Source organism: Streptomyces sp. NPDC006332, assembly GCF_040612855.1.
GTDB lineage: Bacteria > Actinomycetota > Actinomycetes > Streptomycetales > Streptomycetaceae > Streptomyces.
In genome coordinates this window covers 98,174-155,844 of record NZ_JBEXRA010000007.1, presented here as the reverse complement: position 1 = coordinate 155,844, position 57,671 = coordinate 98,174, and the positions used below count along the sequence as shown (strand labels likewise).

Here is a 57,671-nt window from a genome sequence, read left to right as displayed (position 1 = left end):
CCCGGTACTTCACCAAAGGCATCATGATCGGCGCGATCAAGGGCTGAGCGGTCCGAGCCTCCCCCGCGCTCGCCTCACACCTCCCCGCAATCCCTCCTTCCCCGCACTCGCCTCACACCTCGAGGCCTGCCCCGCCCTCCCCCGCTCGCCTCACCCCCCCGCTTGTCATCCGCTCGTGACCAGAAGGGTTCCTCCCCCATGCCTCGTTCACCTCTCCTCACCAGAGCGGCGGTCGCCGGGACGCTGCTCGGCACCCTGTCGGCCTGCACCGGTGGTTCGTCCGGTAACACCGACCCTTCCGAGCCGCTCCCCACGATCACCGGGAACCCGCCGGTCACCCTCAGCGTCTTCGCGCCCCAGGCCGCGGACCAGAACCTCAAGACCAACCAGTTCACCCAGCTGATCAAGCGGAAGTTCAACATCACCATCAACTGGCAGACGACCACCCAGGACGGCGGCGCGGCCAAGGAGAAGCGCCAGATCTCGCTGGCCAGCGGTGACCTGCCCGACGTGTACCTGCTGATCCCCTGGGTGGACCAGTTCAGCCAGACGGAGCTCCTCAAGCTCTCCGGCCAGGGTGTCATCCAGCCGCTGAACCAGCTGATCGACCAGTACGGCCCCGACATCAAGAAGGCGTTCGCCCAAGTCCCCGCGTACAAGCGGATGGCCACCGCACCCGACGGCAAGGTCTACGGAATGCCTCAGTGGGTGGACTGCTACCACTGCTCGTATCCGTCCAAGCTGTGGACGAACAGCGCGTGGCTGAAGAAGCTGGGGCTGAAGCCGCCGACCACCACGGACGAGTTTCGCGACGTACTGAAAGCCTTCAAGACGAAGGACCCCAACGGCAACGGCAAGGCCGACGAGGTCCCGCTGAGCGGGGACACCGGCGACACGATCATCCCGTACCTGATGAACGCGTTCATCGACACGCCGAACGGCAACTTCACCCCCGCCACTAACCCCACCCTGGCGCTGAACCACGGCAAGGCCGACATCCAGGCGGACAAGCCCGGCTGGCGCGAGGGCCTGCGGTACATCAAGTCGCTCTACGACGAGGGTCTGATCGACAGCAGTGTCTTCACCCAGAACGCGGACGCCCTGCTGAAGCTGGGCGACCACGCGGGCGGGGTGGTTCTGGGCTCGGCCACGGTGATGCACCCCAACATCTTCGTCACCCAGGGACAGAAGGACGGCCGCGACCGGCAGTACGACGCGCTGCCTCCGCTGACCGGCCCGCAGGGCAAGAGCTACGCGACGTACGCCTCGTCGTCGGTGCCCGGAGCGACCTTCGTCGTCACCACCAAGGCCTCACCGAACCAGCAGATCGCGGCGATCAAGATGCTGAACTACATGTTCAGCCAGGAGGGCGAGCTCAACGGCATGTTCGGCCCGAAGGGCTGGGTCAAGCCGGGCCCCGGCGACGTCGCACTCGACGAGAGCCTGAAGACGCAGTACAAGCGGGTCGACTCTCCGCCTCCCAACGGCAACTGGAACGCGCTGGCGCAGTACAACAACACCGCGCAGTTCCGCAACACGCAGGCGGTGGCCAAGGACACCAAGTCGCCCGACGGATACGAGCGGCGGCTCTTCGAAGCCACCAAGCTTTACGAGACCCACGCGGACAAGGCCGAGACGTTCCCCTACGGGGAGGCCTGGATTGATCCGACGCAGGCGAGTGAACTCGCCACCCTCCAGACGAACATCGGCACCTTCGTACAGCAGAGTGCCGTGCAGTTCATCACCGGGAAGAAGTCCCTCGACTCGGACTGGGACTCGTACCTCAAGAACCTCGACCAGCTCGGGCTGAAGCGCTTCCTGCAGATCTACCAGCAGGCATACGACAAGACGCACTGATCTCACCAAGGACAGGAAAGCGATGCACTCCCCACACCCCCCGGCGGGCGACCCGACCTCCCCCACGACGGCCCTGGTCGCGCCGCCCGACCGCGGGATCCATGACACTGCTCCCGCCGATGCGTGGACCGACGGCTTTCTCACCGGCAACGGCGAGTACGGGGCGGTGGTGTACGGGGACCCGGCGCTGGAGAAGATCGTCCTCGACCACCACCGCCTCGTCCTGCCGAACGGCACCCGCGACCTCACCCCTCCGGTGCTCGCCGACCGGCTGGAAGCGGTGCGGGACAAGGCGCTGGCCGGTGACCACGCCGGAGCGAGCCGGGACTTCGCCGCCGGGTGGGAGCTGCGCTGGACCCAGACGTACCACCCCGCCTACGAGCTGCGGATCGCCACCACGCAGGACCCCGCCGCCGACCGGAACGACCGCAACGACCGGTACCAGGGGTACGACCGGTACACACGGGTCACCGACTTCCGCACGGGTGAGGTCACCTCCGCCTGGACGGACGGGCACGGCGCCTGGTCCCGGCGGGTCTTCGTCTCGCGCGCCGACCGGGTCGTCGTCCACGAACTGCTGCCGGCCCCGGGCCGTACCGTCGACGTCACCCTGGGCGTGCACACCGCGCTCGACGACACCGCGACCGACCACGGCGAGGGCGACAGCCTGCACACCCGCATGACGTTCACCACCCTGGCCGACGCCGGTGAGGGCTCCGGGTGGCTGAACCTGCGCGGCACCTACCCCGAGGGACTGGGCGCCCACGGCTACGAGGGCGTCACCCGCGTCGTGCCGACCGGCGGCACCCTCGCCGTCCACGGCTCGACCCTCGTCGTCCAAGGGGCGGCCAGGCTCACCCTCCTGACCCGACTGGACAGGTACGAGACGCCGACCGCCTGGGACGCCAGGCCCCTGCACGTGGGCCTGGCCACCCTGGAAGCCGACTACGGGGTCCTGCTCGCCCGGCACACGAAGATCCACTCGGAGCTGTACGACCGCTCCCGCCTCGACCTGCACGTCCCCGAGGCCGACCGCCGACTGTCCACCACCGAGCTGATCGCCCGTCAGAACGCCGACCGCGGCGTCATCGACCCCGCGCTCCTGGAGCGGCTCTACGACTGCGGCCGTTACCTCTTCCTCAGTTCCAGCGGCATCCTGCCGCCCCGCCTGACCGGTATCTGGACGGGCGCGTGGACCGCCGCCTGGGCCGGTGACTTCACCACCGACGCCAACGTCAACCTCCAGGTCGCCGGCGGCAACATCCTCGACCTCACCGAGGCCATGGAGGGCTACTTCGACCTGATCCTCGGTCAACTGGACCACTGGCGCACCAACGCCAGGAACCTCTACGGCGCCCGCGGCTTCCTCGCTCCCTCCCGTACCGACGGCGAGTACGGCCACATGCTGCACTTCAACGGCGGCGACTTCCCCGGCCACTGCTGGACCGGGGGCGCCGACTGGCTGCTCCTCCCGCTCCTGGAGTACTACGAGGTCACCGGCGACCAGGTGTTCCTGCGGGACAGGCTCGGCCCCGCGTTGATGGAACTGGCCCTGTTCTACGAGGACTTCCTCACCCGCAGGGACACCCACGGCAAGGCGGTCTTCGTGCCGTCCTTCTCCATGGAGAACGCCCCGGGCAGCACGGGCGAGCCCCTGTCCGTCAACGCCACCGGCGACATCGCGGCCGGCCGGCACGCCCTCCGGGCCGCCGTCGACGCCGCGGGCGTCCTCGGCGTCGAACAGGGCAGCGGTGAGGGCGTCGAACGCTGGACGGCACTGCTCGACAGGATCCCCGACTACCGGATCAACGAGGACGGCGCGCTCGCCGAATGGTCCTGGCCCGGCCTGAGCGACCACTACGACCACCGTCACATCCAGCACCTGTACGCGGTCTGGCCCCTGCACGAGGTCACCCCGGAGGACCGTCCCGACCTCGTGCCACCGGCACTCAAGGCGCTCGAACTGCGCGGCGACCAGAACCTCTCCGCACACGGCAGCCTCCATCGCGCCCTGGCCGCCGCCCGCCTCAAGAGCGGCGCCGGGGTGTACGACAACCTCCGGAAGATCATCGGCAGTGACATGCTCTTCCGGTCGCTGATGACCTCCCACAATCCCGGACGGCACATCTACAACGCGGACGCGGCGAACGCCCTGCCCGCCGTCCTGGCCGAGGCTCTGCTGCACACCAGGCCGGGCGTGGTGGAACTCCTTCCCGCACTGCCCGAGCAGTGGGACAAGGGCACGATCACCGGCCTGCGGGGCCGGGGCGGAATCCGCGTGCACAGCCTGGACTGGGACCTGTCGGACGGCCTCACGACGGTGACCGTCACCTCGGACCGGACCCAGGACATCACGCTGATCAGCCGCCGCGGCATCACGGCCGTCACCACCACCGCACAGGTCCGCCCCTCCACACTGGGCCCGCACGCCCGGAACGTCTCGTTCCCCGCCGGGGAACCCACCCGGATCGCGCTCTCCTTGCCGGCGGTCTGACGCACCCCGGACGTACCCGCGCCGGTGGCCTGTGCGGGCCGCGCCGGGGCGCCGAGGGGCGCATCCTCTCGAACCTGACCGGCCGGTCCTGAGTACGTCAGCGCACGCCGGTACGCTCGGGGTGTGAACGCAGGAGAAACGCAGCGCGTGCCTTGGATCGTGGGGGTCTCCGGGGCGTCCGGTACGCCGTATGCCGCCGCGGTCCTGCGCGCGTTGCTGGACGCGGGGGAGTGCGTCGACCTGGTCGTCAGCCGGGCCTCGCGGCTCACCCTGCTCGACGAGACCGGTATCGCCTTCCGGGACGCGCACTGGCAGGACGACCTGCGGGAATGGCTGGCCCGGGGGGCCGACGGCAAGCCCGACAGCTTCCGGGCGGACATCGACGGGGTGCGGTACTGGAGTGCCGGGGACCTGGCGGCCGGGCCGTCCTCGGGGTCGTACCCCTCGAAGGGGATGCTGATCGTGCCCGCGTCGACGGCGTGTGTCGCGGGTGTCGCGCTGGGGTTGTCCAAGGACCTGCTCCAGCGGGCCGCGAGCGTGACCCTGAAGGAGCGCCGCCCACTGGTCGTGGCCGTACGGGAGGCTCCCCTGGGTGGGCAGACACTGCGGCACCTGGTCGCCCTGGACGACGCCGGCGCGAGCGTGGTGCCCGCCTCGCCGGGCTTCTACGCGGGCGCCACCCACATCCAGGACCTGGTGGACTTCGTCGCCGGGCGGGTCCTCGACGCGGCGGGCGTCAAGCACCGCCTCTACCGCCGCTGGAAGGGCGAACTCGGCGGGGGTGGCGCAACCCGTGCGACCTGAGCGCCGTCTGAGCAAGTCGCAGTACCTGACATCACCCAAGAACTTTCAGCGGAAGGCTTCGATCGCATGGACGCCGTGGACAGGCAGCTCATCCAGGCCCTGAGAGAGAACGGCCGGGCCTCCTACGCGGAGCTGGGGCGCCTCGTCGGCCTGTCGGGACCCAGCGTCACCGACCGCATCAACCGGCTGGAGGCGGCCGGTGTCATCACCGGTTACCGCGCCACCGTCGACTCCGCCTCGCTCGGGCTGGGCGTCATCGCGCTGATCGGCATCTCGCTCTCCGACGCCGCCGACCACGAGGACGTGGCCGCCCGGCTGAAGGACCTCGGCGAGATCGAGGACTGCTGGTTCATCGCGGGCGACGACTCGTTCATGCTCAAGGTGCGGGCGACGGACGTGGACGGACTGGAGAAGATCATCCGCCGGCTGTCGGGGACCAAGGGCGTGTCCCGGACCCGCACCACGGTCGTGCTCTCCACGAAGTGGGAGAACAGGGTCGGGGAGCTGCCCGAGGAGGAGTAGGCAGCGTTCGGTGTCGTCCGGGGCCGGATCCCGCCCGAGGGGCGGGGGCGTACGGTTGTCGGATTCGTCTTGGAAAGGTTGTGGGCATGGATCTCGGGCTCAAGCGCGAGCTGGAGGAGAAGGTAAGGGCCGGTGAGCGGCTGACCCGTGAGGACGGCATCGCGCTGTACGAGTCGGACGACCTGGCCTGGCTCGGGGGACTCGCGCACGAGGTGCGGACGCGTAAGAACGGTGACGTCGTCCACTTCAACGTCAACCGTCACCTCAACATGACCAACGTGTGCACCGCGTCCTGTGCCTACTGCTCCTTCCAGCGCAAGCCGGGCGAGAAGGACGCGTACACGATGCGCATCGAGGAGGCGGTGAAGCTCGCGCAGGCGATGGAGGGCGAGAACCTCACCGAGCTGCACATCGTCAACGGGCTGCACCCGAGCCTGCCGTGGCGCTACTACCCGCGGTCGCTGAGCGAGCTGAAGAAGGCGCTGCCGAACGTCTCCCTCAAGGCCTTCACGGCCACCGAGATCCACCACTTCGAGACCATCTCCGGGCTCGGCGCGAGTGAGATCCTCGACGAGCTCATCGACGCCGGTCTGGAGTCGTTGACCGGCGGCGGCGCCGAGATCTTCGACTGGGAGGTCCGCCAGCACATCGTCGACCACGACACCCACTGGGAGGACTGGTCGCGCATCCACCGGCTGGCGCACGAGAAGGGGCTGAAGACCCCGTGCACCATGCTCTACGGCCACATCGAGGAGCCCCGCCACCGGGTGGACCACGTGCTGCGGCTGCGTGAACTCCAGGACGAGACGAACGGTTTCCAGGTCTTCATCCCCCTCCGCTACCAGCACGACTTCGTGGACATGAAGGACGGCAAGGTCCGCAACCGGCTCCAGGCGCGGACCCAGATGGCGACCGGCGCGGAGGCCCTCAAGACCTTCGCCGTGTCCCGGCTGTTGTTCGACAACATCCCGCACGTCAAGGTCTTCTGGGTGATGCACGGCGTCCAGACGGCCCAGCTGGCCCTCCAGCACGGCGCCGACGACATGGACGGCTCGGTCGTCGAGTACAAGATCACCCACGACGCCGACAACTACGGCACCCCGAACAAGCTCACCCGCGAGGACCTCCTCGACCTCATCCGCGACGCGGGCTTCCGCCCCGTCGAGCGGAACACGCGATACGAGATCCTCCGCGAGTACGAGGGCCCCGACCCGGCCCGTCGGGAGGCACCGCAGCCGATGCGAGTCTGAGCCCGTTCCCGCCCGCGGGCGCGTGGGTGGCTGTTCGCGCAGTTCCCCGCGCCCCTGGGACGGACGTCTGAGGTCCCCTGCAAGCTGAGCCGAGCATGCCCACCTAGGGGCGCGGGGAACTGCGCGGCCGGCCCCCACTCACCCGCACCCGGCATGGGCCCCACGGGTCTGAGTCCGGTCTCGTCCGCGGGCGCGTGGGTGGCTGTTCGCGCAGTTCCCCGCGCCCCTGGGACGGGCATCTGAGGTCCCCTGCAAGCTGAGCCGAGTATGCCCACCTAGGGGCGCGGGGAACTGCGCGACCGGCCCCCACTCACCCGCACCCGGCATGGGCCCCACGGGTCTGAGGCCGTTTCTGAGGTCCCCTGCAAACTGAGCCGTGTATGCCCACCTAGGGGCGCGGGGAACTGCGCGGCCGGCCCCCACTCACCCGCACCCGGCATGGGCCCCACGGGTCTGAGGCCGTTTCTGAGGTCCCCTGCAAGCTGAGCCGTGTATGCCCACCTAGGGGCGCGGGGATCTGCGCGACCGGCCCCCACACACCCGCACCCGGCATGGGTCCGAACCCACCCGGCGGGTACTCGGCCCGCATGCCTCCCGAGGACGCATACACGGCGGAGCCCTTCGTGCCGGACCGCGGCGGTCTCACGGCCCTGCGCCGCGCCGCCGCGGACTGCCGGGGCTGCCCTCTGCACCGGGACGCCACCCAGACCGTGTTCGGTGCCGGAAAGGCGGACGCCCGCGTCATGCTCGTGGGCGAGCAGCCCGGTGACCAGGAGGACCGCCAGGGCAAACCCTTCGTCGGCCCCGCCGGCAAGCTCCTGGACCGCGCCCTGGAAGAGGCGGGCATCGAGCCCGCGGACACCTACGTCACCAACGCCGTCAAGCACTTCAAGTTCACCCAGGCGGAGCCGCGCAAGCGCCGGATACACCGCGCGCCGACGCTGCGGGAGATGACGGCGTGCGCCCCGTGGCTAGCCGCCGAGCTGGCTCTCGTCGAACCGGAGCTGATCGTGGTGCTGGGAGCCACCGCAGGCAAGGCCCTGTTGGGGTCGTCGTTCCGGGTCACACAGGTGCGCGGGACCGTTCTGGAGGAGGAGCTCCACGGTCGCCCGGAGCGGCTGGTGCCGACCGTGCACCCGTCGTCGGTGCTGCGGTCGGACGACCGGGAGGCCGCGTACCGGGGACTGGTCGCCGACCTGACGGTGGCGGCGCAGGCGCTGGGGTGACGTACGCGACGTCGATACGCCCTTGAGGAGACCCTCGCGTAATAACTACTCTCCCCTCATGCCCCTTACCTTCACCCTCGACCCGGCCGTCACCCCCGCCCTGCGCGACGGCCTCCTCGACCTGTGGACGGACGTCACCAACGCGGGCGGTGCCGTCGGTTTCGTGGCACCGGTGAGCCGGGAGACGATCAGGCCCGAACTGGTGAAGCACTTCGTCGGGATGGCCGAGGGATGCACCCGGCTGCTCGTCGGGTACGACGAGGAGGGGCAGGTCGCCGCGGCCTCCTTCCTCACCTTCAACACGCACCGGCTGATGACGCACTGGCTGTGGCTCTACACGGTCATGGTCCACCCCCGGCACCAGGGCAAGGGGTACGGCCGGGACCTGCTGGCCGCCGCCGCGGACGCGGCCCGCACCCTCGACGGCATCGAGGCGATCCGGCTCACCTGCCGCGGCGGTCTCGGCCTTGAGCGGTTCTACGAGTCCTGCGGCTACAAGGAGGTCGGCCGGATCCCCGACGCGATTCGCGTCGCCCCCGGCGACGACCGCGACGACGTGATCATGCTGCTTCCGCTGCACTGACCGGCCTGACCTGACCCGACCGGACCCGGTCCACCCCCCTCGTAGATCCGAACGTGGGCGTGCTTCACTGGGCAGTGCCCCTTTTTGGAATCGGAAGAGTGGATTGAGATGCTCCGCTACACGCTGATGCGCCTCGGGATCTTCGTGGGCTGCCTCGTGGTCGTCTGGGGCCTCGTCTACTCCGGTGCCGCCCCGCGTGGCCTCGGCGCCTCCAACGGCATGTGGGTCATCCTGTTGGCCCTGGTGATCTCCGCCCCGATCAGCTTCGTGGTGCTCCGCAAGGAACGCGACCGCGCCTCGATCCAGGTCGTGCGGAAGGTGGACCGTGTGAAGGCCAACCTGGAGGCGAACCGCAGCCAGGAGGACACCGTCGACGACACGGCGCGGGCCCAGAGCCAGACTTCCTGACCTGACTGCGAGTGGTCGGCACCCAACTACTCTGTGCGCATGGGTGCCGTGAAGAGCAAGCGGATGCCGCGGGCGGTCCGTGAGCAGCAGATGCTGGACGCCGCCGTACGGACCTTCGGGCAGCGCGGGTACATGGCCGCCTCGATGGACGAGATCGCCGAACTGGCGGGCGTGTCCAAGCCGTTGGTGTACCTGTACCTGAACTCGAAGGAAGACCTCTTCACCGCCTGCATCCGGCGTGAGGCGCGGGCGCTCACCGAGGCGGTGCGGGCCGCGGTCGGGCCCGGTCTGCCGGCCGACCGTCAACTCTGGGACGGGCTGCGGGCGTTCTTCGGGCACACCGCGCAGAACCCGGACGGCTGGTCGGTCCTGCACCTCCAGGCCCGCACCCACGGCGAGCCGTTCGCCGCCGAGGTCACCGCGATGCGGGCGGAACTGGTCGCGTTCGTGACCCAGTTGATCGTCGTCGCGGCCCGGTCCGCCCACCGCGACCCCGATCTGCCGGAGCGGGAGGTCGCCGGTCTGGCCGAGTCCCTGGTCGGAGCCGCCGAGTCGCTGGCCGACTGGGCCAACGCGACGGACGGTGTCACCGCCCGGCAGGCCGCGGCGACCCTGATGAACTTCGCGTGGGCCGGCCTGGGCGACCTGATGGAAGGGCGCCCCTGGTCACCGCCCGACTCCGCTCACGAGACCAGCGGGTAGACGCCACCGGTCACATGGGTACGGCCGTCCGCGCCGCGCAGTTCGAAGAGCCCGTCCCCGGCCGCGTACGTGACCGTCCCCGGCAGTGGCACCGGCGCCCGGAAGTCGGCCCGCATCACGGCTGCGGCCGGGGTGCCGTGCGCGGCCAGACAGCGGGCCACCGTCCACATGCCGTGCGCGATGGCCCCGCGGAAGCCGAACAGCCGGGCGGTGAGCGGGTACAGGTGGATCGGGTTGCGGTCCCCGGAGACCGCGCCGTACCGCCGCCCCACGTCCCCGGCGAGCTGCCACTCGGCGATGGTGGGCAGGGGGGCCCGCTGTTCGGCTATGGAGGTCACAGCGGCCACGGATGCCGTGGATTCCGGCAGGACGTCCGTGCGGTGCCGGGCCAGATACGTACTCCGCGACTCCCACACCACCTCGTCTCCCGCCGCTCCGACGCCCCCCGTCCGCCCCACGTCCGCCACCCGTACCTCGGTCACCACCGCGGCCTCGGTGCCCCGCCGGTGCGGGACCACCTCGTCGACGTACACCGTGATCCGGTACTCCCCGGTCGCGGTCATCGCCCGCCGCTGGGTGATCTCGACGGACGTGTGGACGAGCCCGAGCAGCGGCAGCGGGAAGTCCCGGCCGCTCATCAACCGCATGGCCAGCGGGAAGCCCAGGACGTGCGGATACGTCGGCGGCAGCGCGTCGTCCCCGGTCGGGAACCCGCACACCCGCTCGTAGGCGGCCAGCCGCGCCAGGTCCACGCGCAGACCGGGCAGCGCCAGCCGGGTGCGGGGGAAGCCCGCGTCCGGGCGGGGCCGTTTGAACGGGGACAGCAGGGCGCCACGGGCGAGCAGGGGCGCCAGGGAGGGGGAGCCGGTCAGGACGGTCAGGTGGCGGTCGACCATGTCATCTCCCAGCTGCGGTCACTGCCCTTACCCGCCTTCTTACTCCGGAGTAAGGTTACTTCCGGTAAGCCTAAGTCAAAGGTGCGGAACGGGTCGATATGAGCCCGTCGGGGCAGCCGGCGTCACGGTGATCCAGGTGCGCGCCCGGCGACCGTCCTGACCAGGGCGGACGCGAATCTTCCGCACGTAACCTCCGAGGTTGCACATGCCCGGCTCTGAAACACCCCCGAACCCGCACCAACCTTCCACGAGAGCCCCGTACGATCACCGCCTAACCCCCGGTAACCCGGCACTGCCACCAAGGGGTCGCTGCGTGATGACCTCATCGGGTGCGCACCGTATACAAGGACCACTAAGTCGCAACAGCCGGTGAACGTCCCGGTACGTACCGCACGTACCACTTGCAGCAGAGTGGAACCGAGCTGCACGCCTCAGGAGCTGCCCCATGTCCCTCTCCTACCTGTCCGGCCACGACTACGACGGCGCGCCCGTTCTGGTCGCACCGGAGATCCGGCGACTGGACGGTGAGGTCCGGGAGGTGTCCGTGCCGGCGATCGCCCCGCCGGTCACCCACGGCTCCCTGGCGGACCTGCCCTTCGACAACGCCGACGCGGCTCCCGAGCACCGGGTGCTCAGCCGCCGCACGGGGGACGGGAGCTGGGAGCATGTGACGGCCGCCCAGTTCGCCGAGCAGGTACTGGCGTTGGCGAAGGGCATGATCGCGGAGGGGCTGATGCCCGGCGACCGGATCGCCGTCATGGCCCGGACGATCTACGAGTGGACGCTCCTCGACTTCGCCGCGTGGGCCGCCGGTCTGGTCACCGTGCCGATCTACCCCACCTCCTCCGTCTTCCAGACCCGCTGGATCCTCCAGGACTCCGGTGCGGTGGCCCTGGTGACGGAGCACGCGTCCCAGGCGGCGGCGCTGGGCCCGGAGCTCAACCGGCTGCCCGACCTGAGTCACATGTGGGTCATCGAGAAGGGGCACCTGGAGCGGGTGGCGGAGCTCGGCGGGCCGGTCCCCGACCAGGAAGTCACCGTACGGCGGGGGATGCTGGGCCCGGGCACCCTCGCCACCGTCGTCTACACCTCCGGCACGACCGGCCGCCCCAAGGGCTGTGTGCTGACGCACGGCAACTTCCTCGCCGAGGTCGACAACGCGATCGAACTGCTCCACCCCGTCTTCCGGTCGACGTCCTCCGAGGAACTGGCCACCCTCCTCTTCCTCCCCATGTCCCACGTCTTCGGCCGCATGGTGGCGATCGCGTGCGTCCGGGCCCGGGTACGGCTGGGGCACGCGCCGAGCCTGAACGCGGAGGACCTGGTGGCCGAGCTCGGCGCCTTCAGACCGACGTTCCTGCTGTGTATCCCGTACATGCTGGAGAAGGTCTTCAACAGCGCCCGGGCCAAGGCGGAGACCGGCGGCAAGGCGACCGCCTTCGACCGCGCGGTGAACGTCGCCGTCCGCTACGGCGAGGCGATGGAGGCCCGCCTGGCCGGCACCGGCTCCGGGCCGAGCACCGCCCTGAAGGCCTCCCGCACCTTCTACGACTCGCTCATCTACCGCCGGATCCGCAACGCCATGGGCGGCAGGGTCCGCCACATCATCAGCGGCGGCTCACCACTCGGCCGCCGGCTCGCCGCGTTCTACGCGGGCGCGGGCATGGAGATCATCGAGGGCTACGGCCTGACCGAGTCGACCGGCGCGGCCACGGTCACCCCGCCGCTCAAGCCCCGCCTGGACACGGTCGGCTGGCCGCTGCCCGGCACCAAAGTCCGGATCGCGGCGGACGGCGAGATCCTGCTCAGCGGGGAGCACGTGTTCCGCGGCTACTGGGACCCGCACGGCGGCGGAGTGATCCCCGCGTCCACCGACGGCTGGTTCCCCACCGGCGACATCGGCCGTCTCGACGACGAGGGGTACCTCACGATCACCGGCCGCAAGAAGGAGATCCTGATCACCGCGGGCGGCAAGAACGTGGCCCCCGCCCCGCTGGAGAACTGGCTGCGCTCCCACCCCCTGATCTCCCAGTGCATCGTCCTGGGCGACCGCCGCCCCTACATCTCCGCGCTGATCACCCTGGACATGGCCGGTGTCTCCCACTGGCGCCGGATGAACGGCAAGCACCCGGTCCCGGCGCAGCTCCTGGTCACCGACGACGAACTGCGCCAGATCCTCCAGCGGGCGGTCGACGAGGCCAACAAGCTCGTCTCCCGCCCGGAGTCCATCCGCCGGTTCACGATCCTGCCCACCGACTTCTCCGAGGAGTCCGGCCATCTGACGCCGTCGATGAAACTGCGGCGGGAGACGGTGCTGAAGGATTTCGCGCAGGAGGTGGAGGGGCTCTACGAGCGGTGAGCCGGGGCGCGCTCCCGGCACCCGCCGGGGGCCGGTTGGTCCACCAAAGGGCAGGAGCCCCGTCGCCTTGCGGCGCGGGGCTCCTTGGGTACTGCTGTCGGTTCCGGATCAGAGCTTTGGGCTCATGAACTCAGACAGGGGTGACGTTCTCCGCCTGCGGGCCCTTCGGGCCCTGCGTGACGTCGAAGGAAACCTGCTGGTTCTCCTCCAGCGAACGGAAACCGCTCGCGTTGATCGCGGAGTAGTGGACGAAGACGTCGGGGCCGCCGCCTTCCTGGGCGATGAATCCAAAGCCCTTTTCGGCGTTGAACCACTTCACGGTTCCGGTAGCCATAAGCCCTCCTTGGGCCCAAAGGGTTGCCCTGCTCCAGAACCCTGCAAGTGTGAAAACAAAAATGCCGCACAACTGCATACGTCTGAAAACGACTGGAGCCCGCGGTCACATGCTCCGCAGGCTCTGTACTGCAAGGGAAACCAAACTGCAACTTGCGGCGAGCCTAGCACGCGGGCAGCCGAAAGCAATAGAGGCCAAGATCACGTCACCCGGATGTTTGAAGATCGTTTGGAGGTTGACCCCGGGGGTGGAGTCCGGAGCCTACTCCTGTGGGTCTAGTCTCGCGATGTGGACATTGCTCGCAACCGGCCGCGCGTCGGCCACATCCAGTTCCTCAACTGCCTTCCCCTCTACTGGGGCCTCGCGAGAACCGGCACGCTGCTCGACTTCGAGCTGACCAAGGACACCCCGGAGAAGCTCAGCGAGCAGTTGGTGCGGGGGGACCTCGACATCGGTCCCATCACCCTCGTCGAGTTCCTCAGGAACGCGGACGACCTGGTCGCCTTCCCGGACATCGCCGTGGGGTGCGACGGCCCGGTGATGTCCTGCGTGATCGTCTCGAAGGTTCCGCTGGACGAGCTGGACGGCGCCCGGGTCGCCCTCGGCTCCACCTCGCGCACCTCCGTCCGGCTCGCCCAGCTGCTGCTGGCCGACCGGTTCGGCGTAGAGCCCGAGTACTACACGTGCCCGCCCGACCTCAGCCTGATGATGCAGGAGGCCGAGGCCGCCGTGCTCATCGGAGACGCGGCGCTGCGGGCCCTCCTGCTCGACGGGCCGAAGTTCGGGCTGGAGGTGCACGACCTGGGCGCGCTGTGGAAGGAGTGGACCGGGCTGCCGTTCGTCTTCGCCGTGTGGGCGGCCCGCCGCGACTACCTGGAGCGCGAGCCCGTCATCACCCGCAAGGTCCACGAGGCCTTCCTCGACTCCCGCAACCTCTCCCTTGAGGAGGTCGGCAAGGTCGCCGAACAGGCGGCCCGCTGGGAGGCCTTCGACGAGCAGGTCCTGGAGCGGTACTTCACCACCCTCGACTTCCGCTTCGGCGGCCCCCAGCTGGAGGCGGTCGCGGAGTTCGCCCGCCGAGTCGGCCCCACCACCGGCTTCCCGGCGGACGTGAAGGTCGATCTGCTGGAGCACTGATCCCGGGTGGTGGCCGTGGCGGTGGGATGATCGGCCGATGACCGGCTTGCTGATCGCCGTCGCGGCGCTGTGGGGTGCGGCCGCCGGAGCGCTGGTGCCGCGCGCCGCGTACCGCTTCTCCGTTCCGGAGGAGGAGGACTGGCGGGAGCGGTGCCCCGGCGGGCATCCGTTCGGCGGGCCGGCCGGCGGGTGGCTCGGCCGGGCGCGGTGCGGGCGGTGCACCCCGCCAGGCCCGTACGGCCCCAGCACCCCTGTCGTCTGTCTCGTCACCGCCCTCCTGTGCGCGGGTCTCGCCGCCGCCACCGACACCCGGCCCGACCTCGTCGTCTGGCTGCTGTCGGTGCCCGTGTGGGTCCTGCTGGCCCTCGTCGACCTGCGGGTGCGGCGGCTGCCCGACGTGCTGACCCTGCCGCTCGCCGCCGCGACCCTCGCCCTCCTCGGGGTGGTCACCGCGGTGCCCGAGCACGCCGGGCACTGGCCGACCGCCGCGCTGGGCGCCCTCGCGCTCGGCGCCGGATACCTCGTGCTGTGGCTCGTCAACCCCGGCGGCATGGGCTTCGGCGATGTGAAGCTGGCGCTCGGGGCGGGCGCCGCGCTGGGCTGGTACGGCTGGGGGACCGTGCTGCTCGGCACGTTCGCCGGGTTCCTGCTCGGGGCGCTGTACGGCGGTGCCATCGTCGTCGCGAGGCGCGCGGGGCGCAAGACGGCGATCCCGTTCGGGCCGTTCCTGATCGCGGGGGCCTACCTCGGGCTGCTGATCGGCGCGTACGCGGCCTGAGGTCGGCCCCGCGAAGGGCCTGACGTAGGCTGGTTCGGTCCGTCCACCCGCCTCCTGCTGCTTTCCGACGCGCGCTTCGCGCGCACCCCTCAATCCTTGACGAAAGGGACGCCCGGTGACCGAGAAGGCCGACCTCCAGTCCGTCCTCGACCGTGCCGCCGAGGGTGGGCGGATCACCCCGGAGGAGGCGCTCGACCTCTACCGCGACGCCCCGCTGCACGCGCTCGGCGCCGCCGCCGACGCCGTACGCCGCCGCAGGTACGCGGGCACCGAGCACATCGCCACGTACATCATCGAACGCAACATCAACTACACCAACGTGTGCGTCACGGCGTGCAAGTTCTGCGCCTTCTACGCGGCCCCGAAGGACACCGCCAAGGGCTGGACCCGCGACCTGGACGACATCCTGCGCCGGTGCCAGGAGACCGTCGAACTCGGCGGGACGCAGATCATGTTCCAGGGCGGCCACCACCCGGACTACGGCGTCGAGTACTACGAGAAGCACTTCTCCGCCATCAAGCAGGCCTTCCCGCAGCTGGTCATCCACAGCCTGGGGGCCAGCGAGGTCGAGCACATGGCCCGGATCTCCGCGGTGTCGGTCGAGGAGGCCATCACCCGGATCCACGAGGCCGGTCTCGACTCCTTCGCCGGTGCCGGCGCGGAACTCCTCCCGGAGCGGCCCCGCAAGGCCATCGCCCCGCTCAAGGAGTCCGGCGAGCGCTGGCTGGAGATCATGGAGACCGCGCACCGGCTGGGTGTGGAGTCCACCTCCACCATGCTCATGGGCACGGGTGAGACCAACGCGGAGCGCATCGAGCACCTGCGGATGATCCGGGACGTGCAGGACCGCACCGGCGGCTTCCGCGCCTTCATCCCGTACACCTACCAGCCCGAGAACAACCACCTGAAGGGCCGCACCCAGGCCACGCTCTTCGAGTACCTGCGGATGATCGCCATCGCGCGGCTGTTCATGGACAACATCGCCCACATCCAGGGCTCGTGGCTGACCACCGGCAAGGAGGTCGGCCAGCTGTCGCTGCACTACGGCGCGGACGACCTCGGTTCGATCATGCTGGAGGAGAACGTCGTCTCCTCCGCCGGCGCCAAGCACCGCTCCAACCGGATGGAGATCATCGACCTCATCCGCAAGGCGGGACGCGTCCCGGCCCAGCGGGCGACGACGTACGAGCACCTCGTCGTCCACGACGACCCGGCGAACGACCCGGTCGACGAGCGGGTGATGTCGCACATCTCGTCCACGGCGATCGAGGGCGGCACGGCTCACCCCGAGCTGAAGCTGCTCTCCTCCAACTGAGCTGATCCGAGCACGGGGTGGAGACCATTCACGCGGCGGACGAGGTCCGGTGGACCTGGGACGGCACGGAGCCGGTCAAGGACGGTGCCGTGGCGGTCGAGGGCTCCCGGGTCGCCGCCGTGGGGACGCTCGCGGAGGTGCGGGAGCGGTTTCCGGGCGCTCGGGTGCGGCGCTGGCCCGGGGTGCTCGGACCGGCGCGCGTTCATGAGGGCCCGCTCCCCGATGCCCCGTCGCCACGCGAACGCGTCCACGCCGTGCTGAAAGCCGGTGCGGTGACGGTCCTGGAGGAGTACGTCGACTCGCCGGAACTCCGCGCCGCGGCCGACCGGAACGACCTCGTCGTACTCCCGCGCACCCGCCCGGCGGCGATCAGGAAGGCCGACCGCGCCGACCTGGCGGTCTTCGACGAGACCGGCGCGTGCGTCGCGACGGTGTGCGCGGGACGGCTGGTGCACAGGCGTCGGTGACGTACCGACGGTGGCGCAACCGGCCCTAGCCCGCGAACGCCTTCGCGAACGCGCCCGAACCCTGTTCCACCCCGCTGCAGTTGGTCCTGGCGTCGTCGTCCCCGGTCTTTCCCTCCGCGCACTGCTGGTCGCGGAAGGTCGACCACATGGACACCCACGCGATCTCGTTCTCGGCGGCGAACGTCCGCACCTGGGCCGCGTCGGCCAGGGTGAAGGTCTCACCGTCGACATCGTTGACGCCGATCATCGACGTGAGCGCCATGCCCCGCCAGGCGGCCGCGGACGCCAGCCCGAACACCTTCATCAGCTGGGTGTGGGAGGCCTTGGCGGAGGTGAGCGCGTAGTCGCCCATGTCGCCGTCGTACGACTCGCCGTAGTTCATCGTCATGAGGTTGACGGTGGAGACCTGCACGTCTTGCTCGTTGGCCGACTCCAGCAGCGCCAGGCTGTCCGCGTCGAGACCGGACGGCATCACCGGCAGCGTGAAGGAGACGTCGAGGTCGGCGCGGTCCCGTTGCAGGAGGGCGATCGCCTCCGAGCGACGGTCCACCGAGTCGGCGTCGGCCAGTTCGTCGCCCTCGATGTCGAAGTCGGCCCGGGTGGAGCCGGCCGCGTCCAGCGCCTCGCCGTACGCCTCGGCCAGCTTCGCCGCGCTGTCGCAGGTCGCCGCGAGTTCGTCGCCGGAGGCCCCGCCGAAGGAGACCCGCACGGTGGCACCGTCCTCCTTCAGGCGCGCGATCCGGGACTTCACCGCGGAGGAGCCGACGGCGTCGTCGTCGTTCCACTTCGGCGTGCAGCCACTGCCGTCGGAGATCACGAAGGCCAGGTTGTACGTCTCGGGGGAGCCCGTGGAGTCGAGGTCGGAGGCGTCCGTCGCGCTGACGTAGGGGGCGTAGGCGGTGGCCGTCGACGCCTCCTCGCTCGGCGGAGCGCTCGCGGTCGGGGCCGTGCTCGTCTGTGATGGGGCGTCGGGTGCCGCGTCCGAGGTGCCGTCGGACTCCGCGGAGCATCCCGCGGTGGTCAGCGCGAACAGGCAGGTGAGCCCGGCCGCCGGCTTCAGGAGACTCCGCATTGCGTATCCACCCGCTCTCGTTGCTTCTGTCTCAGGACGGAAACGAAGAGCGCTTCCGAAGTGGAAATGTCTCACACCCGACCGGGCTCCGCGGGAACAGCAAACACACGGGCACTTCATGGGCAGACATGGTCAAAAGGTGCGCCTCGGGCGTGCGATCCGGGCATTCAACTCCTTTCTCTCCGTGCGGAGTTGCGCAGGCTTTCTGGGAAACTCTCAGGAAAGGAACAGGTTGGCGACTTTCTCACGGGCGGCTCACAAGAAATGCCCAGTCAAGACCGAATAAAGGGTCCCTAACATCCGGGGAATGCATTCTGAGCCTGCCATCGAAAACCGCGCCGCCACCGGGCGCGGACGCCGCCGCAAACGCGGCACCGAGTCCGCCGAGGGGCCCGTGTTCGTCGACAACTCCGGGCGCCGCTCCAAGCTGCTGCGCCGGGTCGGTCTTCTGGTCGGTGTCGTCTGCCTCGGGTACGCGGTCGTGCTCAGCATGGCGTTCATGGGCATCGGTACCTCGATCAACCCGTCCTCGCTGGTGCCGTTCGGCGGTGGCCGCGCCGGGTTCCAGAACTCCGGCCCCCGTGGCGCCGAGCCGCAGGGCGGTATCGGCACCCCGCCCGCGAGGCCCGCCGGCACCCCGCCCACGGGCATCGCCACCGGCGCCCCGCCCAGCTCCGCCCCGACCGTGTCGGCGTCCGCCGCCGCGGCCGACGACTGACGGGACGCAGGCACCCCATGACGACGACACCCTCACGCGGCCGCCGGCGCGCCCCCACCCGGATGGAACGGGCGGCAGGCAAAGCTGCGGCACTGCAGAGACCACGGATCATCCTCGCGCTGCTGCTCCTGCTCGCCCTGACCAGCGTCATGCTGCTCGACGGCTATCTGCGCGCCGAGGTCGGCGGCGACCAGCGGGTGCGCGACGGAGCCGACTCCGACGAGGTCCCCGACACGATCCTCGACGGCGGGCCGATCCTCTCCTTCCGGGGCGGCCAGGCCGCCACCGTCTCCGTCCCGAAGAAGACGATCGCGCTCACCTTCGACGACGGCCCGAACCCGACGTACACTCCCGAGGTCCTGAAGGTCCTGGAGAAATACGACGTCCCCGCCACGTTCTTCCTGGTCGGCTCGATGGTCTCGCGCTACCCGGACATCGTGGACGACATGGTCGAGCAGGGCAACGAGGTGGGCATCCACACCTTCACCCACGTCGACCTCTCCTACCAGAGCGATGCCCGGGTCCGGCGCGAGATGCAGCAGACGCAGCTGGCGCTGGCGGGCGCGGCCGGCATCACGACCACGTTGTTCCGGGCGCCGTACTCCTCCAAGACAGACGCCATCGACAACTACAGCTGGCCCGTCTACAAGGAACTCGGCGCCGACGGCTACACCAGCGTCTTCATCGACACCGACAGCGACGACTGGAAGAAGCCGGGCGTCTCGAAGATCGTCCAGTGGGCCACGCCGAAGGGGACCACGGGCGCGTCGGTCCTGATGCACGACGCGGGCGGCGACCGCGCGCAGACGATCCAGGCGCTGCCGACGTACATCGAGAAGATGAAGGCGAAGGGGTACACCTTCACCACCATCAGCGGCGTCATCGAGGAGCAGCGGCAGCAGCAGCGCGCGAGCGCGCGGGAGGGGGCTGGGGCCGGGGCGGGGGTCGGAGCTCCCGGGGCGCCGGGTGCGCAGACCGGGCCGAACGGTCCGACGGGGGGCCGGAGTTCGACCGCGTCCTCCCCGCTCCAGGCCGCACACCGTGAGGCCACCGGAGCGACCCTCTACGAGGGCAAGGCCCTCGTCATGGCCGTCGCCGTCGCCGAGCTGGCTGTCCCGGCGCTCTCGGTCGGACTGATCGTCGTGGGTGTGGCCGTCATGGGCCGGTTCGGCATGATGCTGATCCTCGCCCGCCGGCACTACGGACAGCGCAACAAACGCCGGTTCAGCTGGGGCCCGACGGTCACCCGGCCGGTGAGCGTGATCGTCCCGGCGTACAACGAGAAGGAGTGCATCGCCAACACCCTCGAGTCGCTGGCGCGGAGCACCCATCCGATCGAGGTCATCGTCGTGGACGACGGTTCGACCGACGGCACCTCCGAGATCGCGCGCGACGCGGCCGCGTCCCTCGGCATGACGAACGTCCGGGTCATCCGCCAGGAGAACGCGGGCAAGCCGGCCGCCCTCAACAACGGGGTACGCAGCGCCCGTTACGACATCGTCGTGATGATGGACGGCGACACGGTCTTCGAGCCGGACACCGTGCGGCACCTCGTGCAGCCGTTCGCCGATCCGGAGGTCGGCGCGGTCGCCGGAAACGCCAAGGTCGGCAACCGCGACACCGTCATCGGCGCCTGGCAGCACATCGAGTACGTGATGGGCTTCAACCTCGACCGCCGTATGTACGACCTGCTGCGCTGCATGCCGACCATCCCCGGTGCGATCGGTGCGTTCCGCCGCGACGCGGTGCTCCAGGTCGGCGGGATGAGCGAGGACACCCTCGCCGAGGACACCGACATCACCATCGCCATGCACCGCGAGGGCTGGCGGGTCGTCTACGAGGAGCACGCCCGCGCCTGGACCGAGGCCCCGGGCTCCCTGAAGCAGCTGTGGTCGCAGCGCTACCGCTGGTCCTACGGCACCATGCAGGCGCTCTGGAAGCACCGCAAGTCCCTCACGGACAAGGGTCCTTCGGGACGCTTCGGCCGGGTGGGCATGCCGCTGGTGGTGGTCTTCCAGATCGTCACGCCGGTCTTCGCCCCGCTCATCGACGTGTTCACCGTCTACTCGATGATCTTCGTCGACTTCCAGGCGGCGCTGCTGGCGTGGTTCGCGGTGCTGGCCGTCCAGCTGGTGTGCGCGGCGTACGCCTTCCGCCTCGACCGCGAGAAGTACCGCTACCTGCTGATGATGCCGCTGCAACAACTGGCCTACCGCCAGATGATGTACCTCGTCCTCATCCACTCCAGCATCACCGCCCTCACCGGCGGCCGCCTGCGCTGGCAGAAACTGAAGCGGACCGGCGAGGTCGGCACTCCGGCGGGGGCGAGCTGATGAGCTGGGGACAGGAGCAGCCGCAGGGGTACGGCCAGCAGTCGTATCCGCACCAGCCGTATCCGCACCAGCCGTATCCGCCGGCGGGGGCGACGGAGGCCGAGGCTGCTGTCGGGGTGGCGGAGGAGAAGCCTCCGCCGCCGGCGAAGCCCGCCGGCCGCGACCGCTACTTCGACACCCTCAGAGCCGCCGCCCTGATCCGTGTCGTCACGTATCACACCTTCGGCTGGGCCTGGGCCGGACTGGTCTTCCCGTCGATGGGGATCATGTTCGGCCTGGCCGGCACCCTGATGGCGAAGTCCCTGGAGCGGCCCGCGCTCCAAGTGGTGAGGAGCCGGCTGCGCCGTCTCCTGCCCCCGTTCTGGTTCTGGGGCGTCTTCGTGGTCGTGGCGATGCTGGTCCACGACTGGATGCCGGGCTGGCAGATCGTCTACTGGGTCGTCCCGCTAGGCGACCCCCCGGGCAACGCGTGGGGCGAGCAGGCCTGGGAGATCCTCTGGTACCTGCGGGCGTACCTCTGGTTCGTGCTCCTGTCCCCGCTCCTGCTGAAGGTGTTCCGACTCGCGCCCGTCCCCGTGCTGTTCCTGTCCCTCGCCCCGGTCCTGGTCCTGAACTTCGTCTGGTCCGGCCCGGACAACCGGGTCGGCAGCGCGCTGTGGGACCTGTCGACGTACCTGTTCTGCTGGATCCTCGGCTTCGCCCACCGTGACGGCGTGCTGCGGCGGACGAAGCCGGCCGCGGTGGTCCCGCTGTCCCTCGCCGCGCTCGGCTACGGCGGCTGGTACGCGTTCTCCCACCAGGCCGAGTTCGGGACCTACGACCTGGACGAGATCCCGCTCGCGCAGGCCTTCTGGTCGGCCGGTTTCGTCATGCTCCTGATGTGGGCGAAGTCCCGGTTCCGGATCGACTTCGCCGGACTGACGGCCATGCCCCGCCTGGACCGGATCGTGACGGTCTTCAACGCCCGGGCCGTGACGATCTACCTCTGGCACCAGATCGCGCTGATCCTCGCGGTCCCGCTGATCGACCAGTTCTGGGAGGTGCCCGCGTTCGAGAGGTATCTGCCGCTTGACAGCCAGTGGTTCATGTTCGGCGTGGCCTGGGTCCTGATCGCGGGGTTCGTCCTGCTGTGCGGGTGGGTGGAGGACGTGGCCGCGAAGAAGAAACCACGGCTCCTCCCCTGAGCGGGCGCGAGGTGACGTACTGCAACAATGGCCACGTGACCCGCGCCTCTCTGAACAAGCAGCCGCACGAAGTCGCCTCGATGTTCGACGACGTGGCGGAACGGTACGACCTGACCAACGACGTGCTGTCGCTCGGCCAGGACCGGGTGTGGCGCAAGGAGGTGGCCAGGGCCGTCGACGCCCGTCCCGCGCAGAAGGTCCTGGACCTGGCCGCCGGTACGGCCACGTCCTCCCTGCCCTTCGCCCGCACCGGCGCCTACGTCGTCCCCTGCGACTTCTCCCTCGGCATGCTCCAGGTCGGCAAGCGCAAGCACACCTGGATGCCGTTCACCGCGGGGGACGCGACGAAGCTGCCCTTCAAGGACGACACCTTCGACGCCGTCACCATCTCCTTCGGGCTGCGCAACGTGCAGGACACGGACGCCGCGCTGCGCGAGATGTACCGGGTGACCAGGCCCGGCGGCCGGGTCGTGATCTGCGAGTTCTCCCATCCGACCTGGGCGCCGTTCCGCACCGTGTACACCGAGTACCTGATGCGTGCCCTGCCCCCGGTCGCCCGTGCCGTCTCCTCGAACCCCGATGCGTACGTCTACCTCGCCGAGTCCATCCGCGCCTGGCCCGACCAGCCCGCACTGGCCGAGCGGCTGCGCAAGGCGGGCTGGTCCAGGGTGGCCTGGCGCAACCTGACCGGCGGGATCGTGGCCCTGCACCGGGGGTTCAAGACCGACGGCCAGTAGGCCGACGGGGCTGGGCCGCCAGGGCCGGCGCGGTGGTCAGTACGGCGAGCCGAATCCGGCCGCGGTGGCGAAGGGGCCGCCCGGTTCATCGAGTTCGCGCTGCAACCCGCCTCCACCCGGCCGCGGCAGGCGCGGCTCGTGGACACCCGCGCCTCCGCCGCCCTCGCCCTCGCCGAACTCGAACCAGACCGTGACCACGGCCCAGCGCGGCACTTCGACACCCGGTGGCGGATATTGCCGTACGACGTAGTCGACGAGGGTGCGGGAGAAGTCGGGGCGGTCGGGCGCGGCGAGCAGTACGCCGCCCGTCGCGGCTGCCTCACGCGCGTCCACGGCCATCAGGCCGACCAGCCTCGGCACGCGCACTTCCAGCGGTTTGGGTGTTATTCGCACGGATGTCACCCCCAGCGGTACTGGCAGAGTAACCCCGGCCCGGTACCGCCCGGAAGCGCCAAGTGTCGTTCTGTAGCAGTCGATTACTCTCGGTGACACGTCGTGCTGGATGCACCCATCACGAGGGCTGGAGAATCAGCCGGTAGCAGTGACCCTCCTGGCGGGTGGTCGGCGTCACGAAGACCTCGGCGAGGCTCATCCCCAGGCGCCGGGTCACCGCGATGGAGCGCGCGTTGCTCGCGTTCACCATCGCCACCACGCTCGGCACGCCGGCCGCACGCACCCGTTCCACCGTCATCCGCGCCGCGGCGGTGGCGTACCCCTGGCCCCAGTGCTCCCGTCCGAGCCGCCAGCCGATCTCGATCTCGCCCCTGGGGCCCCACTCCCGCTCCCACGGCTGGGCCCCGGTGAAACCGATGACCTGCCCGGACTCGTCGAGCATGGTCCACAGGCAGTAGCCCCGCTCGGCGTCGTGCCGACGCTGGCGCGCGGTGAGCTCCTCGTAGACCGACAGCTCCGCGATCCGGCCGCCGTGGAACTCCATGACGTCCGGGTGGGCGAAGGCCCGGTGCCAGGCAACCGCGTCCTCGTCGGTGGGGACGCGCAGCCGTACTACGGGGAGAGCTCGGTTCACTGGGCAGCCCTTCAGCCGGGTGATCAATTCTGCTGAATAGACTGCCCATGTCCAGTGCCCATCGGCACGCACATTCCGAACTTGGGGAGAACCCGCCGTGACCGAGCCCCTCTCCGAAAGCACCGCCGATGTGATCGTCGTCGGCGCGGGGCCAGCCGGCTCCACCACCGCGTACCACCTCGCCAAGGCCGGACTCGACGTGCTCCTGCTGGAGAAGACCGAGTTCCCGCGCGAGAAGGTCTGCGGCGACGGCCTCACCCCGCGTGCCACCAAGCAGCTCGTCGCCATGGGCATCGACATCTCCGAGGAGGCCGGCTGGCTGCGCAACAAGGGCCTCAGGATCATCGGCGGGGGTGTGCGGCTGCAGCTCGACTGGCCGGAACTCGCCTCCTTCCCGGACTACGGCCTCGTCCGCAAGCGCGACGACTTCGACGAGCAACTGGCGCGCCAGGCACAGAAGGCGGGCGCGCGGCTCTACGAGCGCTGCAACGTGGGTGCGCCGATCCTCGACGACCGCACCGGCCGTATCACCGGCGTGCACGCCAAGCTCGGCGACGAGAAGCGCCAGGTCACCTTCCGCGCCCCGGTGGTCGTCGCCGCGGACGGCAACTCCACCCGGCTGTCCCTCGCGATGGGCCTGCACCGGCGCGAGGACCGTCCGATGGGCGTCGCGGTCCGTACGTACTTCACGTCACCCCGCCACGAGGACGACTACTTGGAGTCCTGGCTGGAACTGTGGGACCGCCGGGGCGCCGAGGACCGCCTCCTGCCCGGCTACGGCTGGATCTTCGGCATGGGTGACGGCACGTCGAACGTCGGCCTGGGCGTCCTGAACACCTCCGAGTCCTTCAAGGAGCTGGACTGGCGCGAGGTCCTGAAGGCCTGGTGCGCGTCGATGCCGGAGGACTGGGGTTACACCCCGGACAACATGACCGGTCCCATTCGCGGGGCCGCGCTGCCCATGGCCTTCAACCGCCAGCCCCACTACACCAAGGGCCTGCTGCTGGTCGGCGACGCCGGCGGCCTCGTGAACCCCTTCAACGGCGAGGGCATCGCCTACGCCATGGAGTCCGGCCAGATCGCCGCCGAGGTCATCGCCCAGGCACACGCCCGCGCCACTCCCGCGGGGCGCGAACTGGCCCTCCAGCGCTACCCGCGCGTCCTCAAGGACACCTACGGCGGGTACTACACGCTCGGCCGCGCGTTCGTGAAGCTCATCGGCAACCCGAAGGTCATGAAGATCGCGGCGCAGCGCGGCCTGACCCACCCCTTGCTGATGAAGTTCACCCTCAAGATGCTCGCCAACCTCACCGACCCCACGGGCGGCGACGCGATGGACCGCATCATCAACGGACTGAGCAAGGTGGCGCCGAAGGCGTGATCGGCCGCTGAGAGCGGCTGACTTGGCGGCCCGGCAGGCGAGGACATCCGCCCGCCGGGCCGCCAAGCCATTCGGGCACCGTCGGGCTCGGCCCGGACCCCACCCCGGCCGCCCCTGGGCGGCCCTGCGGCGCCCGTTGGGCATGCCAGAGGGGGCCGTCGCCCGAGCGGCTGCGGCCCCCTCCGTATGTCTGTGTGTGCCCCTGTGTCAGAGCACCCGCACCGCGCCGGTCGGCGGGTCGTACGACAGCGGCTTCTCAGCGACGCCCGTCGACGGGTTCTGCGCACCGACGAACATGCCGTCGCCGACGTACACCGCCACGTGGTACGCGCTGCCCGCGCTGCCCCAGTAAAGGATGTCACCCGGCTGCAGGTTGCTCAGCGAGACCTGGGTGCCGGCGGTCGACTGGTCCTGCGAGACGCGCGGCAGGCTGATGCCGACCTGCTTGAAGGCGGCCTGGACCAGACCGGAGCAGTCGTAGGCGGACGAGCCGGTCCCGCCGGAGATGTACGCCTTGCCGACCTGAGCCTTCACGAAGGAGACGACCGCCGCGGCCGAACCGGTGGCCGTGGACGTGGATGTGGACGTGGACGTGCTCACGGACGCGTCAGCGCTCGTGTCGGCGGACAGGGTGGTCCGCTCGCTGCTGCGGGTCGCGCGCTCGGCAGCGGCCTTGCGAGCGGCCTCCTCGGCGGCCTTCTTCTTGGCCTCCGCCTTCTTCTTCGCCTCAGCGAGGTCCGCCTTGGCCTGCTTCGCCGCCTTTGTGGCGGCCGCGTCACGCTCGGCCTGCAACTGGTAGTTCGCCGCGGCCTGCTGTGTGGCGTCGGCGGACTGGGCGACCTGTGTGGCCATGTCGGCCGTCAGGGTGGGCAGTTCGAGCGTCTGCGTCACCGGTTCGGCGGCGCTGGCCGAACCGGCGGCCCCGGCGACAGCCAGGGTGCTGAGAACGCCACCGGCCACTCCGGCCCGCATCGCGATTTTCGACGCGCTGCGGCGGGGTTTCCGGTGGCTGCGTATGTGAGCGGTGTGGGACATGAGAACAACCGGTATCAGGGGCTCCTCCATACCTTCAAGAAACGTGTGCTGCGCCACAGTTGTTCAATCGGACCCCTGAACAACTAGTGTGTCGCTCTTTATTGACGCCGTAACGGACATTGCGGACGCAGGTGATCAAGCCTGTGATCATGGCCTTTCGTCGTTTCGTCCGGATTGCCCTCCGCCTACCATCTGTCGCGGTGAGTGGCCAAGCCTGCTTCTTGTGTGGCTCCTGTGGATGTGGCGGAGGTCACGCAACGATTGCGAGAACGGTCGCGTCTCGCGGGGGGATCACGGACCGGTTGCGAGCGGGTCACGACCGGACGCCCGCTCGTGAACGCGTGCACACATCCACACCCACGCGACCCCTCGCTCCGATGTGTGAACGCGGGTGAACGCAGCCCCCTATCAAGAGCTCCCGGCCAGTGTCAATTTGGATGCAGGGGAAGTCTCTTGATATAGAGACGCCCCGCTCATGCCGCATTGACAAGCGAAAATGTCACCTCTCGTGATCACTCGGACGCTTCGCGTACGAAGATCACCGCTCATCCGACTTCATGATCCTTCGTCAGGTGGTGGAGATCACAAAGCTTGTGCAATACCCCGTGTCGCAGATCACAGAGTCGCAGGCATAGGATGCGAGGCAGTTGGGCTTGTGACCTGCTTCACATGTTCTCGATCTTCGCCAGGACCAGCGGGGTTCGTGGGACAGGTGAGGCGGATGTGGGTCCGATGCCATCGCCAGCAGTCAGTGCCGACTGAGAGGAGCGAGGAGCGGTGAACGCGTATGCGCCCATCCTCGTACTGGGAGCCCTCGGGGCAGGCTTTGCGATCTTCTCCGTGGTCATGGCCACGCTGATCGGTCCGAAGCGGTACAACCGGGCCAAGCTCGAGGCCTACGAGTGCGGGATCGAGCCGACCCCCACGCCGGCCGGCGGCGGGCGCTTCCCCATCAAGTACTACCTGACGGCGATGCTCTTCATCGTCTTCGACATCGAGATCGTCTTCCTCTACCCCTGGGCCGTCACCTTCGACGCCCTGGGTGTTTTCGGGCTCGTGGAGATGCTGCTCTTCGTGCTCACCGTCTTCGTCGCGTACGCGTACGTATGGCGGCGCGGCGGCCTGGAATGGGACTGAGGGGCCTTTAGTCATGGGACTCGAAGAAAAGCTGCCGAGCGGCTTTCTGCTGACCACCGTCGAGCAGGCCGCGGGCTGGGTGCGCAAGTCGTCCGTCTTCCCGGCCACCTTCGGCCTCGCGTGCTGTGCCATCGAGATGATGACCACCGGCGCCGGCCGCTACGACCTGGCGCGCTTCGGCATGGAGGTCTTCCGCGGATCCCCGCGGCAGGCGGACCTGATGATCGTCGCCGGCCGGGTCAGCCAGAAGATGGCGCCGGTGCTCAGGCAGGTCTACGACCAGATGCCGAACCCGAAGTGGGTGATCTCCATGGGGGTCTGCGCCTCCTCGGGCGGCATGTTCAACAACTACGCCATCGTCCAGGGCGTCGACCACATCGTCCCGGTCGACATCTATCTCCCCGGCTGCCCGCCACGGCCGGAGATGCTGATGGACGCCATCCTCAAGCTCCACCAGAAGATCCAGACCTCCAAGCTCGGCGTGAACGCCGAGGAGGCGGCCCGGGAGGCCGAGGAAGCGGCGCTCAAGGCCCTGCCGACGATCGAGATGAAGGGGCTGCTGCGGTGAGCGACGCCAACGGCACCACGGGCGCGGGCGGGCCGAACGGGGTGAACCCCGAAAAGGACCTCGGCACCGACAACCTCCCCGGCCAGCGCGGCGAGGGTGGTGAGGAGATCCGCGTCCAGCGCGGCATGTTCGGCGCCAACAACGGCGGCGACACCTCCGGCTACGGCGGCCTGGTCCGTTCGGTCCGGCTTCCGGGAGCGGCGAGCCGTCCCTACGGCGGTTGGTTCGACGAGGTCGCCGACGAGCTGGAGGGCGCGCTGGAGGAACAGGGGCTCCTGCCCGACAACGCGATCGAGAAGACGGTCGTCGACCGCGGCGAGCTCACCCTCCACATCGAACGCGAGCACCTGCTCCGCGTCGCCCGCACCCTGCGCGACGACCCCGCCCTGCGCTTCGAGCTCTGCACCGGCGTGAGCGGCGTCCACTACCCGCACGACAAGGGCCGCGAGCTGCACGCCGTCTACCACCTGCGCTCGATCACCCACAACCGGATGATCCGCCTCGAAGTCAGCGCCCCGGACACCGACCGGCACATCCCGTCGCTGGTCTCCGTCTATCCCACCAACGACTGGCACGAGCGCGAGACCTACGACTTCTTCGGCATCGTCTTCGACGGTCACCCGGCCCTGACGCGGATCATGATGCCGGACGACTGGCAGGGCCACCCGCAGCGCAAGGACTACCCCCTCGGCGGCATCCCCGTCGAGTACAAGGGCGCCCAGATCCCGGCTCCGGACCAGCGGAGGTCGTACTCGTGAGCACTTCGCACGCCTCCCCTCGGGAGACCACAGAAGGCACCGTCTACACGGTCACCGGCGGCGACTGGGACGAGGTCGTCCAGTCCGCCGCCCGCGCCGACGACGAGCGCATCGTCGTCAACATGGGGCCGCAGCACCCGTCCACCCACGGAGTGCTCCGCCTGATCCTGGAGATCGACGGCGAGACGGTCACCGAGGCCCGCTGCGGAATCGGTTACCTGCACACCGGCATCGAGAAGAACACCGAGTTCCGCACGTGGACGCAGGGCACCACGTTCGTGACGCGCATGGACTACCTGACGTCCTTCTTCAACGAGACCGCTTACTGTCTCGCCGTCGAGAAGCTCCTCGGCATCGAGGACCAGATTCCGGACCGCGCCACCCTCATCCGGGTGCTGCTGATGGAGCTGAACCGGTTGTCCTCGCACCTGGTGTGCATCGCCACCGGCGGCATGGAACTCGGCGCCACCACGATCATGATCTACGGATTCCGTGATCGTGAAATGATTCTCGACATCTACGAGCTCATCACGGGCCTGAGGATGAACCACGCGTACATCCGCCCCGGCGGACTCGCGCAGGACCTGCCGCCCGGCGCGGTGGACCACATCCGCGAGTTCGTGAAGAAGATGCGCAAGAACCTCCCGGAGTACGACAAGCTCGCCACCGGGAACCCCATCTTCAAGGCCCGTATGCAGGACGTCGGCTATCTCGACCTGGCCGGCTGCATGGCCCTCGGCGCCACCGGCCCGATCCTGCGCTCCACCGGCCTGCCGCACGACCTGCGCAAGGCGCAGCCGTACTGCGGCTACGAGACGTTCGACTTCGACGTCCCCACCGCCGACTCCTGCGACTCCTACGGGCGCTTCCTGATCCGGCTGGAGGAGATGCGCCAGTCCCTCAGGATCGTCGAGCAGTGCCTGGACCGGCTGCAGCCCGGCCCGGTCATGGTCGCCGACAAGAAGATCGCCTGGCCCGCCCAGCTCGCCCTGGGCCCGGACGGCCTCGGCAACTCCCTCGACCACATCAAGAAGATCATGGGCACCTCCATGGAGGCCCTGATCCACCACTTCAAGCTGGTCACCGAGGGTTTCCGGGTGCCGCCGGGACAGGCGTACGTGGCGGTCGAATCACCCAAGGGCGAGCTCGGCGTGCACGCCGTGTCCGACGGCGGCACCCGCCCCTACCGGGTCCACTTCCGCGACCCGTCCTTCACCAACCTGCAGGCCATGGCGGCGATGTGCGAGGGCGGCCAGGTCGCCGACGTCATCGTCGCTGTCGCGTCCATCGACCCCGTGATGGGAGGCGTCGACCGGTGACCACCTCTTCTTCGGAGCGGGGCGTCAGCCTGGGCATGCCCGAACTGCCCGCACCCGCTTACCCGGACGACGTCCGAGCGAGGCTGGAGACGGACGCGCGGGAGATCATCGCCCGCTACCCCGACTCCCGCTCGGCGCTCCTGCCGTTGCTGCATCTCGTGCAGTCGGAGGAGGGCCATGTCACGCGCACCGGGATGCGGTTCTGCGCGGACGTGCTGGACCTGACCACGGCCGAGGTGACCGCGGTCGCCACCTTCTACTCCATGTACCGGCGCCGGCCCAGCGGTGACTACCAGGTGGGCGTCTGCACCAACACGCTGTGCGCGGTGATGGGCGGCGACGCGATCTTCGAGACCCTCCAGGAACACCTCGGCGTGGGCAACGGCGAGACCACCGACGACGGCAAGGTCACCCTGGAGCACATCGAGTGCAACGCGGCCTGCGACTTCGCCCCGGTGGTGATGGTCAACTGGGAGTTCTTCGACAACCAGACCCCCGCCACCGCCAAGCGCCTCGTCGACGACCTGCGGGCCGGCCGCCCGGTCGAGCCCACGCGCGGGGCGCCGCTGTGCACCTTCAAGGAGACCGCCCGGATCCTGGCCGGTTTCCCCGACGAGCGGCCCGGGGCCGTCGAGGCGAGCGGCGGAGCGGGACCCGCTTCGCTGGTGGGCCTTCGCCTGGCGAGGGGAGAGGCCGCACCCGCGCGCGTGGTCCATCCGCGTGACGGCGATCCGCACGACGGCGGTGGGCGTGAGGAGCCGCAGGACAGGGCCGTGCACGAACCGTCACCGACCGAGCACCTGAGCTCACACGACGCGCCACAGGACACGTCGGCCTCCGACCCGGCCCACCCGGCAGGTCCTGCCGCCGAGGAGGGGGAGTGATGACCTTGGCAGCCGAACTCAAAGACACCAGCCCCGAGAAGCTGCTCGCACCCGTGCTGTCGTCCTTCTGGGACGCCGACAAGTCCTGGACCTTGGACGTCTACCGACGGCACGAAGGGTACGAGGGGCTCCGCAAGGCGCTCGCCATGTCACCGGACGACCTGATCGCGTACGTCAAGGACTCCGGTCTGCGCGGGCGCGGTGGCGCGGGATTCCCGACCGGAATGAAGTGGCAGTTCATTCCGCAAGGGGATGGAAAGCCGCACTATCTAGTTGTCAACGCCGACGAGTCGGAGCCAGGGACCTGCAAGGACATCCCGCTCCTCTTCGCGAACCCGCACAGCCTCATCGAGGGCATTGTCATCGCGTGTTACGCCATCAGGTCTTCGCATGCCTTCATCTATCTGCGTGGTGAAGTCGTCCCCGTCTTGCGGCGGTTGCACGAGGCCGTGCGTGAGGCCTACGCGGCGGGCTACCTCGGCGAGAACATCATGGGCAGCGGACTCGACCTCCAACTCACCGTGCACGCGGGCGCGGGCGCGTACATCTGCGGTGAGGAGACCGCACTGCTCGACTCGCTCGAAGGCCGCCGGGGTCAACCGCGGCTCCGTCCCCCCTTCCCTGCCGTCGCGGGCCTCTATGCGTGCCCGACTGTGGTGAATAACGTCGAATCGATCGCGTCAGTTCCCGCGATCCTGAACAGGGGCAAAGAGTGGTTCAGGTCGATGGGCAGCGAGAAGTCCCCCGGCTTCACGCTCTACTCGCTCAGCGGCCATGTCACCAATCCCGGTCAGTACGAGGCCCCGCTCGGCATCACACTCCGCCAGCTCCTCGACATGAGCGGCGGCATGCGAGCCGGACATCGCCTCAAGTTCTGGACGCCGGGTGGCTCCTCGACACCGATGTTCACCGACGAGCATCTCGACGTCCCTCTTGATTACGAAGGAGTGGGCGCCGCGGGTTCCATGCTGGGCACAAAAGCTCTGCAATGTTTCGACGAGACGACCTGTGTGGTCCGTGCCGTCACCCGCTGGACCGAGTTCTACGCCCACGAGTCCTGCGGCAAGTGCACACCGTGCCGCGAAGGTACGTACTGGCTCGTGCAGTTGCTGCGTGACATCGAGGCCGGCAAGGGCGTCATGGCCGACCTCGACAAGCTGAACGACATCGCCGACAACATCAACGGCAAGTCCTTCTGCGCCCTCGGCGACGGCGCCGCCTCGCCGATCTTCTCCTCGCTCAAGTACTTCCGTGAGGAGTACGAGCAGCACATCACGGGCCGCGGCTGCCCCTTCGACCCCGCCAGGTCGACGGCCTGGGCCGACCGCACGGAGGTGAACGCATGACCGTACGTCAGTCTGAAAGCGGCTCCGCCGCGGGCCAGCGCCCCTCGGGCGGGGGAGAAGCGGCGGTCCCGCCGGAGGACCTCGTGGCGCTGACCATCGACGGCGTCGAGATCAGCGTGCCCAAGGGCACCCTGGTCATCAGGGCCGCCGAGCAGCTCGGCATCGAGATCCCCCGGTTCTGCGACCATCCTCTCCTCGACCCGGCCGGCGCCTGCCGCCAGTGCATCGTCGAGGTCGAGGGCCAGCGCAAACCGATGGCGTCCTGCACCATCACCTGCACGGACGGGATGGTGGTGAAGACCCACCTCACCTCGCCGGTCGCCGAGAAGGCCCAGCACGGGGTGATGGAGCTGCTCCTCATCAACCACCCCCTGGACTGCCCGGTCTGCGACAAGGGCGGCGAGTGCCCGCTGCAGAACCAGGCGATGTCGCACGGCCAGGCCGAGTCCCGCTTCGAGGGCAGGAAGCGGACCTACGAGAAGCCCGTGCCGATCTCCACGCAGGTATTGCTCGATCGTGAGCGGTGCGTGCTGTGCGCCCGCTGCACCCGGTTCTCCAACCAGGTCGCGGGCGACCCGATGATCGAGCTGATCGAGCGGGGCGCGCTCCAGCAGGTCGGCACCGGCGAGGGCGACCCCTTCGAGTCGTACTTCTCCGGCAACACCATCCAGATCTGCCCGGTCGGCGCGCTGACCTCGGCGGCGTACCGATTCCGCTCCCGCCCCTTCGACCTGGTCTCCTCGCCCTCCGTGTGCGAGCACTGCTCCGGAGGCTGCGCCACCCGCACCGACCACCGGCGCGGCAAGGTCATGCGGCGCCTCGCGGCCAACGACCCCGAGGTCAACGAGGAGTGGATCTGCGACAAGGGACGGTTCGGGTTCCGGTACGCGCAGCAGCGGGACCGGCTCCAGACACCCCTGGTCCGCAACCCGGAGGGTGACCTGGTGCCGGCCTCCTGGCCGGAGGCGCTGCAGATCGCGGCCCAGGGACTGCTCGCCTCACGCGGGCGGGCCGGGGTCCTGACCGGCGGCCGCCTCACCATCGAGGACGCCTACGCGTACAGCAAGTTCGCGCGGGTGGCGCTGGACACCAACGACATCGACTTCCGCGCGCGTGTGCACAGCGGCGAGGAAGCCGATTTCCTGGCCGCCCAGGTCGCCGGCCGCGGCCGTGACCTCGACGGTACGGGCGTCACGTACACCGCTCTGGAGAAGGCGCCCGCCGTTCTGCTGGTCGGGTTCGAGGCCGAGGAGGAGGCACCCGGCGTCTTCCTGAGGCTGCGCAAGGCCTGGCGGGGGCACGGACAGAGGGTCTTCTCCCTCGCCACGCACGCCACCCGCGGCCTGGAGAAGGCGGGCGGCACGCTGCTGCCGGCCGCCCCGGGCACCGAGACCGAGTGGCTCGAAGCGCTCGCGAGCGGGGACGGGCTGGAGGACGGCGGCGCCACGGCCGCCGAGGCACTGCGGGCCGAGGGCTCGGTGATCGTCGTAGGAGAGCGGCTGGCCTGCGTGGCGGGCGGGCTGACCGCCGCCGTACGGGCCTCGGCCGCGCTCGGCGCGCGGCTGGTGTGGATCCCGCGTCGGGCCGGGGAGCGCGGCGCCGTCGAGGCGGGCGCGCTGCCCTCGCTGCTACCGGGCGGTCGCCCGGCGACCGACCCGCGCGCGCGGGACGAGGTCGCCGCGGTCTGGGGCCTGGCCGAACTGCCGCACCGCTACGGGCGCGACACCGGTCAGATGGTCGAGGCCGCTGCCCGGGGTGAACTGCAGGCGCTGGTGGTCGCCGGCGTCGAGGTCGCGGACCTGCCGGACCCGGCCCGCGCGCGGGAAGCCCTCCAGGAGGCAGGCTTCCTGGTGTCCCTTGAGCTGCGGCCCAGCGAGGTCACCGAACTCGCGGACGTCGTCCTTCCGGTCGCCGCGGTGGCCGAGAAGGCCGGCACCTTCCTCAACTGGGAGGGCCGGGTGCGCTTCTTCGAGGCCGCGCTCAAGCCCGACCAGATGACCCGCCGTCTCGCGCCCACCGACGCACGCGTACTGCAGATGCTGGCCGACGCCATGGACGTACACCTCGGGCTGCCGGATCTGCGTACCGCGCGCGCGGAGCTGGACCGGCTGGGCCCCTGGGACGGGCCGCGCGCCGGCGACCCCCTGGAGACCCCGGCCCCCTTGCCGAGGCCGGCCGCCGGAGAGGCCGTACTGGCCGGGCACCGGCTGCTGCTCGACCAGGGGCTCCTCCAGCAGGGCGACGAGGCGCTCGCCGGGACACGGCACGCGGCCCACGCGCGCCTGTCGCCCGCCACGGCCGCCGAGGCGGGTGTGAAGGACGGTGACCTGCTCGCCGTGACCGCGACCACCGGCACGGTCGAACTTCCTCTGAAGATCACCGACATGCCCGACCGGGTGGTCTGGCTCCCGCTGAACTCCGTGGGCGGGGGCGTCGCCTCCGACACCGGGGCGCGGCCCGGTTCACTCGTCCGGATCGGACCGGCGACGCTCGCCGCCGACGTCACCGAGGAGGTGGAGGCATGAGTGCGTACCTCGCCGCTGAAGACCTCTCGATGTTCGGCACCGACCCCTGGTGGCTGGTCCTCATCAAGGCGGTGTTCTGCTTCGCCTTCCTGATGGTGACGGTGCTGTTCTCCATCGTGTGGGAACGCAAGGTCGTCGCCTGGATGCAGCTGCGCATCGGCCCCAACCGGCACGGCCCCTGGGGCATGCTCCAGTCGCTCGCCGACGGCATCAAGCTGATGCTCAAGGAAGACGTCATCGTCAAGCGCGCGGACAAGGTGGTGTACGTCCTCGCGCCGATCGTCGCGGCCATCCCGGCCTTCATGGCGATCGCGGTGATCCCCTTCGGCCCGTCCGGCAACGAGATCTCGATCTTCGGCCACCGCACCGCGATGCAGCTCACCGACCTGCCGATCGCGATGCTCTACATCCTCGCGGTCGCCTCGGTCGGTATCTACGGCATCGTGCTCGCCGGCTGGAGCTCCGGATCCACCTATCCGCTGCTGGGCGGTCTGCGCTCCTGCGCGCAGATGATCTCGTACGAGATCGCCATGGGCGCAGCCTTCGCGTCGGTGTTCCTCTACTCGGGGTCGATGTCGACCTCGACGATCGTCGAACAGCAACAGGACCGCTGGTACATCCTGCTGCTGCCGGTCTCCTTCTTGATCTACATCGTGACGATGGTCGGCGAGACCAACCGCGCCCCCTTCGACATGCCGGAGTCCGAGGGCGACCTGGTCGGCGGCTTCAACACCGAGTACTCGTCGATCAAGTTCGCGATGTTCATGCTCGCCGAGTACGTCAACATGGTGACGGTCTCGGCCGTGTCGACGACGCTCTTCCTGGGCGGCTGGCGGGCCCCGTGGCCGATCAGCACCTTCTGGGAGGGCGCCAACCACGGCTGGTGGCCGCTGCTCTGGTTCGTGATCAAGGTGCAGTTGCTGCTGTTCTTCTTCATCTGGCTGCGCGGCACCCTCCCGCGGGTCCGCTACGACCAGCTGATGAAGCTCGGCTGGAAGGTCCTCATCCCGATCTCCCTGGTCTGGCTGATGCTCGTGGCCACCGTGCGGACCCTCAGGAACGAGAACTACGACTTCGCCGACATCGTCCTCTACGTCGTCGGCGGGGTCCTCGTCCTGCTGCTGCTCTCCTTCGTCGTCGACATGTTCCGCGAGAAGGCGAAGACGGCCGAGCAGGCCGCCGAGGAACCGGCCGGGTTCGACCCGATGGCGGGCGGGTTCCCCGTACCCCCGCTGCCCGGACAGGAGCTCCCACCGGTGCCACGGCGCCGCTCGCACCGCGAGCGGGAGCTGATTGTCAGTGGTGGGCCCGATACTCAGAGTGACGGATCTCTGGATGGAAAGGAGGCGTCCGATGGCTGAGGAGCCCAAGGAGACCAAGCCCGGTTTCCAGAACCCCGTGGCCGGCTTCGGCGTGACCTTCAAGGCCATGTTCAAGAAGCGGCTGACCGAGCAGTACCCGGAGCAGCAGAAGACCACCGCTCCCCGCTTCCACGGACGGCACCAGCTCAACCGCCATCCGGACGGCCTGGAGAAGTGCGTCGGCTGTGAACTGTGCGCCTGGGCCTGCCCCGCGGACGCCATCTACGTGGAAGGCGCCGACAACACCGACGAGGAACGCTACTCGCCGGGCGAGCGGTACGGCCGCGTCTACCAGATCAACTACGCCCGCTGCATCCTGTGCGGCCTGTGCATCGAGGCGTGCCCCACCCGCGCGTTGACGATGACCAACGAGTTCGAACTGGCCGACTCCAGCCGCGCCAACCTCATCTTCACCAAGGAACAGCTGCTCGCGGGCCTCGAGGAGGGCATGGTCGACAGCCCGCACGCCATCTACCCCGGCACCGACGAGCAGGACTACTACCGGGGCCTGGTGACGGAGGCGGCCCCGGGGACCGAGCGCCAAGTGGCCCTCTCCAAGGGCGAGGTGGTGCAGGAGGCCGAGTCCACCTTCGGTGAGGGTGAACCGGCGTCAAAGAAGGTGATCGGCCGATGACCGCGCAACTCGCCGCCACCTCCCTGGCGGCCTACTCCACCTCCACCGGCGAGGCCTTCCAGTTCTGGGTTCTCGGCACCGTGGCCGTGATCGGCGCCCTGTGCACCGTCCTCATGAAGAAGGCCGTGCACAGCGCGCTCTGTCTCGCCGGCACCATGATCATCCTGGCGGTGTTCTACCTCGCCAACGGCGCCTACTTCCTGGGCGTCGTCCAGATCGTCGTCTACACCGGCGCGATCATGATGCTGTTCCTGTTCGTGGTGATGCTCGTCGGCGTCACCGCGGCGGACTCCCTCAAGGAGACCATCAAGGGCCAGCGCTGGCTGGCCCTGCTGTGCGGACTCGGCTTCGCCGTCCTGCTGTTCGCGGGCATCGGCAACGCGTCCCTCACCGAGTTCAACGGTCTCGGCCAGGCCAACGCGAACGGCAACGTGGAGGGCCTCGCCGCCCTCATCTTCACCAAGTACGTGTTCGCCTTCGAGATCACCGGCGCCCTGCTGATCACCGCGGCCGTCGGCGCCATGGTGCTCACCCACCGCGAGCGCACCGAGCGCCCCAAGTCCCAGCGCGAGCTGGCCGAGCAGCGGGTGCGCGAGAACAAGCACGTACCGCCGCTGCCGGCACCCGGCGTGTACGCCCGGCACAACGCCGTGGACATCGCGGGCCTGCTGCCCGACGGCACCCCGTCCGACCTCACCGTCAGCAAGACGCTGCGGGAGCGCGGACAGATCCGTGACGTCTCGCAGGAAGCGCTCAACGACCTGCGGGCCCTGGAGAAGCGCGCCACGGAGCGCCTGGAGCGGACCGAGATCGAGCCGGCGAACCTCAAGCGGGCCGAGGAGGCGTCGAAGTGAACCCCGTCAACTACCTGTATCTCGCAGCCCTGCTGTTCACGATCGGCGCCACCGGGGTGCTGATCAGGCGCAACGCCATCGTGGTGTTCATGTGCGTCGAGCTGATGCTCAACGCCTGCAACCTCGCGTTCGTCGCCTTCTCCCGGATGCACGGCAATCTCGACGGCCAGATCATCGCCTTCTTCACGATGGTCGTCGCCGCCGCGGAGGTCGTGGTCGGGCTCGCGATCATCGTGTCGCTGTTCCGTTCCCGCCACTCGGCCTCGGTCGACGACGCCAGCCTGATGAAGCTGTAAGGGGTCGCTGAACCGTGTCTAACGCTGAGAACCTGATCGCGCTGCTCATCGCGGCGCCCCTGCTCGGAGCGGCGGTCCTGCTCTGCGGCGGCCGGAGACTGGACGCCATCGGCCACTGGATCGGCACGGCTCTGGCCGGCGCGTCCTTCGTGATCGGTGTGATCCTCTTCGTCGACCTGCTCGGCAAGGACGCCGAGCACCGCACCCTCACCCAGCACCTGTTCAGCTGGATCCCGGTCGGCGGCTTCCAGGCGGACGTCGGCTTCCAACTCGATCAGCTGTCGATCACCTTCGTACTGCTGATCACCGGCGTCGGCTCGCTGATCCACCTGTACTCGGTCGGATACATGGAGCACGACGAGCGTCGCCGTCGCTTCTTCGGTTACCTGAACCTGTTCCTCGCGGCGATGCTGCTGCTCGTCCTCGCCGACAACTACCTCCTGCTGTACGTCGGCTGGGAGGGCGTCGGTCTGGCGTCCTACCTGCTGATCGGGTTCTGGCAGCACAAGCCCAGCGCGGCCACCGCGGCGAAGAAGGCCTTCCTGGTCAACCGCGTCGGCGACATGGGCCTGTCGATCGCGATCATGCTGATGTTCACGACCTTCGGCACCTTCGCGTTCGGCCCGCTGCTGGGCACCCTGGACGAGCCGGGACTGGCCGGTGACGCCACCGAGGGCAAGCTCACCGCGATCGCCCTGATGCTGCTGCTCGCGGCCTGCGGCAAATCCGCCCAGGTGCCGCTGCAGTCCTGGCTCGGGGACGCGATGGAAGGCCCGACCCCGGTCTCGGCCCTCATCCACGCCGCCACGATGGTGACCGCGGGCGTGTACCTGATCGTCCGCTCCGCGGCCATCTTCAACGCGGCCCCCGACGCCCAACTCGTCGTCACCGTGGTCGGCGCGGTCACGCTGCTGTTCGGTGCGATCGTCGGTTGCGCGAAGGACGACATCAAGAAGGCGCTGGCCGGCTCGACCATGTCGCAGATCGGCTACATGGTCCTCGCCGCGGGCCTCGGCCCCATCGGCTACGTTTTCGCGATCATGCACCTGGTGACGCACGGCTTCTTCAAGGCCGGGCTGTTCCTCGGCGCCGGTTCGGTCATGCACGGCATGAACGACGAGGTCGACATGAGGAAGTACGGCGGCCTGAGGAAGTACATGCCGATCACCTTCATCACCTTCGGCCTCGGTTACCTCGCCATCATCGGCTTCCCCGGCCTGTCGGGCTTCTTCTCCAAGGACAAGATCATCGAGGCGGCCTTCGCCAAGGGCGGCACCGAGGGCTGGATCCTCGGCGCGTGCGCCCTTCTGGGCGCCGCCATCACGGCGTACTACATGACGCGCGTGATGCTGATGACGTTCTTCGGAGAGGAACGCTGGCGCAACGCTCCGACGCCCTCCCCGGCCGAGCCGAGCGTGGAGCCCGCCGCCGAGCACCACGGCGAGCACGCCGAACCGCACCCGCACGAGTCACCCAGCTCCATGACGATCCCGATGATCGTGCTGGCCTTCGGATCGGTCTTCGCGGGTGGGTTCTTCAGCATCGGCGACCGCTTCCTGCACTGGCTGGAGCCCGTCACCGGTCACAACCACGGCAACTCCCCGGTCAGCGCGCTGACGGTCACCCTCGCCACGATGGTGGTGCTCGTCGTCGGCGTCGCCGTCGCATACGCCCAGTACGGCCGCCGTCCGGTGCCGGTCCTCGCCCCGCGCGGATCGCTGCTCACCCGGGCCGCCCGGCGCGACCTGCTCCAGGACGACTTCAACCACGTGGTCCTGGTCCGAGGCGGAGAGCACCTCACGCGCTCCTTGGTGTACGTCGACCACACCCTGGTCGACGGTGTCGTCAACGGCACGGCGGCCTCGATGGGCGGCCTCTCCGGGCGGATGCGCAGGCTGCAGAACGGCTTCGCGCGGTCGTACGCGGTCTCGATGTTCGGCGGTGCGGCGGTCCTCGTCGCCGCGACCCTGCTGATGAGGGCGGTCTGATACCGATGTCCTTTCCCCTGCTGACAGCGACGGCGGCGCTCCCGGCCGTCGGCGCGATCGCCACGGCCGCGGTACCGGCCGCCCGGCGCACCGCCGCCAAGTGGCTCGCGCTGCTGGTCTCGCTCGCCACCCTCGTCCTCGCCGCCGTCGTCCTGGTGCGTTTCGACCCGGACGGTGACCGCTACCAGCTCACCGAATCCCACGCCTGGATCAAGGACTTCGGGGTCCGCTACGAGCTCGGCGTGGACGGCATCGGGGTGGCGCTGCTCGCGCTGACCGCGCTGCTGATCCCGTTCATCATCCTCGCGGGCTGGCACGACGCCGACCCGCTGGAGACCGGCAACAAGCGCTGGCGGCCCACTCAGGGCTTCTTCGCTCTGATCCTGGCCGTCGAGGCGATGGTGATCCTCTCCTTCGAGGCCACCGACGTCTTCCTCTTTTACATCTTCTTCGAAGCCATGCTGATCCCGATGTACTTCCTCATCGGCGGCTTCGGGGACCGTGCCCACGCCGGCTCCGACGAGAACGCGGCGACCCAACGGTCGTACGCGGCCGTGAAGTTCCTGCTCTACAACCTGGTCGGCGGCCTGATCATGCTGGCCGCCGTGATCGGTCTGTACGTCGTCGCCGGGAGCTTCTCGCTCCAGGAGATCGCCGAGGCACGGGCCAACGGATCGCTCGACATGGCGACCAACACCGAACGCTGGCTGTTCCTGGGCTTCTTCTTCGCGTTCGCGGTGAAGGCACCCCTGTGGCCGCTGCACACCTGGCTGCCCAACGCGATGGGGGAGGCCACCGCCCCGGTCGCCGTCCTCATCACCGCGGTCGTCGACAAGGTGGGCACCTTCGCGATGCTCCGCTTCTGCCTCCAGCTGTTCCCGGAGGCGTCGAAGTGGGCCACGCCCGTCATCCTGGTACTGGCGCTGATCAGCATCATCTACGGGGCGCTGCTCGCCGTCGGCCAGCGGGACATCAAGCGGCTGGTGGCGTACGCGTCGATCTCGCACTTCGGCTTCATCATCCTGGGCATCTTCGCGATGACCAGCCAGGGCCAGTCCGGGGCGACGCTCTACATGGTCAACCACGGGATCTCGACAGCCGCCCTGATGCTGGTGGCCGGCTTCCTGATCTCCCGTCGCGGCTCGCGGCTCATCGCCGACTACGGCGGAGTGCAGAAGGTCGCCCCGGTGCTCGCCGGCACCTTCCTGATCGGCGGCCTGGCGACCCTGTCGCTCCCCGGGCTCGCGCCCTTCGTGAGCGAGTTCCTGGTCCTGGTGGGCACGTTCGCGCGCTACCCGGTGATCGGAATCATCGCCACCTTCGGCATCGTGCTCGCCGCGCTCTACGTCCTGGTGCTCTACCAGAGGACGATGACGGGCCCGGTGAAACCCGAGGTGGCGGCGATGCCGGATCTCCGGGTGCGGGAACTCGTGGTCGTCGCCCCGCTGGTCGTACTGCTGATCTTCCTGGGCGTCTACCCGAAGCCGGTCACCGACATCGTCGACCCGGCGGTCAAGCAGACCATGTCCGATGTACATCAGAAGGACCCCCAGCCCGAGGTGGAGGCGGCCAAGTGAGCGCAACAGCCGTCCACAGCCTGTGGACAACCGCGGCCGATCCGATCTCGAAGATCGACGCACCGAAGTTCGAGTACGGACAACTCTCGCCCATCCTGATCATCGTCGGAGCGGCGCTCCTCGGGGTGCTGGTCGAGGCGTTCGTCCCCCGCAGGTCCCGTTACTACGCCCAACTGTTCGTGTCCGTGGTCGCGCTGGCCGCCGCCTTCGCCGCGGTCGTCGCGCTCGCCTCCGACGGGTACGCGACGACGAAGGCCGGCATCGTGGCGATGGGCGCGATCGCCGTGGACGGCCCGGCCCTGTTCCTGCAGGGCACCATCCTGCTGGCCGGCGTGGTCGGCCTGTTCACCTTCGCCGAGCGGCGGCTCGACCCCGAGACGCACGGAAACCGCGTCGACTCCTTCGCCGCGCAGGCGGCCTCGGTGCCCGGCAGCGACGGCGAGAAGGCCGCGGTGAAGGCCGGGTTCACCACCACCGAGGTGTTCCCGCTGCTGCTGTTCGCGATCGCCGGCATGCTGATCTTCCCGGCCGCCAACGACCTGCTGACACTGTTCGTGGCCCTGGAGGTCTTCTCCCTCCCGCTGTACCTGCTGTGCGCGCTGGCCCGCCGCAAGCGGCTGATGTCGCAGGAGGCCGCGGTCAAGTACTTCCTGCTCGGCGCGTTCGCCTCCGCGTTCACCCTCTTCGGCATCGCACTGCTGTACGGCTACGCGGGTTCGATGTCGTACGGGAGGATCGCGCAGGTCGTCGACGGCACCGTCACGAACGTCAACCCGGCGCTCGCGGACACCATGGGCAATGACGCGTTGCTGCTCATCGGTGCGGCCATGCTGGTGATGGGCCTGCTCTTCAAGGTCGGCGCGGTCCCGTTCCACATGTGGACGCCTGACGTCTACCAGGGCGCGCCGACTCCGGTGACCGGCTTCATGGCGGCGGCCACCAAGGTGGCGGCCTTCGGCGCGCTGCTGAGGCTCCTGTACGTGGTGCTGCCGGGGCTGCGCTGGGACTGGCGGCCGGTCATGTGGGGCGTCGCCGTCGTCACCATGCTGGGCGGTGCGATCGTCGCGATCACGCAGACCGACATCAAGCGGTTGCTGGCGTACTCGTCCATCGCGCACGCGGGCTTCATCCTCGCGGGTGTCATCGCGACCACGCCCGACGGTGTGTCCTCGGTCCTCTTCTATCTGGCCGCGTACTCGTTCGTCACCATCGGGGCGTTCGCGGTGGTCACGCTCGTCCGGGATGCCGGCGGTGAGGCGACCCACCTGTCCAAGTGGGCCGGGCTCGGCCGGCGTTCACCGCTGGTGGCTGCGGTGTTCGCGGTCTTCCTGCTGGCCTTCGCGGGCATTCCGCTGACCTCCGGGTTCGCCGGTAAGTTCGCCGTGTTCAAGGCGGCGGCAGAGGGCGGCGCGGCCCCGCTGGTCGTGGTGGGTGTGATCTCGTCCGCGATCGCTGCCTTCTTCTACATCCGCGTCATCGTGCTGATGTTCTTCAGTGAGCCGCGGCCCGAGGGCCCGACCGTGGCGGTGCCGTCCCCGTTGACGACGACCGCGATCGGGGTGGGTGTGGCGGTGACGCTGGTGCTCGGTGTCGCGCCGCAGTACTTCCTGGACCTGGCGAACCAGGCGGGAGTGTTCGTGCGCTGAGGTGGCACGGTTCGTACGCAGTGGCCCGGCTCTCCGTTCCTGCGGAGCCGGGCCACTGCGGTGCGGTGCCGTAAGGGGACTACCGGTCCTGCCCGTGGCGCGTCTTGATCTTGGTGAGGTCGAGGTCCACAGAGAAGGGGGCATCCACCTTCATCCGCTCCCGGAAGATGCCGACGCTGGTGTAGGCGCCCGTCGTGGGCTCCAGTTCGAATGCGTGCACCGCGGCGCGGCCGTTCTCGTTCTCGACCCGCCAGTAGTGGGGGATCTTCGCTCGCGCGTACTTCAACGGCTTGGTCTCGCGGTCCCGGGAAACGGAGTCCGCGGAGACGACCTCGATCGCGAGCAACACGGCTTCGGCCGGGAACCGGGTCTGCTCCGGATCCTCCACCGCATCCCCGCGGACCACGACCACGTCCGGCTCGGGGCGGTTCTGCCGGTCGATGTCGATGGTGAACTCTCGGAAGACCTCGAAGTCCGCTGGGGCCAGGGACTGCAGCTGCCATTTGAAGAAATCAACAGCACGCTCGTGAAAGGCAGTCTGCGGACTCACGAAGACCAGGCTCCCGTCGATCAGTTCCGTGTGGGGAGGAAGATCCGAAAGCCGGTCCAGGTCATCGGCGGTCCAGCCGCCCTCCGGCGGAATCGGCCAGCTGGGCGTGGACGCCTTCGGTGCGACGCTCATCAGTGCTCCCATGGGACGAAGTCTCGCCGGTGCAATCAGACTATCCGCCGGAAACGGGCAGGTCTCCCGCGAACGTGTGAACGATCATCGTGTCCTTGACGGGAGGCGTGGCGGGACCTGTGGATAACTCCGGCGGTGTCAGTCCGGACGCCTATCGTGGACGCAGTGGTCGAGGGACGACGTACGGGGGACATGGCTATGGGCGGGACGGGCGGGATCATCGAGATGCCAGGGATCACCGAGACCTCGGCGACGCAGAGCGAGGCACTGGCCACGCTGCACCGGGTCTTCGGGTACGAGGCCTTCCGCGGCGCGCAGGGCGAGGTCATCGAGCATGTGGTGGCCGGCGGGGACGCTGTCGTCCTGATGCCGACCGGCGGCGGAAAGTCCCTGTGCTACCAGATTCCGTCCCTGGTCAGGCCGGGTACGGGCATTGTGGTCTCACCGCTCATCGCGCTGATGCAGGACCAGGTCGACGCGCTGCGGGCCCTGGGCGTGCGCGCCGGGTTCATGAACTCCACGCAGGACTTCGAAGAGCGGCGAGTCGTCGAGGCCGAGTATCTGGCGGGCGAGCTGGACCTGCTGTACCTGGCGCCGGAGCGGCTGCGGCTGGACTCCACCCTGGACCTGCTCTCGCGCGGCAAGATCGCTCTCTTCGCGATCGACGAGGCGCACTGCGTGTCCCAGTGGGGCCACGACTTCCGTCCCGACTACCTGTCCCTGTCCCTGCTCGGCGAGCGCTGGCCGGACGTCCCGCGCATCGCGTTGACGGCGACGGCCACGCACGCGACGCACCAGGAGATCACCCAGCGGCTGAACATGCCGCGGGCCCGCCACTTCGTGGCGAGCTTCGACCGGCCCAACATCCAGTACCGGATCGTGCCGAAGGCCGACCCCAAGAAGCAGCTGCTGGGCCTTCTGCGGGAGGAGCACGCCGGTGACGCGGGCATCGTGTACTGCCTCTCACGCAAGTCGGTGGAGGCGACCGCCGAGTTCCTGTCCCGCAACGGCATCGAGGCGGTGCCGTACCACGCGGGCCTCGACGCGGGTACCCGCGCGGCCCATCAGTCCCGCTTTCTGCGGGAGGACGGGCTGGTCGTGGTCGCCACCATCGCCTTCGGCATGGGCATCGACAAGCCGGACGTCCGCTTCGTGGCCCATCTCGACCTGCCCAAGTCGGTCGAGGGCTACTACCAGGAGACGGGCCGTGCCGGCCGTGACGGTCTGCCGTCCACGGCATGGATGGCGTACGGCCTCAACGACGTCATACAGCAGCGCAAGCTGATCCAGTCCGGTGAGGGCGACGAGGCGTTCCGGCGCCGGGCCGCGGATCACCTGGACTCGATGCTCGCGCTGTGCGAGACGGCCCAGTGCCGACGCGGCCAGCTTCTCGCCTACTTCGGCCAGGACCCCGACACGGCAGGCTGCGGCAACTGCGACACCTGTCTCGTGAAGCCGGAGACGTGGGACGGCACGGTCGCCGCGCAGAAGGTGCTGTCGACGGTGGTGCGGCTCCAGCGGGAGCGGGGCCAGAAGTTCGGCGCGGTGCAGATCGTCGACATCCTCCAGGGCAAGCGCACGGCCAAGGTGATCCAGTTCGACCACGACCAGCTGTCCGTGTTCGGTATCGGCGAAGACCTCTCCGACGGCGAATGGCGAGGTGTCGTACGGCAGTTGCTGGCGCAGGGGCTTCTCGCGGTGGAGGGGGAGTACGGCACGCTGGTGCTGACCGAGGCGAGCGGGTCGGTGCTGCGGCGGGAGCGGGAGGTGCCGCTGCGCAAGGAGCCGAAGAAGGCGGTGCCCTCTCGGTCCTCGGGGTCCGGCTCGTCGGGATCCGGGCGCGGCGAGCGCAAGGCCAAGGCCGCGGCGGCCGAACTGCCCGAGTCCCTCCAGCCGGCCTTCGAGGCGCTGCGTGCCTGGCGGGCCGAGCAGGCGCGGGAACAGGGCGTTCCGGCGTACGTCATCTTCCACGACGCGACACTGCGGGAGATCGCGACGGTGTGGCCCACCTCGGTGCAGCAGCTCGGTGGGATCAGCGGCGTCGGCGAGAAGAAGCTGGTGACCTATGGGGAGGGCGTGGTCGGGGTGCTCGCCGGACTGGGCGGCCCTCCCGGGGCCGTGGCACCGAACCCGACGGATGGCAGCGGGGGCCCCGCGTCGAGCCCGGCGCGGGACATCGACCCGGGACCGGGTTCGGGGTCAGGGCCGGGGTCGGGGCCTGTTTCCGGATCGGGCTTCGACGACTGGCCGGAGATGGACGGGGAGCCCGAACCGGAGGACTGGATATAGAGGGCTGGATGTAAAGGGCTGGATGTAGGGGTCGGGCGCCAGGGCCCTACAGGGCTCGGGTGGCGTACGCCCTGACGTCCGCGTCCGTGTCCGTGGTGGCCGTGGACAGGGCCGCGCGGGCAGCCTCGGTGTCGGAGAGGCGGGTCAGCGCCAGGACCGCGGCCTTGCGGACGTCGGCGTTCGGGTCGGCCAGAGCCTTGGCCAGCGCGGGGACGGCCGTGTCGGGGTCCGCCGCGGACAGGGCGGTGGCGGCGCCCGACCGTACCTGCCAGGCGGGGTCGGCCAGAGCGGCCGTGGCCCGGGTGGCGAGCGGTGCGGGGCAGCCGGTGGTGCCCAGCGCTCCGTAGGCGGCACCGCGCACCAGGGCGTCGGGGTCGTCGAGCAGGGCGGCGAGGGCGGTGTGGACGGGGTCGGGGTCGAGGGCCGGGCGTCCCGCGAACACCGTCGCCAGTGCCTTGGCGATCGTGACGCGGACCTCGCGTGACGGGTCGACCGTGGCGGCGCGGGCGAGTTCCTCGGCGGCGTCGACCGACACCAGCGCACGCACGGCCTCGATGCGGACGGCGGTGTCGGAATCCGAGAGGGAGCCGGCGAAGAGAGCGGCGTCACCGAGACGCAGGGCGCGCAGTACGTCCAGGGCCGCGGCACGGACGACCGGATCGGACTCGGCCAGCGCCGCGCCGAGACCGTCGCGCAGGGCTGGTTCGGGCGGGAGTGTCTCGACGAGCTCGCGCAACGAGGCGGCGGCAGTGGCGCGGACCTCGGCGGCGGGGTCGCGGAGCGCCTCGGCGAGGGCGGGCCCCGTCCCGGTCGGCAGCGCCTCGGTCAGGACGGCGACGGATTCGCGACGGACGGAGGATGAAGGGTCGGTCAAGTACGGCCGGAGAGCATCGAGTTCGGGCTGCTCCTCGGCTAGAGCGACGAGTTCGAGGAGACGGGTCGAGGACTGCTCGGGGACGGGGCGGGCGTGAGCGCTCTCCCGGTCGCCGCCCGTCTCCGGCTGTGCCGCCCCGGTCTGGGTGGCCACCGGAGCGAGGTCCCGCGCCCCGGCCGTCGCCACCTGTTCGGCGTGCACCTCACCGAGGTGCCGGGACGCACCGCCGGTCGGGGTGAACTCCTCGATCGGGACCAGATAGGGAGCCACGGGACGAGCCGTGAACTCCATCGCACCAGAGGGGGACTTGTGCAGATCGAGGTGGTGGAACCAGGACGCGTCGTCGCGCCGCGGGTGGTCGAGACGATCGTGGTAGAGGCCCCAGCGGGACTCCGTGCGGGCCAGGGAGGCACGGGCGGCCATCTCCGCGCAGTCACGGATGAAGCTGACCTCCGCGCAACGCATCAGCTCGTGCGGCGTGTGGGCACCCATCTCCGCGATGTCGGCCCGCATCCGCTCGAACGCCTCCAGGGCCAGGGACAGCCGGGCGCCCGACTTCGGCGGGGCCACGTAGTCGTTCACGAAGCGGCGCAGCTTGTACTCGACCTGGGCCTGCGGAGGGCCGTCCGGGTTGTGCAGCGGGCGGTAGATCAGCTCGTGCGCGTCCCGCAGTTGGCCCGCCGGCAACTCGCCCTCGTACGGCCGGTACTGGGCCGCGTCCGCGCCCGCCAGGTCACCGAAGACGAACGCGCCGATCATGTAGTTGTGCGGGACGCAGGCCAGGTCGCCGGCGGCGTAGAGACGGGGGACGGTCGTGCGGGCGTGGTCGTCGACGCGGACACCGGAGGCCGAATGGCCGCCGCACAGGCCGATCTCGGAGATGTGCATCTCGATGTCGTGGGTGCGGTAGTCATGACCGCGTCCGGAGTGGAAGGTGCCACGGGTCGGACGCTCGGTGGAGTGCAGGATCGACTCCAGGGCCGAGACCGACTCCTCCGGGAGGTGGCTGAGCTTCAGGTACACGGGGCCCCGGTCGGAGGCGACCTCCGCCGCGAACTCCGCCATCATCTGGCCCGACCAGTAGTCGGAGTCGACGAAGCGTTCGCCGTGCCGGTTGACCTGGTACCCGCCGAACGGGTTGGCGACGTAGGCGCAGGCCGGACCGTTGTAGTCCTTGATCAGCGGGTTGATCTGGAAGCACTCGATGCCGGTGAGCTCGGCGCCCGCGTGGTAGGCCATGGCGTAGCCGTCGCCCGCGTTGGTGGGGTTCTCGTACGTGCCGTACAGGTAGCCGGACGCCGGCAGACCGAGGCGGCCGCAGGCGCCGGTGGCGAGGATCACCGCGCCCGCGCGGACGGTGACGAACTGTCCCGTACGGGTGTTGAAGCCCGCCGCCCCCACGGCCCGCCCGTCCGCGGGCGAGGTCAGCACGCGCACTGGCATCACCCGGTTCTCGATGCGGATCCGCTCCCGCATCTCGCGCCGCCGCAACTGCCGGTACAGCACCTTCTTGACGTCCTTGCCCTCCGGCATCGGCAGCACATAGGAGCCGGAGCGGTGGACCTGGCGGACCGCGTAGTCGCCGTGCTCGTCCTTCTCGAACTTCACGCCGTACGACTCCAGGCGCTGCACCATGGCGAAGCCGCGGGTCGCGGTCTGACGGACGGTGGACTGGTCGACGATGCCGTCGTTGGCGCGGGTGATCTCGGCGACGTAGTCGTCGGGCTCGGCGCGACCTGGGATGACCGCGTTGTTGACGCCGTCCATGCCCATGGCGAGGGCGCCGGAGTGACGGACGTGGGCCTTCTCCAGGAGCAGGACGTTCGCACCGTGCTCGGCGGCGGTCAGGGCGGCCATGGTGCCGGCGGTGCCGCCTCCGATGACGAGGACGTCGCAGGTCAGCTCCTCGGCGTCGGTGAGCGCGGGGATCGCCGGGAGACTGTCCGTGGCGCCGGCCGTGGGGGTGTCCGGGATGGTGTCCACCAGGGTGCCTTTCACGTACTGAGGAGTCAGCTGCTGAGGGAGGTGAGGACGTCACGCCGCAGTGCCACGCGCGCCGGGTCGGCGTGCGCCGAGCGGTCGCGGGGGCTCGGGACGTCCCGGACCGCGATCAGGCCGCCCGCGCCGAGCAGGGCCACCCGGTCGCCGAGGAACAGGGCCTCGTCGACGTCGTGGGTGACGAACACGACGGTCGCGCCCGTGCCGCTCAGCACCTCCACCAGCAGGTCCTGCATGCCGGAGCGGGTCTGGGCGTCGAGGGCACCGAACGGCTCGTCCATCAGGACGGCACGGGGCCGGGCGGCGAGGGCGCGGGCCAGTTGGGCGCGCTGGCGCTGGCCGCCGGAGACCCGGTGCGGCAACTGCCGGGCCCGGTCGGCGAGTCCTACCCGGTCGAGCCAGGCGTCGGCCTGTTCCCTGCGCTGCCCGCGCGGCAACCCCTGGATGGCGAGCGGGAGTTCGACGTTGGCGCGCAGGGTGCGCCAGGGCAGCAGGGCGTCCTCCTGGAAGACCAGGGCGCGGTCGGCGCCGGGCCCGGTCAGCGGACTGCCGTCCTGGGTGACCGTGCCGGCGAGTGGGGGCAGCAGGCCCGCGAAGGTGCGCAGCAGCGTCGACTTGCCGCAGCCCGAGGGGCCGACCACGGAGAGGATCTCGCCGGGCGCCACGTCGAGGTCCACCTCGTCCAGCGCGATCGCGCCAGGGCGGCCGAGCGTGGCGCCACGCAGGGTGAGCCCGGCACCGGTCCGTGCCTGCCTCGCGGGGCGGACCTCAGACGAGCTGGTCATGGGGCACCTCCTCCTCGGTCCTGGGTTGCGCCACCACGGGGGTGGGGGCGGCGGCGCGGGTTCGGGGGACACGCGTGCCCGGGGCGTAGGACGTGCGCGGAAGCCAGTGGGTCAGGCGCCGGCCGAGCATTTCGACGGCCGTGGAGGTGAGCCAGCCGAGGACGCCGATGGTGACCATGCCGACGAAGACGCCCGGGTAGTCGACGACGGTGTAGTCCTGCCAGGTGCGGTAGCCGACGCCGTACTGGCCGGAGATCATCTCGGCGGAGATCACGCAGATCCACGAGACGCCGATGCCGACCGACAGACCGCCGAAGATCCCGGGCAGCGCGCCGGGCAGCACCACCGAGGCGAGGATCCGCCACCGGCCGCCGCCCATCGTGAGTACCGCCTCCTCCCACACCGGGGTCAGCGCGCGGACCGCGTGCCGGGTGGAGACCAGGACCGGGAAGAAGGCGGCGGCGCAGGTGATGAAGACGATGCCCTGTTCGTTGGAGGGGAACAGGAGGATCGCGACCGGGACGAGGGCGATGGCGGGCACCGGCCGGATCACTTCGAGCACCGGTCCGAGCAGGTCCTCCGCGAGCCGCGACCGCGCCACGAGCACGCCCGTGGCCACGCCCAGGACGGCCGCGAGGAGGAAGCCGGTGAGGATGCGGGTGAGGCTGTCGGTGAGGTCCGTCCAGTAGTCGGGGCCGGACAGCCGGTCGGTGAAGGCGTGGGCCACGTCGGTGACCGTGGGGAACTGCGAGAAGCGCAGCCACAGATTGACGTCCAGGCTGGTCAGCAGCTGCCAGGTGCCGAGGGCGACCGCCAGCGAGGCGATGCGCAGTGCGTAGCGGCCGACCCGCCGCGGATACCGGTGCGCGAACCGGCCCGCCCGCCTCGGGTGCGGTGGCGCGGCAGGGTCCGGCTGCCGCGCGTCCCGGGTCACGAGGCCCGCCCCAGCGCGTCGGCGTACGTGATGACGCGGGCGCCGCCGTGCCCGGCGACGTACGACTGCGCGGTCGCCGGGGCGACGAAGGGGAGGAGCTGGTCACCGTCGGCCACCCAGACCGCCTTGTCGGCGAACCAGAGGGTGCCGGTGGTCGCGTCGGGGACGTAGGAGGCGCGGATGTCGGACTTGTGCGCGGCGACATAACGCAGCAGCTCGGCAGGAGTCTTGAAGCTGCGGGTCGTCTCGGCGCCCTTGGGCCAGACCTCGCTCGCGGCGGGAGCGGGCGCGGCGGAGAGCCGCTTCGTGTAGTCCGCGCCGAGGGCCTTCTTGACGTACTTGTCGTCGACGAAGGCGTCCACGTCCACGTCGCCGGTCAGCTTCGCCGACTTCAGCACCGACACGTCGTCCTTCAGCGCGGAGACCAGCTGGGGCTTGATCGCCGGGTCGAAGGTGGAGATGCCGTGGTCGCCGTTGTAGAGGTAGACGACCTCGGCGGGCAGGGTGGTGGCCTTGGCGACCTTCTCGGCGGCCGTCACGGGGTGTTCGTCGAGGTAGTCGGTCGCCTCCGCCTGGGCCTTCAGGAAGGCCTCCAGGACGGCGGGCCGCTCCTTGGCGAAGTCTTCGCGGGCGGTGACGCCGTGGAAGGTGGGGAGGTTCAGCTGGGCGCCGTCGTACAGGGCCTTCGCCTTGCCCTGGAAGGTGAGAAGGCCGGGCCAGGCGACGAACTGCGAGAGCGCGTCCGTGCTGCCGGCGGTGAGGGCCGAAGCGCCCACCGCGGGCTGCTGGTTGAGCTTCTCGATGTCCTTGTCCGGGTCGAGGCCGGCGCGTTGCAGGGCGCGCACGAGGGTGCCGTCGGCGGCTGAGCCGATGCTGGTCGACACCTTCTTGCCGCGGAGGTCGGTGAGGGATTTCAGCTTGGAGCCGGGGGAGGTGACGATCGTGTTGAGACCGCCGCGGAGGTTGTAGCCGGTGACCGAGACCAGCCGGGTGGGCTTGCCGAGCTGCTTGCCGCGGGCCGCGTTGATGAGGAGCGGGAAGTCGCCCATCGAGCCGATGTCGATCTTCCCGGCGGTCATCTGGGCGGTGATGGGGGCGCCGGTGGCGTAGTCCTGCCAGTCGACCTTGTAGGTGTGGCCGTCGTGGAGGGCGTTGAGTTGCTTCTCGAAGTAGCCGAGGGAGCGCAGGAGGGTGCCGGCGGTGACCGTGTTGATCGTCTTGGACTGGTAGCCGACGGTGACGGTGACCGTGGAGCTGTCACCGGCCGACGCGTCACCGCCGCAGGCGCTGAGGGGGAGGAGCAGGGCGACGGCCGCCGCGGCGACTGCTGTGCGTTGGTGTTTCATGGAAGATCTGGGGCCTCTCACCGGAGCAGATAGGGCATGTTGACCGTGACGGCTCCAGTGGGACAGCGGGCCGCGCAGGGGCCGCAGTACCAGCACTCGTCGACGTGCATGTAGGCCTTCCCGTTGCGCTCGTCGATGGCGAGGGAGTCCAGCGGGCACATGTCCACGCAGAGCGTGCAGCCGTCGATGCACTTCGACTCGTCGATGGTCACGGGCACGTCGGCCCGCTGGGGCGCCAAGGGCATGGCTGTCTCCAGGGAGTACGCAAGCGGGGGTGGTGATTACGGGTTACACGGATTACCGGTTACATGGGTGCGGCGACGAGCGCGTGGTCATAACGACCGGTGCAGCAGGCCGCTCATCGTGATGCGGTCCCCGCGGAAGCGGATGAACTCGAGGTCGACCGGGCGGCCGTCGGCGAGGTGCGTGAGGCGTTCCAGCATCAGGACGGCCGCGCCGCGCGGGGCTTCCAGTACGGCGGCGGAGTGGGTGTCCGCGTTCACCGCCTCCAGGGTGATCTCGGCGTGGCCGAGACGCTGACCGGTGATGGCTTCCAGGAGGCGGAAGACGTCGGTGTTCTCCAGGTCCGCGCCGAGCAGGGCGGTGCCGATGTCGAGCGGGATGTAGGTGAGGTCGAGGGAGAGAGGGAGGCCGTTGAGGCGGCGCAGGCGTTCGATGTAGAGGACGTCCGTGCCGGGTGGGACTTGGAGGCGGTCGGCGACGGGCGCGGGGGCCGGGGCGGGGCCCATCGTGCGCACCTCGTTGGTGACGCGGCCGTGTTCGTGGAGGGTTTCCGCGAGGCCCATCAGATGGTCGAGGCCGTGCGGGTACTTCTGGCCGACGACCACGGTGCCGACGCCCGGGAGGCGCTCGACCAGGCCTTCCGCGCGGAGCAGGTCCAGGGCTTGGCGGACCGTGTTGCGGGAGGCGCGGTAGTCGGTGGCCAAGGTGGACTCGTGGGGGAGGGTGCCCTCTGGGAATCCGGCCGTGAGGATCTGGTGGCGCAGCAGGTCGGCCAGTTGGCGTGCCTGGTCCGCGCGCAGCCGACGGCGTGCGCGGTGGGCGGCGACGGTGGTCGCGCCCTGGCCGGCGTGCTCTCGGACGCGGTCGGAGGTTGGCATGTTTTGAACCATACCGAGCCGGTAGGAAAAGCTGTGTTGCGGGAGTGTTGCGCCACCCAGCGCTCCACCGGTGCGGCCACTGACCTGGGGGGTCTGGCGCTGCGCGGGAAGATCTGCCACCGGGCGGGAAGATCTGCCACCGGGCGGTCGCGACGCGGATCGGGGGCGGTGCCGCGGGGGAGGCCTACGACAGTGCCGTCAGGCCCGGGGCGAAGGTGATCAGAAGGGGGAGCAGGGGCACCAGGGCCGCCACCGTCGTCGTCAGCAGTCGGTGTCTGGGGCCCAGGCGGGGCTGGGGTTCCAGGAGGCGGTCCACCCGCTCGCCGAGGAGGCGGTGGGTGGAGGCGCAGGAGAGGACACCGCGGTGTTGGTTGAGCTCGATCAGGGCCAATGCCGTCGTGAGGTGGCCGCAGCGGCGCGAGGCGGTGTCGTCGGCGGCGAGCTCGACCAGGCGGTGGGTCTGGTCGCAGAAGTGGGAGAACAGCGGGACCTGGGGAAAGCCGGTGGCCAGCGCGGTGGAGAGGTGGAGCAGCCAGTTGTGGCGGGCCCGGGCGTGGCCGCGTTCGTGGGTGAGGACGGCGTCGAGCTGGTGGTCGGTGAGCCGGTGCAGAGCGCCGGTCGTGACGATCAGCTGGGGCGGGTGGCCCGGCATCCACCAGGCGTCCGGATACTCGTCCTCCAGGACCAGCAGCGGGCCGCGTGCCTCGGGCAGCCCCGCCGGCAGGTCGGGCGCGCGCTCCCGCAGGTGGGCGTGGGCCTTGCCGCGTCGACGGCGGGCCTCGACGAGCTCCCGGGTCAGCATCGCGGTCGTCCAGGCCGCCCCGCAGGCCAGCAGCAGGGTGAGGGCGACGGCCCACTCCGGGGCCGCGGAGAGGTCGTAGGCCGCGGTCACGGCGGGCGGTGCCGGGGCGAAGACGTGGTCGCGGACCGTCTGGAAGACCGCGGCGGCACCGAGGACCAGGGCGGTCAGACAGCACAGCAGGACCGTGGCGACCAGGCACTGCCACACCCACAGACCGACCACCGGGTCCCGCTCGGGCCACGCGGCCCGGGTCAGCGCGCGCGGGGCCGGCACGGCGGCCGTCAGGGCGACGGCGCTCAGCAGGAGCAGGCAGAAGGTCATGCCACGGGCTCCGGATCCTGGTCGGAAGAGAGGCGGCTACGGGTCGGGCGGTGGGGCTGCGTGGGACTGTGCGGGCGGCGGGTGCGGTGTCTCGAACCGTGCGTGGCGCCCGCCGCCAGTATGACCGTGGGAGGCGCCGGAGTCAGGCGGTAACGAGGACACCGATGTCAGAGGCGTAGTGCCCAGTGCGGCGAGCTGGGCGCGGTCCTGTTCGTACGGCGGGCCGGACCGGCTGTGTCGACACGCACCGCCGGCCCGCTCACCGGCGCCCCGCCCGGCCTCACCGGCGCCCCGTCCGGCCTCCGCGACGCCCTCAAGCGCCCGGTACGACCCTCCCGCTGACCTCGCCCAACCCCACCCGCACCCCGTCCGGCCCGGGCGCCCACGCCGACAGGGTCACCACGTCGCCGTCCTCCAGGAACGTCCGCTTGCCGTCGGGGAGTTCGAGTGCGTCGCGGCCGTTCCAGGTCAGCTCCAGCAGGGAACCCCGTTCGCGCTCGGAAGGTCCGCTCACCGTTCCCGAGCCGTACAGGTCGCCGGTCCGCAGCCAGGCGCCGTTGACCGTCATGTGGGCCAGCTGCTGGGCGGCGGTCCAGTACATGGTGGAGAAGGGGGGCTCCGAAACGACGTGGCCGTTGAGGGAGACCGAGATGCGCAGGTCGTAGCCGCCGGGCTCGTCCTCGGAGTCGTCCAGGTACGGCAGCGGGGTGTGGGTGCGCTCCGGCGGTGTCACCCGCGCCTCCTCCAGGGCGTCCAGCGGAGTGACCCACGCGGACACAGAGGTGGCGAAGGACTTGCCGAGGAACGGGCCGAGGGGGACGTACTCCCATGCCTGGATGTCCCGCGCCGACCAGTCGTTGAGCAGGCACAGCCCGAAGACGTGCTCGCGGAAGTCGGTCAACGCCACCGGCCTGCCCGGCTCCGAGGGCGCCCCGACCACGAAGCCGACCTCGGCCTCGATGTCCAGTCGGACGGACGGCCCGAAGACGGGCGCGGGGTCGGTTGGGGCCTTGCGCTGGCCCGACGGTCGTACGACGTCCGTGCCGGAGACCACCACCGTGCCGGCGCGGCCGTGGTAACCGATCGGCAGGTGCTTCCAGTTGGGGGTCAGGGAGTCGGCGGCGTCCGGGCGGAAGATCTGTCCGACGTTGCGGGCGTGGTTCTCCGAGGCGTAGAAGTCGACGTAGTCCGCGACCTCGAAGGGGAGATGCAGGGTGACGTCGGACAGCGGGCGGAAGAGGTGCGCGATGGCGTCCTGGTGGGACGGCACCGTCACCCATGCCGTCAGCGCGCGGCGCACGTCCGACCATGCCGTGCGGCCCGCGGCGAGGAGCGGACCCAGGGAGGGGCGGGCCAGCAGGGAGGCGTAGGGGGAGCCCAGAGTGGCCGCCGCGGCGCCCGCGTCGAGTACCTGGTCCCCCACTCGGACGCCAACGGTCCGGTCCGTCGAGCCGGGGAGCGAGAACACGCCGTACGGAAGGTTGTGCGGGCCGAAGGGGTCGCCCTCGGGGAGGTCGAAGGGGGGCATGGGTGCTGCCTCACTCTCGTGCAAACCGTGCGGTTCATGTGGTCGTGCCACACGTTACGGCTGAGTTGCCCGCCCTGGGCAGTGTCTAAAGAGTTTGCAATGTCCGAAATTTCCTTGTGGGAGGTGGCAATTCCGGCTTAGCGTCCTTTGGGGGACATGGACGGGGTGGGTCCGGTCCGTAGGGGGGACACGTGGGGGGACCCGTGGCCAGGAGCATGAGCAGTGTGCCGTTTTCGGCCGCCCGTGAAGTGCCGGGCCTGATCGTGAAGTTCGGCGACTACCCGCTGCACCACGGCGGTGTCGGCGCCATCCGGAGTCTGGGCCGCCTGGGCGTCCCGATGTACGCGATCACCGAGGACCGTTACACACCCGCGGCCGCGTCGCGCTACCTGGAGCGCGCGTTCGTGTGGCCGACGAGGGGGACGGAGGACCCGGGCCGTCTGGTGGAGGGGCTGCTGCGGATCGGGCGACGGATCGGCCGGCCCGCGGTGCTGATCCCCACCGACGAGGAGGCCGCCGTCCTCATCGCCGAACACCAGGGCGAACTCGCTGACCGCTTCCTCTTCCCGCGCGTCGATCCGGTGCTGCCGCGCCGCCTCGCCAGCAAACAGGGGCTGCACGAACTGTGCGTGGAACACGGGATTCCGAGCCCGTCGGCGGCCTTCCCGCGGTCGTACGACGATGTCGTCGACTTCGCGGAGAAGGCCCGCTTCCCGGTGGTGGCCAAGAACCGCGAGGCGTTCGTACGGCGGGAACGGCCAGCCGTGAACGGCACCACCCGCATCACCACCCCCGCAGGGCTTCTCCGCCTGGCACGGGACTGGGGCGAACGTCCCGGGGTGGTCCTCCAGGAGTACCTGCCGAGGGAGGAGGCGGAGGACTGGATAGTGCACGCGTACTTCGACCGGGACTCGGTCCCGCTGGCCCTGTTCACCGGGGTCAAGGTCCGTTCCTGGCCACCGCACGCGGGCATGACGGCGCGGGCGTACGTCGTCGACAATCCGGAACTCGCGGACCTCGCCGCGCGTTTCATCAAACAGCTCGGCTTCACCGGAATCATCGACCTCGACCTGCGCTTCGACCGGCGCGACGGGCAGTACAAACTCCTCGACTTCAACCCGCGCATGGGCGCCCAGTTCCGGCTCTTCGAGAGCGAGTCGGGGGTGGACGTGGTGCGTGCCATGCATCTGGACCTGACCGGGCGCACCGTTCCGGAGGGGGAACAGCGGGCCGGCCACCGGTACATCGTGGAGAACATCGACCTGCCCGCCCTGCTCGCCTACCGCCGCAGCGGCTACACGACGCCGCACGCACCGGCGCGGGCGAGCGGGACGGAGCTGGCCTGGCTCGCGGGTGACGACCCGCTGCCGTTCCTCACGATGCTCGCGCGCTTCGTGCGACCGGGCACGAAGCACCTGTATCAGCTGTGGCGCAGCAACCGCCTCGGCGACCTGACGAAGTGACGACCTGACGAAGTGA

General features: G+C 69.8%; 51 protein-coding genes (1 of these 51 cut by a window edge). 36 read left to right on the top strand and 15 right to left on the bottom strand.

What is annotated here, in order from left to right; genetic code table 11:
* From ABZ027_RS09345 to ABZ027_RS09300, 10 genes are all read left to right on the top strand, one after another.
* Positions 1-47, top strand: the end of a protein-coding gene (locus tag ABZ027_RS09345) for a carbohydrate ABC transporter permease (RefSeq protein WP_356766018.1). It extends 958 nt beyond the left edge of the window; only the last 47 of its 1,005 coding nucleotides appear in the window; the start codon falls outside the window, past its left edge; the stop codon is at positions 45-47.
* Between the two features lie 151 nt (positions 48-198).
* Positions 199-1,857, top strand: coding sequence for an ABC transporter substrate-binding protein (locus ABZ027_RS09340; protein ID WP_356766016.1), 1,659 nt, complete (start codon positions 199-201; stop codon positions 1,855-1,857).
* Positions 1,858-1,879: 22 nt separating this feature from the next.
* Entirely contained in the window at positions 1,880-4,351 is a 2,472-nt protein-coding gene (locus ABZ027_RS09335; protein ID WP_356766014.1) for a glycoside hydrolase N-terminal domain-containing protein, read from the top strand.
* Positions 4,352-4,498: 147 nt separating this feature from the next.
* Complete coding sequence (locus ABZ027_RS09330) at positions 4,499-5,155, top strand: UbiX family flavin prenyltransferase (RefSeq protein WP_356766012.1); 657 nt, start codon at positions 4,499-4,501, stop codon at positions 5,153-5,155.
* Between the two features lie 66 nt (positions 5,156-5,221).
* On the top strand, positions 5,222-5,677 hold the full coding sequence (locus ABZ027_RS09325; protein ID WP_356766010.1) for an Lrp/AsnC family transcriptional regulator: 456 nt from the start codon (positions 5,222-5,224) through the stop codon (positions 5,675-5,677).
* 86 nt (positions 5,678-5,763) lie between these two features.
* On the top strand, positions 5,764-6,927 hold the full coding sequence (gene mqnE / locus ABZ027_RS09320; RefSeq protein ID WP_356766008.1) for an aminofutalosine synthase MqnE: 1,164 nt from the start codon (positions 5,764-5,766) through the stop codon (positions 6,925-6,927).
* Between the two features lie 587 nt (positions 6,928-7,514).
* A complete protein-coding gene (locus ABZ027_RS09315; protein WP_356766006.1) occupies positions 7,515-8,153 on the top strand; it encodes a UdgX family uracil-DNA binding protein in 639 nt (212 codons plus the stop codon).
* Between the two features lie 58 nt (positions 8,154-8,211).
* Positions 8,212-8,736, top strand: coding sequence for a GNAT family N-acetyltransferase (locus tag ABZ027_RS09310; protein WP_356766004.1), 525 nt, complete (start codon positions 8,212-8,214; stop codon positions 8,734-8,736).
* Between the two features lie 108 nt (positions 8,737-8,844).
* On the top strand, positions 8,845-9,144 hold the full coding sequence (locus ABZ027_RS09305; protein WP_356766002.1) for a DUF4229 domain-containing protein: 300 nt from the start codon (positions 8,845-8,847) through the stop codon (positions 9,142-9,144).
* A 39-nt stretch (positions 9,145-9,183) separates the two neighbouring features.
* Positions 9,184-9,846, top strand: a complete 663-nt coding sequence (locus tag ABZ027_RS09300; RefSeq protein WP_356766000.1) for a TetR/AcrR family transcriptional regulator — start codon at positions 9,184-9,186, stop codon at positions 9,844-9,846.
* On the opposite strand, the gene ABZ027_RS09295 is transcribed toward ABZ027_RS09300, so the two are convergent.
* A complete protein-coding gene (locus tag ABZ027_RS09295) occupies positions 9,828-10,742 on the bottom strand; it encodes a MaoC/PaaZ C-terminal domain-containing protein (protein WP_356765998.1) in 915 nt (304 codons plus the stop codon). The genes ABZ027_RS09300 and ABZ027_RS09295 overlap by 19 nt on opposite strands.
* Positions 10,743-11,187: 445 nt before the next feature.
* Here ABZ027_RS09295 and ABZ027_RS09290 point away from each other — a divergent pair, with 445 nt between their 5' ends.
* Positions 11,188-13,101: an AMP-dependent synthetase/ligase gene (locus ABZ027_RS09290; RefSeq protein WP_356765996.1), complete on the top strand. Its 1,914-nt coding sequence runs from the start codon at positions 11,188-11,190 to the stop codon at positions 13,099-13,101.
* A gap of 130 nt (positions 13,102-13,231) precedes the next feature.
* On the opposite strand, the gene ABZ027_RS09285 is transcribed toward ABZ027_RS09290, so the two are convergent.
* Positions 13,232-13,435, bottom strand: coding sequence for a cold-shock protein (locus ABZ027_RS09285; protein WP_003992177.1), 204 nt, complete (start codon positions 13,433-13,435; stop codon positions 13,232-13,234).
* A 288-nt stretch (positions 13,436-13,723) separates the two neighbouring features.
* On the opposite strand from ABZ027_RS09285, the gene ABZ027_RS09280 reads away from it, so the two are divergent.
* The 4 genes from ABZ027_RS09280 to ABZ027_RS09265 all read left to right on the top strand — a co-directional run bounded on the left by ABZ027_RS09280 (position 13,724) and on the right by ABZ027_RS09265 (position 17,132).
* Entirely contained in the window at positions 13,724-14,572 is an 849-nt protein-coding gene (locus tag ABZ027_RS09280) for a menaquinone biosynthesis protein (RefSeq protein ID WP_356765994.1), read from the top strand.
* 37 nt (positions 14,573-14,609) lie between these two features.
* Positions 14,610-15,350 (top strand): A24 family peptidase, encoded by a 741-nt coding sequence (locus tag ABZ027_RS09275; RefSeq protein ID WP_356765992.1) that lies wholly within the window; start codon positions 14,610-14,612, stop codon positions 15,348-15,350.
* Between the two features lie 115 nt (positions 15,351-15,465).
* Positions 15,466-16,665, top strand: a complete 1,200-nt coding sequence (gene mqnC, locus ABZ027_RS09270) for a cyclic dehypoxanthinyl futalosine synthase (RefSeq protein ID WP_356765990.1) — start codon at positions 15,466-15,468, stop codon at positions 16,663-16,665.
* A gap of 17 nt (positions 16,666-16,682) precedes the next feature.
* Positions 16,683-17,132 (top strand): hypothetical protein, encoded by a 450-nt coding sequence (locus ABZ027_RS09265; RefSeq protein WP_356765988.1) that lies wholly within the window; start codon positions 16,683-16,685, stop codon positions 17,130-17,132.
* 25 nt (positions 17,133-17,157) lie between these two features.
* Here ABZ027_RS09265 and ABZ027_RS09260 read toward each other — a convergent pair whose 3' ends face one another.
* On the bottom strand, positions 17,158-18,204 hold the full coding sequence (locus ABZ027_RS09260; RefSeq protein WP_356765986.1) for a chitinase: 1,047 nt from the start codon (positions 18,202-18,204) through the stop codon (positions 17,158-17,160).
* Positions 18,205-18,511: 307 nt separating this feature from the next.
* Between ABZ027_RS09260 and ABZ027_RS09255 the strand changes: the two genes are divergently transcribed.
* Genes ABZ027_RS09255 through ABZ027_RS09240 form a run of 4 tightly spaced genes read left to right on the top strand, consistent with a single transcriptional unit; the run spans position 18,512 to position 23,176 of the window.
* Positions 18,512-18,922 (top strand): hypothetical protein, encoded by a 411-nt coding sequence (locus ABZ027_RS09255; protein ID WP_356765984.1) that lies wholly within the window; start codon positions 18,512-18,514, stop codon positions 18,920-18,922.
* 17 nt (positions 18,923-18,939) lie between these two features.
* On the top strand, positions 18,940-21,255 hold the full coding sequence (locus tag ABZ027_RS09250; RefSeq protein WP_356765982.1) for a bifunctional polysaccharide deacetylase/glycosyltransferase family 2 protein: 2,316 nt from the start codon (positions 18,940-18,942) through the stop codon (positions 21,253-21,255).
* A complete protein-coding gene (locus ABZ027_RS09245; protein WP_356765980.1) occupies positions 21,255-22,439 on the top strand; it encodes an acyltransferase in 1,185 nt (394 codons plus the stop codon). Before ABZ027_RS09250 ends, ABZ027_RS09245 begins: the two co-directional genes overlap by 1 nt.
* Before the next feature lie 35 nt (positions 22,440-22,474).
* Positions 22,475-23,176: a demethylmenaquinone methyltransferase gene (locus tag ABZ027_RS09240; protein WP_356765978.1), complete on the top strand. Its 702-nt coding sequence runs from the start codon at positions 22,475-22,477 to the stop codon at positions 23,174-23,176.
* Positions 23,177-23,212: 36 nt separating this feature from the next.
* Here the strand turns inward: ABZ027_RS09240 and ABZ027_RS09235 are convergent, their stop codons facing one another.
* Complete coding sequence (locus tag ABZ027_RS09235; RefSeq protein WP_356765976.1) at positions 23,213-23,569, bottom strand: PASTA domain-containing protein; 357 nt, start codon at positions 23,567-23,569, stop codon at positions 23,213-23,215.
* A 118-nt stretch (positions 23,570-23,687) separates the two neighbouring features.
* Positions 23,688-24,230, bottom strand: a complete 543-nt coding sequence (locus tag ABZ027_RS09230) for a GNAT family N-acetyltransferase (RefSeq protein ID WP_356765974.1) — start codon at positions 24,228-24,230, stop codon at positions 23,688-23,690.
* Between the two features lie 70 nt (positions 24,231-24,300).
* Here ABZ027_RS09230 and ABZ027_RS09225 point away from each other — a divergent pair, with 70 nt between their 5' ends.
* Positions 24,301-25,584, top strand: coding sequence for a geranylgeranyl reductase family protein (locus ABZ027_RS09225; RefSeq protein ID WP_356765972.1), 1,284 nt, complete (start codon positions 24,301-24,303; stop codon positions 25,582-25,584).
* A 207-nt stretch (positions 25,585-25,791) separates the two neighbouring features.
* On the opposite strand, the gene ABZ027_RS09220 is transcribed toward ABZ027_RS09225, so the two are convergent.
* Positions 25,792-26,619, bottom strand: a complete 828-nt coding sequence (locus ABZ027_RS09220; protein ID WP_356765970.1) for a C40 family peptidase — start codon at positions 26,617-26,619, stop codon at positions 25,792-25,794.
* A gap of 777 nt (positions 26,620-27,396) precedes the next feature.
* Here ABZ027_RS09220 and ABZ027_RS09215 point away from each other — a divergent pair.
* Genes ABZ027_RS09215 through nuoN form a run of 14 tightly spaced genes read left to right on the top strand, consistent with a single transcriptional unit; the run spans position 27,397 to position 43,512 of the window.
* Positions 27,397-27,756 carry an NADH-quinone oxidoreductase subunit A gene (locus tag ABZ027_RS09215; protein ID WP_007383963.1) on the top strand — a complete coding sequence of 120 codons (360 nt, stop codon included), beginning with the start codon at positions 27,397-27,399 and terminating at the stop codon, positions 27,754-27,756.
* 13 nt (positions 27,757-27,769) lie between these two features.
* Entirely contained in the window at positions 27,770-28,324 is a 555-nt protein-coding gene (locus ABZ027_RS09210; protein WP_010041554.1) for an NADH-quinone oxidoreductase subunit B, read from the top strand.
* Positions 28,321-29,082, top strand: a complete 762-nt coding sequence (locus tag ABZ027_RS09205; protein WP_356765967.1) for an NADH-quinone oxidoreductase subunit C — start codon at positions 28,321-28,323, stop codon at positions 29,080-29,082. Before ABZ027_RS09210 ends, ABZ027_RS09205 begins: the two co-directional genes overlap by 4 nt.
* Positions 29,079-30,401, top strand: coding sequence for an NADH-quinone oxidoreductase subunit D (locus ABZ027_RS09200; RefSeq protein WP_356765965.1), 1,323 nt, complete (start codon positions 29,079-29,081; stop codon positions 30,399-30,401). The genes ABZ027_RS09205 and ABZ027_RS09200 overlap by 4 nt, the downstream gene beginning before the upstream one ends.
* Entirely contained in the window at positions 30,398-31,285 is an 888-nt protein-coding gene (gene nuoE / locus ABZ027_RS09195; protein WP_356765963.1) for an NADH-quinone oxidoreductase subunit NuoE, read from the top strand. The genes ABZ027_RS09200 and nuoE overlap by 4 nt, the downstream gene beginning before the upstream one ends.
* Positions 31,282-32,631 (top strand): NADH-quinone oxidoreductase subunit NuoF, encoded by a 1,350-nt coding sequence (gene nuoF, locus ABZ027_RS09190; protein WP_356765961.1) that lies wholly within the window; start codon positions 31,282-31,284, stop codon positions 32,629-32,631. Before nuoE ends, nuoF begins: the two co-directional genes overlap by 4 nt.
* Entirely contained in the window at positions 32,628-35,156 is a 2,529-nt protein-coding gene (locus tag ABZ027_RS09185; RefSeq protein WP_356765959.1) for an NADH-quinone oxidoreductase subunit G, read from the top strand. Before nuoF ends, ABZ027_RS09185 begins: the two co-directional genes overlap by 4 nt.
* Positions 35,153-36,517, top strand: a complete 1,365-nt coding sequence (gene nuoH / locus ABZ027_RS09180) for an NADH-quinone oxidoreductase subunit NuoH (RefSeq protein ID WP_356765957.1) — start codon at positions 35,153-35,155, stop codon at positions 36,515-36,517. The genes ABZ027_RS09185 and nuoH overlap by 4 nt, the downstream gene beginning before the upstream one ends.
* Positions 36,510-37,151, top strand: coding sequence for an NADH-quinone oxidoreductase subunit NuoI (gene nuoI / locus ABZ027_RS09175; RefSeq protein ID WP_356765955.1), 642 nt, complete (start codon positions 36,510-36,512; stop codon positions 37,149-37,151). The genes nuoH and nuoI overlap by 8 nt, the downstream gene beginning before the upstream one ends.
* Entirely contained in the window at positions 37,148-38,005 is an 858-nt protein-coding gene (locus ABZ027_RS09170) for an NADH-quinone oxidoreductase subunit J (protein WP_356765953.1), read from the top strand. The genes nuoI and ABZ027_RS09170 overlap by 4 nt, the downstream gene beginning before the upstream one ends.
* Entirely contained in the window at positions 38,002-38,301 is a 300-nt protein-coding gene (gene nuoK / locus ABZ027_RS09165) for an NADH-quinone oxidoreductase subunit NuoK (protein WP_004927567.1), read from the top strand. Before ABZ027_RS09170 ends, nuoK begins: the two co-directional genes overlap by 4 nt.
* A 14-nt stretch (positions 38,302-38,315) precedes the next feature.
* Positions 38,316-40,289, top strand: coding sequence for an NADH-quinone oxidoreductase subunit L (nuoL, locus tag ABZ027_RS09160; RefSeq protein ID WP_356765950.1), 1,974 nt, complete (start codon positions 38,316-38,318; stop codon positions 40,287-40,289).
* Positions 40,290-40,294: 5 nt separating this feature from the next.
* Entirely contained in the window at positions 40,295-41,866 is a 1,572-nt protein-coding gene (locus ABZ027_RS09155) for an NADH-quinone oxidoreductase subunit M (RefSeq protein ID WP_356765948.1), read from the top strand.
* The gene (gene nuoN / locus ABZ027_RS09150; protein WP_356765946.1) at positions 41,863-43,512 is read left to right on the top strand and encodes an NADH-quinone oxidoreductase subunit NuoN; all 1,650 of its coding nucleotides are present in this window, start codon (positions 41,863-41,865) and stop codon (positions 43,510-43,512) included. Before ABZ027_RS09155 ends, nuoN begins: the two co-directional genes overlap by 4 nt.
* 79 nt (positions 43,513-43,591) lie before the next feature.
* On the opposite strand, the gene ABZ027_RS09145 is transcribed toward nuoN, so the two are convergent.
* Positions 43,592-44,194 (bottom strand): Uma2 family endonuclease, encoded by a 603-nt coding sequence (locus tag ABZ027_RS09145; protein WP_356765944.1) that lies wholly within the window; start codon positions 44,192-44,194, stop codon positions 43,592-43,594.
* Positions 44,195-44,392: 198 nt separating this feature from the next.
* On the opposite strand from ABZ027_RS09145, the gene recQ reads away from it, so the two are divergent.
* The gene (gene recQ / locus ABZ027_RS09140) at positions 44,393-46,483 is read left to right on the top strand and encodes a DNA helicase RecQ (protein WP_356766148.1); all 2,091 of its coding nucleotides are present in this window, start codon (positions 44,393-44,395) and stop codon (positions 46,481-46,483) included.
* Between the two features lie 46 nt (positions 46,484-46,529).
* Here recQ and ABZ027_RS09135 read toward each other — a convergent pair whose 3' ends face one another.
* From ABZ027_RS09135 to fahA, 8 genes are all read right to left on the bottom strand, one after another.
* On the bottom strand, positions 46,530-49,340 hold the full coding sequence (locus tag ABZ027_RS09135) for a fumarate reductase/succinate dehydrogenase flavoprotein subunit (protein WP_356766146.1): 2,811 nt from the start codon (positions 49,338-49,340) through the stop codon (positions 46,530-46,532).
* Between the two features lie 26 nt (positions 49,341-49,366).
* A complete protein-coding gene (locus tag ABZ027_RS09130) occupies positions 49,367-50,140 on the bottom strand; it encodes an ABC transporter ATP-binding protein (RefSeq protein ID WP_356765942.1) in 774 nt (257 codons plus the stop codon).
* Positions 50,124-50,972: an ABC transporter permease gene (locus tag ABZ027_RS09125; protein WP_356766144.1), complete on the bottom strand. Its 849-nt coding sequence runs from the start codon at positions 50,970-50,972 to the stop codon at positions 50,124-50,126. The genes ABZ027_RS09130 and ABZ027_RS09125 overlap by 17 nt, the downstream gene beginning before the upstream one ends.
* A 98-nt stretch (positions 50,973-51,070) precedes the next feature.
* A complete protein-coding gene (locus ABZ027_RS09120; RefSeq protein WP_356765940.1) occupies positions 51,071-52,420 on the bottom strand; it encodes an ABC transporter substrate-binding protein in 1,350 nt (449 codons plus the stop codon).
* A 17-nt stretch (positions 52,421-52,437) separates the two neighbouring features.
* On the bottom strand, positions 52,438-52,665 hold the full coding sequence (locus tag ABZ027_RS09115) for a ferredoxin family protein (protein ID WP_003992261.1): 228 nt from the start codon (positions 52,663-52,665) through the stop codon (positions 52,438-52,440).
* Between the two features lie 87 nt (positions 52,666-52,752).
* Positions 52,753-53,541, bottom strand: a complete 789-nt coding sequence (locus tag ABZ027_RS09110) for a GntR family transcriptional regulator (RefSeq protein ID WP_356765938.1) — start codon at positions 53,539-53,541, stop codon at positions 52,753-52,755.
* Positions 53,542-53,725: 184 nt separating this feature from the next.
* Positions 53,726-54,664 carry a M56 family metallopeptidase gene (locus ABZ027_RS09105; protein ID WP_356765936.1) on the bottom strand — a complete coding sequence of 313 codons (939 nt, stop codon included), beginning with the start codon at positions 54,662-54,664 and terminating at the stop codon, positions 53,726-53,728.
* A 313-nt stretch (positions 54,665-54,977) separates the two neighbouring features.
* Positions 54,978-56,192 carry a fumarylacetoacetase gene (gene fahA, locus ABZ027_RS09100; protein ID WP_356765934.1) on the bottom strand — a complete coding sequence of 405 codons (1,215 nt, stop codon included), beginning with the start codon at positions 56,190-56,192 and terminating at the stop codon, positions 54,978-54,980.
* Positions 56,193-56,416: 224 nt separating this feature from the next.
* Between fahA and ABZ027_RS09095 the strand changes: the two genes are divergently transcribed.
* Positions 56,417-57,655 (top strand): ATP-grasp domain-containing protein, encoded by a 1,239-nt coding sequence (locus tag ABZ027_RS09095; protein WP_356766142.1) that lies wholly within the window; start codon positions 56,417-56,419, stop codon positions 57,653-57,655.
* Positions 57,656-57,671: the final 16 nt, after the last annotated feature.

Coding starts and splice junctions, on each gene's coding strand:
- ABZ027_RS09340 (WP_356766016.1), top strand. CDS start 199: ATGCCTCGTTCACCTCTCCTCACCAGAGCGGCGGTCGCCGGGACGCTG.
- ABZ027_RS09335 (WP_356766014.1), top strand. CDS start 1,880: ATGCACTCCCCACACCCCCCGGCGGGCGACCCGACCTCCCCCACGACG.
- ABZ027_RS09325 (WP_356766010.1), top strand. CDS start 5,222: ATGGACGCCGTGGACAGGCAGCTCATCCAGGCCCTGAGAGAGAACGGC.
- mqnE (WP_356766008.1), top strand. CDS start 5,764: ATGGATCTCGGGCTCAAGCGCGAGCTGGAGGAGAAGGTAAGGGCCGGT.
- ABZ027_RS09315 (WP_356766006.1), top strand. CDS start 7,515: ATGCCTCCCGAGGACGCATACACGGCGGAGCCCTTCGTGCCGGACCGC.
- ABZ027_RS09310 (WP_356766004.1), top strand. CDS start 8,212: ATGCCCCTTACCTTCACCCTCGACCCGGCCGTCACCCCCGCCCTGCGC.
- ABZ027_RS09305 (WP_356766002.1), top strand. CDS start 8,845: ATGCTCCGCTACACGCTGATGCGCCTCGGGATCTTCGTGGGCTGCCTC.
- ABZ027_RS09300 (WP_356766000.1), top strand. CDS start 9,184: ATGGGTGCCGTGAAGAGCAAGCGGATGCCGCGGGCGGTCCGTGAGCAG.
- ABZ027_RS09295 (WP_356765998.1), bottom strand. CDS start 10,742: ATGGTCGACCGCCACCTGACCGTCCTGACCGGCTCCCCCTCCCTGGCG.
- ABZ027_RS09290 (WP_356765996.1), top strand. CDS start 11,188: ATGTCCCTCTCCTACCTGTCCGGCCACGACTACGACGGCGCGCCCGTT.
- ABZ027_RS09285 (WP_003992177.1), bottom strand. CDS start 13,435: ATGGCTACCGGAACCGTGAAGTGGTTCAACGCCGAAAAGGGCTTTGGA.
- ABZ027_RS09275 (WP_356765992.1), top strand. CDS start 14,610: ATGACCGGCTTGCTGATCGCCGTCGCGGCGCTGTGGGGTGCGGCCGCC.
- ABZ027_RS09260 (WP_356765986.1), bottom strand. CDS start 18,204: ATGCGGAGTCTCCTGAAGCCGGCGGCCGGGCTCACCTGCCTGTTCGCG.
- ABZ027_RS09255 (WP_356765984.1), top strand. CDS start 18,512: ATGCATTCTGAGCCTGCCATCGAAAACCGCGCCGCCACCGGGCGCGGA.
- ABZ027_RS09250 (WP_356765982.1), top strand. CDS start 18,940: ATGACGACGACACCCTCACGCGGCCGCCGGCGCGCCCCCACCCGGATG.
- ABZ027_RS09245 (WP_356765980.1), top strand. CDS start 21,255: ATGAGCTGGGGACAGGAGCAGCCGCAGGGGTACGGCCAGCAGTCGTAT.
- ABZ027_RS09220 (WP_356765970.1), bottom strand. CDS start 26,619: ATGTCCCACACCGCTCACATACGCAGCCACCGGAAACCCCGCCGCAGC.
- ABZ027_RS09210 (WP_010041554.1), top strand. CDS start 27,770: ATGGGACTCGAAGAAAAGCTGCCGAGCGGCTTTCTGCTGACCACCGTC.
- ABZ027_RS09185 (WP_356765959.1), top strand. CDS start 32,628: ATGACCGTACGTCAGTCTGAAAGCGGCTCCGCCGCGGGCCAGCGCCCC.
- nuoH (WP_356765957.1), top strand. CDS start 35,153: ATGAGTGCGTACCTCGCCGCTGAAGACCTCTCGATGTTCGGCACCGAC.
- nuoI (WP_356765955.1), top strand. CDS start 36,510: ATGGCTGAGGAGCCCAAGGAGACCAAGCCCGGTTTCCAGAACCCCGTG.
- ABZ027_RS09170 (WP_356765953.1), top strand. CDS start 37,148: ATGACCGCGCAACTCGCCGCCACCTCCCTGGCGGCCTACTCCACCTCC.
- ABZ027_RS09155 (WP_356765948.1), top strand. CDS start 40,295: ATGTCCTTTCCCCTGCTGACAGCGACGGCGGCGCTCCCGGCCGTCGGC.
- ABZ027_RS09145 (WP_356765944.1), bottom strand. CDS start 44,194: ATGAGCGTCGCACCGAAGGCGTCCACGCCCAGCTGGCCGATTCCGCCG.
- recQ (WP_356766148.1), top strand. CDS start 44,393: ATGGGCGGGACGGGCGGGATCATCGAGATGCCAGGGATCACCGAGACC.
- ABZ027_RS09130 (WP_356765942.1), bottom strand. CDS start 50,140: ATGACCAGCTCGTCTGAGGTCCGCCCCGCGAGGCAGGCACGGACCGGT.
- ABZ027_RS09120 (WP_356765940.1), bottom strand. CDS start 52,420: ATGAAACACCAACGCACAGCAGTCGCCGCGGCGGCCGTCGCCCTGCTC.
- ABZ027_RS09115 (WP_003992261.1), bottom strand. CDS start 52,665: ATGCCCTTGGCGCCCCAGCGGGCCGACGTGCCCGTGACCATCGACGAG.
- ABZ027_RS09110 (WP_356765938.1), bottom strand. CDS start 53,541: ATGCCAACCTCCGACCGCGTCCGAGAGCACGCCGGCCAGGGCGCGACC.
- ABZ027_RS09105 (WP_356765936.1), bottom strand. CDS start 54,664: ATGACCTTCTGCCTGCTCCTGCTGAGCGCCGTCGCCCTGACGGCCGCC.
- fahA (WP_356765934.1), bottom strand. CDS start 56,192: ATGCCCCCCTTCGACCTCCCCGAGGGCGACCCCTTCGGCCCGCACAAC.